The 55,832-nt window shown below is 73.0% G+C and carries 53 protein-coding genes (2 of these 53 cut by a window edge); 22 read left to right on the top strand and 31 right to left on the bottom strand.

Features of this window, described 5'->3' with window-relative positions; translation table 11 throughout:
* Together ACOTKD_RS23390 and ACOTKD_RS23385 are read left to right on the top strand one after the other, a co-directional pair.
* A protein-coding gene (locus tag ACOTKD_RS23390; protein WP_424890959.1) for a family 2B encapsulin nanocompartment shell protein crosses the window boundary here: on the top strand, nt 1-374 show its 3' end. Its footprint begins 1,039 nt before the window's first position; only the last 374 of its 1,413 coding nucleotides appear in the window; the start codon falls outside the window, past its left edge; the stop codon is at nt 372-374.
* Between the two features lie 103 nt (nt 375-477).
* Nucleotides 478-1,884 carry a family 2B encapsulin nanocompartment shell protein gene (locus ACOTKD_RS23385; RefSeq protein WP_424890958.1) on the top strand — a complete coding sequence of 469 codons (1,407 nt, stop codon included), beginning with the start codon at nt 478-480 and terminating at the stop codon, nt 1,882-1,884.
* 64 nt (nt 1,885-1,948) lie between these two features.
* Here ACOTKD_RS23385 and ACOTKD_RS23380 read toward each other — a convergent pair whose 3' ends face one another.
* Complete coding sequence (locus ACOTKD_RS23380; protein WP_106676157.1) at nt 1,949-2,143, bottom strand: hypothetical protein; 195 nt, start codon at nt 2,141-2,143, stop codon at nt 1,949-1,951.
* A 154-nt stretch (nt 2,144-2,297) separates the two neighbouring features.
* Between ACOTKD_RS23380 and lysX the strand changes: the two genes are divergently transcribed.
* Together lysX and ACOTKD_RS23370 are read left to right on the top strand one after the other, a co-directional pair.
* Complete coding sequence (gene lysX / locus ACOTKD_RS23375; RefSeq protein ID WP_424890957.1) at nt 2,298-5,657, top strand: bifunctional lysylphosphatidylglycerol synthetase/lysine--tRNA ligase LysX; 3,360 nt, start codon at nt 2,298-2,300, stop codon at nt 5,655-5,657.
* Nucleotides 5,658-5,744: 87 nt separating this feature from the next.
* Nucleotides 5,745-6,671, top strand: a complete 927-nt coding sequence (locus tag ACOTKD_RS23370) for a DMT family transporter (RefSeq protein WP_424890956.1) — start codon at nt 5,745-5,747, stop codon at nt 6,669-6,671.
* A 206-nt stretch (nt 6,672-6,877) separates the two neighbouring features.
* On the opposite strand, the gene ACOTKD_RS23365 is transcribed toward ACOTKD_RS23370, so the two are convergent.
* From ACOTKD_RS23365 to ACOTKD_RS23260, 22 genes are all read right to left on the bottom strand, one after another.
* Complete coding sequence (locus ACOTKD_RS23365) at nt 6,878-7,606, bottom strand: ABC transporter ATP-binding protein (protein WP_424890955.1); 729 nt, start codon at nt 7,604-7,606, stop codon at nt 6,878-6,880.
* Nucleotides 7,599-8,498: an ABC transporter ATP-binding protein gene (locus ACOTKD_RS23360; protein ID WP_424891067.1), complete on the bottom strand. Its 900-nt coding sequence runs from the start codon at nt 8,496-8,498 to the stop codon at nt 7,599-7,601. Before ACOTKD_RS23360 ends, ACOTKD_RS23365 begins: the two co-directional genes overlap by 8 nt.
* Before the next feature lie 146 nt (nt 8,499-8,644).
* Nucleotides 8,645-9,469, bottom strand: coding sequence for an ABC transporter permease (locus ACOTKD_RS23355; RefSeq protein WP_424890954.1), 825 nt, complete (start codon nt 9,467-9,469; stop codon nt 8,645-8,647).
* Entirely contained in the window at nt 9,462-10,418 is a 957-nt protein-coding gene (locus ACOTKD_RS23350; RefSeq protein ID WP_424891066.1) for an ABC transporter permease, read from the bottom strand. The genes ACOTKD_RS23355 and ACOTKD_RS23350 overlap by 8 nt, the downstream gene beginning before the upstream one ends.
* Nucleotides 10,419-10,459: 41 nt before the next feature.
* Nucleotides 10,460-12,055 carry an ABC transporter substrate-binding protein gene (locus ACOTKD_RS23345; protein WP_424890953.1) on the bottom strand — a complete coding sequence of 532 codons (1,596 nt, stop codon included), beginning with the start codon at nt 12,053-12,055 and terminating at the stop codon, nt 10,460-10,462.
* 202 nt (nt 12,056-12,257) lie between these two features.
* Nucleotides 12,258-13,421: a site-specific integrase gene (locus ACOTKD_RS23340; protein ID WP_424890952.1), complete on the bottom strand. Its 1,164-nt coding sequence runs from the start codon at nt 13,419-13,421 to the stop codon at nt 12,258-12,260.
* Nucleotides 13,418-13,651, bottom strand: coding sequence for a helix-turn-helix domain-containing protein (locus tag ACOTKD_RS23335; protein ID WP_424890951.1), 234 nt, complete (start codon nt 13,649-13,651; stop codon nt 13,418-13,420). The genes ACOTKD_RS23340 and ACOTKD_RS23335 overlap by 4 nt, the downstream gene beginning before the upstream one ends.
* A gap of 3 nt (nt 13,652-13,654) precedes the next feature.
* Nucleotides 13,655-15,502 (bottom strand): ATP-binding protein, encoded by a 1,848-nt coding sequence (locus tag ACOTKD_RS23330; protein ID WP_424890950.1) that lies wholly within the window; start codon nt 15,500-15,502, stop codon nt 13,655-13,657.
* Nucleotides 15,499-16,383: a bifunctional DNA primase/polymerase gene (locus ACOTKD_RS23325; protein WP_424890948.1), complete on the bottom strand. Its 885-nt coding sequence runs from the start codon at nt 16,381-16,383 to the stop codon at nt 15,499-15,501. Before ACOTKD_RS23325 ends, ACOTKD_RS23330 begins: the two co-directional genes overlap by 4 nt.
* Before the next feature lie 156 nt (nt 16,384-16,539).
* The gene (gene traB, locus ACOTKD_RS23320) at nt 16,540-18,633 is read right to left on the bottom strand and encodes a plasmid transfer protein TraB (RefSeq protein WP_424890947.1); all 2,094 of its coding nucleotides are present in this window, start codon (nt 18,631-18,633) and stop codon (nt 16,540-16,542) included.
* Between the two features lie 25 nt (nt 18,634-18,658).
* Nucleotides 18,659-19,297 carry a plasmid transfer protein TraA gene (traA, locus tag ACOTKD_RS23315; RefSeq protein ID WP_424890946.1) on the bottom strand — a complete coding sequence of 213 codons (639 nt, stop codon included), beginning with the start codon at nt 19,295-19,297 and terminating at the stop codon, nt 18,659-18,661.
* Nucleotides 19,294-19,848 carry a hypothetical protein gene (locus tag ACOTKD_RS23310; RefSeq protein ID WP_424890945.1) on the bottom strand — a complete coding sequence of 185 codons (555 nt, stop codon included), beginning with the start codon at nt 19,846-19,848 and terminating at the stop codon, nt 19,294-19,296. Before ACOTKD_RS23310 ends, traA begins: the two co-directional genes overlap by 4 nt.
* Nucleotides 19,845-20,501 (bottom strand): GGDEF domain-containing protein, encoded by a 657-nt coding sequence (locus tag ACOTKD_RS23305; RefSeq protein WP_424890944.1) that lies wholly within the window; start codon nt 20,499-20,501, stop codon nt 19,845-19,847. The genes ACOTKD_RS23310 and ACOTKD_RS23305 overlap by 4 nt, the downstream gene beginning before the upstream one ends.
* A complete protein-coding gene (locus ACOTKD_RS23300) occupies nt 20,498-21,442 on the bottom strand; it encodes a DUF2637 domain-containing protein (protein ID WP_424890943.1) in 945 nt (314 codons plus the stop codon). Before ACOTKD_RS23300 ends, ACOTKD_RS23305 begins: the two co-directional genes overlap by 4 nt.
* Nucleotides 21,439-21,690 carry a hypothetical protein gene (locus ACOTKD_RS23295; protein ID WP_424890942.1) on the bottom strand — a complete coding sequence of 84 codons (252 nt, stop codon included), beginning with the start codon at nt 21,688-21,690 and terminating at the stop codon, nt 21,439-21,441. The genes ACOTKD_RS23300 and ACOTKD_RS23295 overlap by 4 nt, the downstream gene beginning before the upstream one ends.
* A gap of 82 nt (nt 21,691-21,772) precedes the next feature.
* Nucleotides 21,773-21,982, bottom strand: a complete 210-nt coding sequence (locus ACOTKD_RS23290) for a hypothetical protein (RefSeq protein WP_424890941.1) — start codon at nt 21,980-21,982, stop codon at nt 21,773-21,775.
* Between the two features lie 2 nt (nt 21,983-21,984).
* A complete protein-coding gene (locus ACOTKD_RS23285; protein WP_424890940.1) occupies nt 21,985-23,109 on the bottom strand; it encodes a hypothetical protein in 1,125 nt (374 codons plus the stop codon).
* The gene (locus ACOTKD_RS23280) at nt 23,106-23,846 is read right to left on the bottom strand and encodes an exonuclease domain-containing protein (RefSeq protein WP_424890939.1); all 741 of its coding nucleotides are present in this window, start codon (nt 23,844-23,846) and stop codon (nt 23,106-23,108) included. Before ACOTKD_RS23280 ends, ACOTKD_RS23285 begins: the two co-directional genes overlap by 4 nt.
* Before the next feature lie 118 nt (nt 23,847-23,964).
* Nucleotides 23,965-24,210: a hypothetical protein gene (locus ACOTKD_RS23275; protein ID WP_424890938.1), complete on the bottom strand. Its 246-nt coding sequence runs from the start codon at nt 24,208-24,210 to the stop codon at nt 23,965-23,967.
* Between the two features lie 115 nt (nt 24,211-24,325).
* Nucleotides 24,326-24,706 (bottom strand): hypothetical protein, encoded by a 381-nt coding sequence (locus ACOTKD_RS23270; protein ID WP_424890937.1) that lies wholly within the window; start codon nt 24,704-24,706, stop codon nt 24,326-24,328.
* Nucleotides 24,703-25,044 (bottom strand): WhiB family transcriptional regulator, encoded by a 342-nt coding sequence (locus ACOTKD_RS23265; RefSeq protein ID WP_424890936.1) that lies wholly within the window; start codon nt 25,042-25,044, stop codon nt 24,703-24,705. Before ACOTKD_RS23265 ends, ACOTKD_RS23270 begins: the two co-directional genes overlap by 4 nt.
* Before the next feature lie 172 nt (nt 25,045-25,216).
* The gene (locus ACOTKD_RS23260) at nt 25,217-25,498 is read right to left on the bottom strand and encodes a hypothetical protein (RefSeq protein WP_424890935.1); all 282 of its coding nucleotides are present in this window, start codon (nt 25,496-25,498) and stop codon (nt 25,217-25,219) included.
* A 419-nt stretch (nt 25,499-25,917) separates the two neighbouring features.
* Between ACOTKD_RS23260 and ACOTKD_RS23255 the strand changes: the two genes are divergently transcribed.
* Nucleotides 25,918-27,054: an XRE family transcriptional regulator gene (locus tag ACOTKD_RS23255; RefSeq protein WP_424891064.1), complete on the top strand. Its 1,137-nt coding sequence runs from the start codon at nt 25,918-25,920 to the stop codon at nt 27,052-27,054.
* Here ACOTKD_RS23255 and ACOTKD_RS23250 read toward each other — a convergent pair.
* The 3 genes from ACOTKD_RS23250 to ACOTKD_RS23240 all read right to left on the bottom strand — a co-directional run bounded on the left by ACOTKD_RS23250 (nt 27,038) and on the right by ACOTKD_RS23240 (nt 30,371).
* Complete coding sequence (locus tag ACOTKD_RS23250) at nt 27,038-27,844, bottom strand: GntR family transcriptional regulator (RefSeq protein ID WP_424890934.1); 807 nt, start codon at nt 27,842-27,844, stop codon at nt 27,038-27,040. The two genes, ACOTKD_RS23255 and ACOTKD_RS23250, sit on opposite strands and share 17 nt — an antisense overlap.
* A 109-nt stretch (nt 27,845-27,953) precedes the next feature.
* Nucleotides 27,954-28,517 carry an HD domain-containing protein gene (locus ACOTKD_RS23245; protein ID WP_424890933.1) on the bottom strand — a complete coding sequence of 188 codons (564 nt, stop codon included), beginning with the start codon at nt 28,515-28,517 and terminating at the stop codon, nt 27,954-27,956.
* An 804-nt stretch (nt 28,518-29,321) separates the two neighbouring features.
* Entirely contained in the window at nt 29,322-30,371 is a 1,050-nt protein-coding gene (locus tag ACOTKD_RS23240; protein ID WP_424890932.1) for a LacI family DNA-binding transcriptional regulator, read from the bottom strand.
* Between the two features lie 144 nt (nt 30,372-30,515).
* Between ACOTKD_RS23240 and ACOTKD_RS23235 the strand changes: the two genes are divergently transcribed.
* The 9 genes from ACOTKD_RS23235 (at nt 30,516) to ACOTKD_RS23195 (ending at nt 44,466) form a co-directional block, all read left to right on the top strand.
* Nucleotides 30,516-31,814, top strand: coding sequence for an ABC transporter substrate-binding protein (locus tag ACOTKD_RS23235; protein ID WP_424890931.1), 1,299 nt, complete (start codon nt 30,516-30,518; stop codon nt 31,812-31,814).
* On the top strand, nt 31,811-32,701 hold the full coding sequence (locus ACOTKD_RS23230; protein WP_424890930.1) for a carbohydrate ABC transporter permease: 891 nt from the start codon (nt 31,811-31,813) through the stop codon (nt 32,699-32,701). Before ACOTKD_RS23235 ends, ACOTKD_RS23230 begins: the two co-directional genes overlap by 4 nt.
* Nucleotides 32,698-33,528, top strand: coding sequence for a carbohydrate ABC transporter permease (locus tag ACOTKD_RS23225; RefSeq protein ID WP_424890929.1), 831 nt, complete (start codon nt 32,698-32,700; stop codon nt 33,526-33,528). Before ACOTKD_RS23230 ends, ACOTKD_RS23225 begins: the two co-directional genes overlap by 4 nt.
* A gap of 42 nt (nt 33,529-33,570) precedes the next feature.
* Complete coding sequence (locus ACOTKD_RS23220; RefSeq protein ID WP_424890928.1) at nt 33,571-34,803, top strand: glycoside hydrolase 5 family protein; 1,233 nt, start codon at nt 33,571-33,573, stop codon at nt 34,801-34,803.
* A gap of 207 nt (nt 34,804-35,010) precedes the next feature.
* Nucleotides 35,011-37,068, top strand: a complete 2,058-nt coding sequence (locus ACOTKD_RS23215; RefSeq protein WP_424890927.1) for an endo-beta-N-acetylglucosaminidase — start codon at nt 35,011-35,013, stop codon at nt 37,066-37,068.
* Nucleotides 37,069-37,095: 27 nt separating this feature from the next.
* Nucleotides 37,096-40,113 carry an alpha-mannosidase gene (locus ACOTKD_RS23210; RefSeq protein ID WP_424890926.1) on the top strand — a complete coding sequence of 1,006 codons (3,018 nt, stop codon included), beginning with the start codon at nt 37,096-37,098 and terminating at the stop codon, nt 40,111-40,113.
* A 124-nt stretch (nt 40,114-40,237) separates the two neighbouring features.
* Nucleotides 40,238-40,813, top strand: a complete 576-nt coding sequence (locus tag ACOTKD_RS23205; RefSeq protein ID WP_424890925.1) for a DUF1697 domain-containing protein — start codon at nt 40,238-40,240, stop codon at nt 40,811-40,813.
* Nucleotides 40,814-40,873: 60 nt separating this feature from the next.
* A complete protein-coding gene (locus ACOTKD_RS23200) occupies nt 40,874-43,594 on the top strand; it encodes an alpha/beta fold hydrolase (protein ID WP_424890924.1) in 2,721 nt (906 codons plus the stop codon).
* Nucleotides 43,591-44,466, top strand: a complete 876-nt coding sequence (locus tag ACOTKD_RS23195) for an ABC transporter permease (RefSeq protein WP_424890923.1) — start codon at nt 43,591-43,593, stop codon at nt 44,464-44,466. Before ACOTKD_RS23200 ends, ACOTKD_RS23195 begins: the two co-directional genes overlap by 4 nt.
* A 109-nt stretch (nt 44,467-44,575) precedes the next feature.
* Here ACOTKD_RS23195 and ACOTKD_RS23190 read toward each other — a convergent pair whose 3' ends face one another.
* Both ACOTKD_RS23190 and ACOTKD_RS23185 read right to left on the bottom strand, forming a co-directional pair.
* Nucleotides 44,576-45,463 (bottom strand): SDR family oxidoreductase, encoded by an 888-nt coding sequence (locus ACOTKD_RS23190; RefSeq protein WP_424890922.1) that lies wholly within the window; start codon nt 45,461-45,463, stop codon nt 44,576-44,578.
* A complete protein-coding gene (locus ACOTKD_RS23185; RefSeq protein WP_424890921.1) occupies nt 45,460-46,254 on the bottom strand; it encodes an SDR family oxidoreductase in 795 nt (264 codons plus the stop codon). Before ACOTKD_RS23185 ends, ACOTKD_RS23190 begins: the two co-directional genes overlap by 4 nt.
* A 91-nt stretch (nt 46,255-46,345) precedes the next feature.
* Between ACOTKD_RS23185 and ACOTKD_RS23180 the strand changes: the two genes are divergently transcribed.
* The 4 genes from ACOTKD_RS23180 to ACOTKD_RS23165 are packed head-to-tail and all read left to right on the top strand — an operon-like array spanning nt 46,346 to nt 49,798.
* Nucleotides 46,346-47,122, top strand: a complete 777-nt coding sequence (locus tag ACOTKD_RS23180) for an enoyl-CoA hydratase family protein (protein ID WP_424890920.1) — start codon at nt 46,346-46,348, stop codon at nt 47,120-47,122.
* Nucleotides 47,119-47,982 carry a CoA transferase subunit A gene (locus ACOTKD_RS23175; RefSeq protein WP_424890919.1) on the top strand — a complete coding sequence of 288 codons (864 nt, stop codon included), beginning with the start codon at nt 47,119-47,121 and terminating at the stop codon, nt 47,980-47,982. Before ACOTKD_RS23180 ends, ACOTKD_RS23175 begins: the two co-directional genes overlap by 4 nt.
* Nucleotides 47,979-48,740 (top strand): CoA-transferase subunit beta, encoded by a 762-nt coding sequence (locus ACOTKD_RS23170; RefSeq protein ID WP_424890918.1) that lies wholly within the window; start codon nt 47,979-47,981, stop codon nt 48,738-48,740. Before ACOTKD_RS23175 ends, ACOTKD_RS23170 begins: the two co-directional genes overlap by 4 nt.
* Complete coding sequence (locus tag ACOTKD_RS23165; protein WP_424890917.1) at nt 48,737-49,798, top strand: NAD(P)H-dependent flavin oxidoreductase; 1,062 nt, start codon at nt 48,737-48,739, stop codon at nt 49,796-49,798. Before ACOTKD_RS23170 ends, ACOTKD_RS23165 begins: the two co-directional genes overlap by 4 nt.
* A gap of 43 nt (nt 49,799-49,841) precedes the next feature.
* Here ACOTKD_RS23165 and ACOTKD_RS23160 read toward each other — a convergent pair whose 3' ends face one another.
* The 3 genes from ACOTKD_RS23160 to ACOTKD_RS23150 are packed head-to-tail and all read right to left on the bottom strand — an operon-like array spanning nt 49,842 to nt 52,472.
* Entirely contained in the window at nt 49,842-50,999 is a 1,158-nt protein-coding gene (locus ACOTKD_RS23160; protein ID WP_424890916.1) for an acetyl-CoA C-acetyltransferase, read from the bottom strand.
* A 28-nt stretch (nt 51,000-51,027) separates the two neighbouring features.
* Nucleotides 51,028-51,642, bottom strand: a complete 615-nt coding sequence (locus ACOTKD_RS23155) for a TetR/AcrR family transcriptional regulator (protein WP_424890915.1) — start codon at nt 51,640-51,642, stop codon at nt 51,028-51,030.
* Nucleotides 51,643-51,656: 14 nt separating this feature from the next.
* A complete protein-coding gene (locus ACOTKD_RS23150; protein WP_424890914.1) occupies nt 51,657-52,472 on the bottom strand; it encodes an SDR family oxidoreductase in 816 nt (271 codons plus the stop codon).
* 45 nt (nt 52,473-52,517) lie between these two features.
* Between ACOTKD_RS23150 and ACOTKD_RS23145 the strand changes: the two genes are divergently transcribed.
* From ACOTKD_RS23145 to ACOTKD_RS23130, 4 genes are all read left to right on the top strand, one after another.
* Nucleotides 52,518-53,390 carry an enoyl-CoA hydratase gene (locus ACOTKD_RS23145; RefSeq protein WP_424890913.1) on the top strand — a complete coding sequence of 291 codons (873 nt, stop codon included), beginning with the start codon at nt 52,518-52,520 and terminating at the stop codon, nt 53,388-53,390.
* Nucleotides 53,390-54,616, top strand: a complete 1,227-nt coding sequence (locus tag ACOTKD_RS23140) for an acyl-CoA dehydrogenase family protein (RefSeq protein WP_424890912.1) — start codon at nt 53,390-53,392, stop codon at nt 54,614-54,616. Before ACOTKD_RS23145 ends, ACOTKD_RS23140 begins: the two co-directional genes overlap by 1 nt.
* 100 nt (nt 54,617-54,716) lie before the next feature.
* Nucleotides 54,717-55,739, top strand: a complete 1,023-nt coding sequence (locus ACOTKD_RS23135; RefSeq protein ID WP_424890911.1) for an acyl-CoA dehydrogenase family protein — start codon at nt 54,717-54,719, stop codon at nt 55,737-55,739.
* A gap of 22 nt (nt 55,740-55,761) precedes the next feature.
* Nucleotides 55,762-55,832, top strand: the start of a protein-coding gene (locus tag ACOTKD_RS23130; protein ID WP_424890910.1) for an FUSC family protein. The gene runs 1,519 nt beyond the window's last position; the window shows 71 of its 1,590 coding nt (coding positions 1-71); the start codon lies at nt 55,762-55,764; its stop codon lies beyond the right edge, outside the window.

Genomic DNA, 55,832 nt, shown 5'->3' with positions numbered 1-55,832 from the left:
TGGCGCACCCGCGCACCATCGCGGCGATCGCCCGCGAATTCAACCGACGCGGAGTGTATCCGGACAATGCCGCCGTGGGCGGCCACTCGGTGCCCGCCTGGCGCGGAATTCCCATCTTCCCGTGCAACAAGATCCCGATCAGCGAGAACGGCACCAGCTCCGTTCTCCTGATGCGTACCGGAGAGGAATCCCGGGGTGTCGTCGGGCTGCACCGCACGGGAATTCCCGATGAATACCAGCCGAGCCTCTCCGTGCGTTTCATGGGCATCAGCGACCAGGCCATCATCTCCTATCTGGTGAGCGCCTACTACTCCACCGCCGTCCTGGTGCCGGACGCCCTCGGAATTCTGGAGAACGTCGAGATCGGGCACTGACCCGCCGCCGCACCACGCTCCGCGCACCACGTTCCGCGCACTGCGGATCCGCGAACCCGCGGATCCGCGCCGAGTACCGCACACAGATGGGTGACAACCAGTTATGACCACGTCAGTCGAGTCCGGAGAGGCCGCCCGGCCCGGGGAGACGCAGCTCAGCCTCGGCACGTCCGCGGCACGCCAGCTCGCCACGACGACCAAGTCCGTACCGCAGATGCAGGGGATCTCGTCCCGCTGGCTGCTGCGCGTGCTGCCATGGGTACAGGTGTCGGCCGGCACGTACCGGGTGAACAGGCGGCTCACCTACACCGTCGGGGACGGCCGGGTCGAGTTCATCTCGACCGGCTCGGAGGTCCGGGTGATCCCGCCGGAGCTCGGGGAGCTGCCCCTGCTGCGGGACTTCGGCGACACCGACACGCTGGAGGCGCTGGCGGACGGCTTCGTCCAGCGCGAGTACGCCGCCGGTGACACGCTCGTCGAGGCCGGCACCCCGGCCGACCAGATCTTCCTCATCGCCCACGGCAAGCTCAACAAGACGGGCACCGGCAAGTACGGCGACGAGACCGTGCTCGGGGTGCTGGCCGACGGTGACTACTTCGGCGAGCAGGTGCCCCTGGAGCCCGACGGCACCTGGGGGTTCAGCGTCCGGGCCGTGACCCGCTGCACGGTGCTCGCGCTCCCGCTGCAGGCCTTCCAGGAGCTGGCCGAGCGCTCCGAGGCGCTGCGCGCGCACGTCGCGGCGTTCGCCTCCCGCCCGGCCAAGGCGACGAACAAGCGCGGCGAGGCCGACATCGCGGTGACGTCCGGCCACGTCGGCGAGCCGGCCATCACCGGTACCTTCGTGGACTACGAGCTCTCCCCGCGCGAGTACGAGCTGAGCGTCGCCCAGACCGTCCTGCGCGTCCACACCCGCGTCGCCGACCTCTACAACGACCCGATGAGCCAGCTCGAACAGCAGCTGCGGCTGACGGTCGAGGCGCTGCGCGAGCGCCAGGAGCACGAGATCGTCAACAACCGCGAGTTCGGCCTGCTGCACAACGCCGACATCAGCCAGCGCATCCACACCCGCAGCGGCCCGCCCACCCCGGACGACCTCGACGAGCTGCTCGCGCGCCGCCGCAAGACCAAGTACATCCTCGCCCACCCGCGGACCATCGCGGCGTTCGGCCGGGAGTGCACCGCCCGTGGCCTCTACCCGCAGTCCATCGACGTCCTGGGCTCCTCCGTGCGCTCCTGGCGCGGTGTGCCGCTGCTGCCCTGCAACAAGATCCCGATCAGCGAGTCCGGGACGAGCTCGATCCTCGCGATGCGGACGGGCGAGGACAACCAGGGGGTCGTGGGCCTGCACCAGACGGGCATCCCGGACGAGTTCCAGCCGAGCCTCAACGTCCGGTTCATGGGCATCAACGAGCAGGCGGTCTCCTCGTACCTGGTGAGCGCCTACTTCTCGGCGGCGATCCTCGTGCCGGACGCGCTGGGCGTCCTGGAGGACGTCGAGATCGGGCGCTAGGCGCGCGGCACGGCGGCGTCCCCGGGCCGGGTCCCCTGACAGCGGGGCCCGGCCCGGGGCGCCCTCAGGGCCGTACGCCGCTCACGATGCGTGCGGTCGTGGACAGGCCGTCGGAGATCGTCGGCGCGATGCTCGTGCTCGCGAGGAGGAAGCCGAGCAGGACGCAGACCAGGGCGTTCGACACCTTCAGCGAGCCGCTCCGCATGAACACGACCACCAGGACGAGCAACAACAGGACCACGGAGAGCGAAATGGCCATGGCGAACCTCCTGGGTGGTGCGGTTGTCCGTCAGTCTGGCCCACCGGGCGCCCCGGGCCGTGGCGCCGCGTGTACTCCATTCAGGTACGAGCGTGTTCGTCCGGGCCGCCGCTCTCGGCAGGCAGGCCGCCCGCAGGGTGCCTAGGCTGGCGGAATGAGCCGCACAGCCGCCGACAGCAGGCCTTCCGCGGAGCGGCCCGCCCCGGCTCCCAAGGGCCGTGAGGGCGGGGAGCGCGAGTCCGCGTGGCGGCGGCTCCTGCACCGGGTCCCCGATGGTTTCGCGGTCTTCTTCGGCGCCCTCGGCCTGTTCTGTGCGATCACCTCGCTGATCGTGCCGCTGCGGCGGGCGGTGGGGCCGCTGACGGAGGCGCTCGACACGCTGACCGTCCCCACGGCCCCGAACCTCGCCTACGCCGTCTTCCTGCTGCTGCTCGCGACGGCGATGGCCGCCCGCAAGCGGGTCACCCTCTGGTTCGTCCTGGCCTATCTGACGCTGCTGCTGATCGCCGACGCCCTGCTGCTGGCGGTGGGCTACTGGGACACGATCCCCTCGCTGGTGCTGTGCGTGGCGGCGATGACGCTGCTGATCCTGGCACGCCGGGAGTTCTACGCGGCGTCGCGCCGGGGGGCGTTCCTGCGGGCGCTGCTGGTGCTGGTCGCGGGGCTCACCGTGGCGATCCTGGTGGGCTGGGGCCTGGTGTCGCTGTTCCCGGGTTCGCTGGAGCGCGGGGCGGGGAACCGGCTGCTGTTCGTCGCGAACAAGGTGTGCGGCGGACTGGTGAGCGGGCGGCACTTCGCCGGCCATCCCCCGCACTGGCTGTACTTCCTGCTCGGGCTGTTCGGCGCGCTGGCGCTGCTGAACGCCGCCATGGCGCTCTTCCGCTCGCAGCGCCTGGAGGCCGCGCTGCACGACGACGAGGAGCCGCGGATCCGCGCCCTCCTGGCCCGCTACGGCGGCCAGGACTCGCTGGGCTACTTCGCGACGCGCAGGGACAAGGCGGTGGTCTTCTCCCCCAGCGGCAAGGCGGCGGTGACGTACCGGGTCGAGGCGGGCGTCTGCCTGGCCTCCGGCGACCCGCTGGGTGATCCGGAGGCATGGACTCCGGCGATTGACGCCTGGCTGGAGGTCGCGGGCCGCTACGGCTGGCAGCCGGCCGTGATGGGCGCCAGCGAGGCGGGCGCGAAGGCGTACGCCCGCTCGGGGCTGGGCGCGCTCCAGCTGGGCGACGAGGCGATCCTGCAGATCGCCTCGTTCGACCTGGACGGGCGCGAGATGCGGGTGACGCGGCAGGCCGTCCACCGGGTCGAGCGCACCGGCGCCACCGTGCGGATCCGGCGCCACTCGGCGCTCACCGACGAGGAGATGGGCGAGGTCATCCACCGGGCGGACACCTGGCGGGACACCGAGACCGAGCGGGGCTTCTCGATGGCGCTGGGCCGGCTCGGCGATCCGGCCGACGGCGACTGCCTGCTGGTGGAGGCCTTCGACAGCGAGGGGACGATGATCGCCCTGCTGTCGTTCGTGCCGTGGGGCCGGGACGGGGTCTCGCTGGACGTGATGCGCCGCGACCGGGCCGCGCCCAACGGCGTCATGGAGTTCATGGTCGCTCAGCTGTGCGCGCAGGCCGGGCGGTTCGGCGTCAAGCGCGTCTCGCTCAACTTCGCCGTGTTCCGCTCCGCCTTCGAGGAGGGGGCGCGGATCGGGGCGGGGCCGGTGCTGCGGCTGTGGCGCAAGCTGCTGCTGTTCTTCTCCCGGTGGTGGCAGCTGGAGGCCCTCTACCGCTCGAACGTGAAGTACAACCCGGAGTGGCACCCGCGGTTCCTCTGCTACGCCGACGCGGGTGCGCTGGCGCGGATCGGGCTGGCGGCGGGCATCGCCGAGGGCTTCGTCGCGGTGCCGAGCCTGGGTCAGTTGTGGAGCCGGGGGCGGGCCAGGGGCGTGACCAGCCCGGCGTCCACGGCGGGCCTGCCGCCGCTCTCCGAGCTGGGCCTGGAGGCCGGCGCCGAGGAGGCGGGGGCGGACGGGCTCGCGGGGCTGCCGGAGCAGGTGCGGGTGCGGCGGCGGAAGCTGGAGCTGCTGCGGGCGGCGGGCGTGGACCCGTATCCGGTCGACGCCCGCCGCACGCACACGCTCGCCGCGATCCGCGCCGCCCACGCGGGGCTCCCGCCGTCGTCCCGCACGGGCGAGCGGGCGACCGTGGCAGGCCGCGTGCTGCTGGTCCGCAACCACGGCGGGGTCGCGTTCGCCGTGCTGCGCGACTGGTCGGGCGACCTGCAGCTGACGTTCGCCCGCGAGGACTGCGGGCGCGAGGGCCTGCGCCGCTTCGCCACGCACATCGACCTCGGCGACCACGTCGAGGCGGAGGGCGAGATCGGCACCACCGACCGCGGCGAGCTCACCGTCTTCGTGAGCAGCGCCCGGATGACCGCCAAGTGCCTGCGCCCCCTGCCCGACAAGCGGCACGGCCTGAGCGACCCCGAGGCGCGGGTGCGGATGCGCTACGTGGACCTGGCCGTCTCGCCGGAGGCCCGGCGGACGGTGCGGGCCCGCAGCGCGGCCGTGCAGGCGCTGCGCCAGGGGCTGCTCGACCGCGGGTTCCTGGAGGTCGAGACGCCGATGCTGCAGCAGATCCACGGCGGCGCGAACGCCCGGCCCTTCACCACCCACATCAATGCGTACGACCTCGACCTGTATCTGCGGATCGCGCCGGAGCTCTATCTGAAGCGGCTGTGCGTGGGCGGCATGGAAAAGGTCTTCGAAATGGGCCGCACCTTCCGCAACGAGGGGGTTTCGTACAAGCACAATCCGGAATTCACGATGCTGGAGGCGTACCAGGCGTTCGCGGACTACGACGTGATGCTCGACCTGACGCGCGAGCTGATCCAGGCCGCGGCGGACGCCGCCCACGGGTCGGTGGTGGCCCTGCGGCCGGACGCGGGCGGGAAGCTCGTCGAGCACGACATCTCCGGGCCGTGGCCGGTGAAGACCGTCTACGGCGCGGTCTCGGAGGTCCTCGGCGAAGAGGTCGACGCGGACACGCCGGTGGGGGTGCTGCGGCGGCACTGCGACGCGGCGGGGGTGCCGCACCGGCCGGAGGACGGGCGCGGGGACATCGTGCTGGAGATGTACGAGCGGCTGGTCGAGGAGCGCACGGAGCTGCCCGTCTTCTACAAGGACTTCCCCACCGACGTCTCGCCGCTGACGCGGCCGCACCGGTCCGATCCACGGCTCGCGGAGCGCTGGGACCTGGTGGCGTTCGGCACGGAGCTGGGCACGGCCTACTCGGAGCTGATCGACCCGATCGAGCAGCGGCGCCGGCTGACCGCGCAGTCGCTGCTGGCCGCGGGCGGCGACCCGGAGGCGATGGAGCTGGACGAGGACTTCCTGCGGGCGCTGGAGTACGCGATGCCGCCGACGGGCGGGCTGGGGGTCGGGGTGGACCGGCTGGTGATGTTCCTGACGGGACTGTCGATCCGGGAGACGCTGCCGTTCCCCCTGGTACGGAGGCGGTGACAGCCGGCCACCAATAAAAGACTTCCTTTGAGTGTTAGATAGAATTCTTTATTTGCCTTATAGATCGGCGGTTGTTAGCTTGCCGATATGACCTCGGCACAGCGCACCAGAATTCCGTGGGCACCGATGGCGGCGACCGCGCTGCTGTGGGGTTCCGCGTTCACCGCCATCCAGGTGGCGCTGCCGGACTACTCCCCGGCCTCCGTCGCGCTCCTGCGCATGGCCATCACCGTCGCCCTTCTCCTGCCGTGCCTGTTCCTCGGGCGCATCGGCCGGCTGCGGCGCGCCGACGCACTGCGCATGGCGGCCTTCGGCCTCACCGGGATGACGGCCTATCAGGTGCTGCTGTGCGCCGGCGAGCAGAGCGTGGACGCGGGCACCGCGGCCATGCTGATCGCCGCCTCCCCGGTCTTCACCACCGTGCTCGGCATGGCCTTCCTGGGCGACCGGCCGGGCCGGCGGGGCCTCGCCGGCCTCGCCGTGGCGCTCACCGGTGCGCTCACCGTCGCCGTCACCTCGGGCGGCGGGAGCGGTTCGCTCATGGGCGCGCTCATGGTGCTGGGCGCCGCCGCCACGCAGGCGACCTCGTTCGCGCTGCAGAAGCCGCTGCTGAAGAAGTACTCGGGCGCGGAATGCGTCTTCTACGGCAGCCTGTTCGGCATGCTGCCGCTGCTGCCGCTGGCCCCCGGAGCGGTGGGGCAGATCGCGGCGGCCGACGGGCACCGCACGCTGGCCGTGCTGTGGCTGGGCGTGGGCTGCACGGCGATGGCCTTCTGGACCTGGTCGCGGACGCTGCGGGCCACGACGGCGTCGACGGCGTCGCTGGTGCTGTACGCGGTGCCGGTCGCTGCGCTGCTGCTGGACGCGCTGTTCCTGGGGAACCTGCCGTCGCTCAACGCGGCCGGCGGGGGGCTGCTGGTACTGGCCGGCGTTGCCGTCGCCGCGGTACGGAAGGCTTCCCCTCGGTCGGCGGAGCCGGTCGTCGAGCGTGAGCTCGTGGGCAGCGAGCACTAGGTTTCGGGGCTCCGCCCCGGGCCCCGGTCCTCAATCGCCGGACGGGCTGATTGGGTTGCGGACCCGGTTGGTTGGTTACCCGACTGGTTCGGCTGCGGCCCGGCTGGTTGGCCAGGTACCCGGCTGGTTCGGCTGCGGACCCGGGCAGTTTGGTCGGCTACCCGGCTGCTTTGACTGCGGGCCGGCTGGTTCGGTTGAGGGCCCGGTTAGTTCGGCTGCGGGCCCGGCTCGTCCGGCTGCTGCACCAGCTCGTCCGGCCGCGGGCCCGGATCGTCCGGCTGCCGCACCAGTTCGTCCCAGTGCACCGTCTCGTCGCACCAGCGGTCCAGCAGCACCTTGTCGTGTCCCACCGCCAGCAGTCCCGCGCCGCTCTCGGCCCGGTAGTCCTCCACGACCGCCACGAGAGCGGCCGTCGTCGACGCGTCCAGCATCGCCGTCATCTCGTCGCAGACCAGCCAGCGCGGGCGCAGGACGAGCGCCCTGGCCAGGCAGGCGCGCTGCAGCTGGCCGTCGCTGACCTCGTGCGGCCGCCGCCTGAGGAGTTCCCCGGAGAGCCCGACGCGCTCGGCCAGTGCGGCCACCGCCGCTGCCGCCTCGCCTCGCCGGCCGGTCGCCCGCAGCGGTTCCGCGATCAGGTCGGTGAGGCGCATGCGCGGGTCCGCGGCGAGCCGGGGCTGCTGGAAGACCACGCCGAAGGCCGTGCGCTGCTCGCGCGTGGCGCGGTGGCGCGCGCCGCGGACGCGGACGCCGTCGACGACGACCGTGCCGGACTCCGGCCGGTGCAGCAGGGCGGCCACCCGGGCGAGGGTGGACTTGCCGCAGCCGCTCGGGCCGAGCAGGCCGACGGCCCTGCCGGACCCGATCGTCAGGGAGACGCCGCGGACGACGGGCCTGCGCGGGTCGTACCCCGCGGTGATGCGGCTCAGCTCAAGCACGCGAGTCCTCCTCCGGGTGGTGGCAGGCGACGCCGTCGACGGTCACGGGGAGCGTCCCGCAGCGGGCGCTCGCTCGTGTGCAGCGGGCGGCGAAGGCACAGCCGGGCGGCAGGTCGCCGAGTTCGGGGGGCATGCCGGGGATCGGGGTGAAGGCGCGCTCGGGGAGGGCGTCGAGCAGGGCGCGGGCATAGGGGTGGCGGGGGCCCGGCTCGCCGAAGAAGGCGGGAGCGTCGGAGATTTCCACAATGCGGCCCGCGTACATGACGGCGACGCGGTCGGCGATGCGCCGGGCCGCCGCGAGGTCGTGGGTGATCATCAGCAGGGCGCGGCCGGCGTCGGCGTGCCGCCGCAGTTCGTCCACCGTGCGGTCGACGAGCTCGCGGTCGAGGCCGGTCGTCGGCTCGTCGGCGAGCAGGAGCGGGGCGTCGCCGACGAGGGCGAGGGCGGTGGCCGCGCGCTGGGCGAGGCCGCCGGAGAGCTGGTGGGGGTGGCGGTCCAGGTGGGTGGCGGGGAAGGCCGCCCGCTCGGCGGCGGCTTCGGCCGCTGCCCGCAGCCCGGTCTTCGGGACGCCCGTCAGCTCCCGGACGGTCTCCTCCAGCTGGGAGCGCACGGTGCGGACGGGAGTGAGGTGCGCGGAGGGGCTCTGCGGTACGAGGCCGATGCGGCGGCCGCGTACGGTGCGGGCGAGGGTGCGCTCGCCGGCGGTGAGCAGGTCCAGGTCGCCGAGGAGGGCCCTGCCGTCGGTCCGGGCGTTCCCGGGCAGGAGGCCGAGGAGCGCCGAGGCCAGGACGGACTTGCCGCAGCCGCTCTCGCCGATGAGGGCCAGGCATTCGCCGGGGCCGAGCTCGAACGAGGCGTCGGTGACGGCGGCGATCCGCCGCCCGCCGCGCATCCGGAACCGTACGGAGAGGTTCCGTACGGACAGGACGGGACCGGACGACACGGGACCGGGCGACACGGGACCGGGCGATACAGGGCCGGGCGATACGGGGCCGGGCGATACGGGACCGGGCCGTGCGGGGCCCGGCAGTACGGGGCTCACAGCGTTAGCTCCGATCGGCGCCTGGGGTTGAGCCGCTCGCGCCACGCGCCCGCCAGGCCGGCCACGGCCAGGGTGGGGACGATGATGAACAGCCCGGGGAAGAGCGTCGGCCACCAGTCGCCCGCCAGGAGGGAGCCGCGCGCGCTCTGGACCATGTTGCCGAGGCTCGCCTGGTGCGTGGGCAGGCCCAGGCCCAGGAAGGACAGGGCGGACTCGTGCCAGATGGCGTGCGGGATCATCAGCACCGCCGCGAGACCGGCCTGCGGCAGGACGGCGGGGAGCAGGTGGCGGACGGTCACCCGCAGGCGTGACGCGCCGCCGGACACCGCCGCGTCGACGTACGGGCGCGAGCGCAGGGACAGCACCTCGGCCCGTACGATCCGGGCCGTCGACAGCCAGTGCGTGACGACGACGGAGGCGACCACGGGCCAGATGCCCGGGCGGAACATCGTGACGACGAAGATGCCGAGCAGCAGGTGCGGCACGGACGAGAAGAGGTCGACGATCCGCATCAGGATCCGGTCCGCCCAGCCGCCGAGCGCACCCGCCGCCGCCCCGACGGCCGTGCCGATCACGGTGGCGGCGAGGGCCGCCGCGACGCCGACGAAGAGGGAGACGCGGAGCCCGTAGACGCTGCGCAGCAGCAGGTCGCGGCCCACTTCGTCGGTGCCGAAGGGGTGCGCCCAGGAGGGCGCCTGAAGCTTTGCGGCCAAGTCGACGGCCTGTTCGTCGAGGGGGACGGCGAACGGCACGGCCAGCACCGCGAGGACGACGGCCGCCGTGACCGCCGCGGAGACGCCGGTGCGCACGCGGTCAGCCATCGAAGCCCACCCTCGGATCCGCCAGGCCGTACAGCAGGTCGGACAGCAGGTTGCCCACGAGCACGGCGGCCGTCGCGAGCACGGTCAGGGCGGCGAGCAGCGGGAAGTCGACCTTGGTCGCGGCCTCCACGGTCGCGGAGGCGATGCCGGGCCAGCTGAAGACGGTCTCCACCAGCAGGGCGCCCGTGATGAGTTCGGGGACGCGGGAGCCGGCGAGGGTCAGGACGGGCAGCAGGCCCGAGCGCAGGGCGTGGCCGAGCAGGACGGTGCGTTCGCGCAGGCCGCGGGCGCGGGCGCCGCGCACGGGGTCCTCGGCGAGGGCGTCACCGACGCCCTGACGCACGTACAGCACGAACCAGGGCAGCTGGGAGACGGCGAGCACCGCCGCGGGCAGGACGACGTGGGAGGCGATCTGGCCGGGCGTGGCGACGTCGCTGCCGGTGTCGGTGAGGCCGCCGGCGGGCAGGGCGTCGAGCTTGAGGGCGAAGAGCCAGATGGCGAGGAGGCCGAGCCAGAACGGCGGGGCCGCTTCGAGCGCGTACGCGAGCGAGGTCACGGCCCGGTCGAACAGGCCGCCGCGGCGGCGCGCCGCGAGGACGCCGAGCGCCGTGCCGGCGGTGACGGCCAGGGCGAAGGCGATGCCGCACAGCAGGACGGACCAGCCGATGCGTTCGCCGATGACCTGGGCGACGGGCTGGCGGAGCGAGGCGGAGACGCCGAGGTCGCCGGTGAGGGCCGAGGTCAGCCAGTCCCACCAGCGGGCGGTGAAGGACCGGTCGGCGCCGAGGTTGTCGCGCAGCTGATCGAGGACGTCCTGGCGGGCGCCGAGCCCGGCGCTGCCCGCGTACGCCTTCGCCGGGTCGAAGGGCGAGGCGGCGGCGAGGGCGAAGACCCCGAAGGTCACGGCCGCGAGGACGGGGACGGCGGCCAGCAGCCGCCGCCCCGCCATGCGTGCCATGGGCCCCCACGGGAGCCCGGTGGTGCTGCGGGTCACTGCTTCGGCTGCCAGTCCTCGACGTTCCACCAGGGACCGGCGCCGAGGCCGTGGTCGTGCGGCTCGACCTGGGTGGAGAGGTCCTTCCACTCGTCGTTCACGACGTAGAGGTGGTCGACGTGGGTGAGGAAGGTGTAGCCGGGGTTGTCGGCGAGGCCCTGCTGGACCTTGTCGTAGGCGGCCTTGCGGGCGGCCTTGTCCCCGCTGCGCCGGCCCTCCTCCAGGGCCTTGTCGACGTCGGGGTTGCTGTAGGCGGCCATGTTGTTGAAGCCGTTGAGGGCCAGGGAGGAGTGCAGCAGGTTGTAGAGGTCGAAGTCGGGGTCGGCGGGGTTGCCGTCGCCGGCGAGGACCGCGTCGTTCTTCATGCGCGGCTCGATGACCTCCCAGGTGCCGCTCTGCACCTTGGCCTCGATGCCGGCCTTCTTGGCGTCCGAGGCGAAGGCGAGGGCGTGCTCCTCGCGGAGCTTGTCACCGGCGGGGAACCAGAGGGTGAAGGAGGCGCGCTGCCCGTCCTTCTCCCGGATGCCGTCCCCGCCGGGCCGCCAGCCGGCGTCGTCGAGGAGCTTCTTCGCCTTGTCCGGGTCGTACGGGCGCTCGGTGCCCTTGGCGAACCAGTCGCTGTCGGTGGGGACGGGGCCGTAGCCGGCGCGGCCGGCGCCTTCGAGGAGCTTGTCGACCATGGCCTTGCGGTCGACGGCGAGGTCGAGGGCGCGGCGCACGGCGAGGTCGCCGGTGACCTTGTTCGCGGTGGGCAGGGTCACGCCGCGGAAGTCGGTGGTGCGGGCGGTGACGGTCACCTTGGACTTGTCGCCCTTGAAGCCCTTGGCGAGGTTGGGCGGCAGGATGGCGCCGTCGAGGTCGCCGGAGCGCAGCCGGGTGGCGCGCACGTCGTCGTCCTTGACGATCGCCATCGTGAGCTTCTTGACCTTCGGCTCACCGCCCCAGTAGCCGGGGTTGGCCTTGAAGGTCAGCTTCTCGCCCTTGCTCCAGCCGGTCAGGACGTACGGGCCCGTGCCGATGGGGGCGGTGTTGAAGGAACCGGAGTTGACGTCCTGCCCCTTGGCCACGTGCTCGGGGACGATGGGCAGCACGGTGCGCTCGGCGAAGGGCGCGTAGGGGTACTTGAGCGCGAAGACGACGGTGTCGTCACCGGCGGCGGTGACCTTGTCGATGGCGTCGAGCTCGCCCTTGGCGGCGTTGTTGGTCTTCTCGTCCAGGATGGTGCGGTAGGTGAAGACCACGTCCTGGGCGGTGAACGGCTTGCCGTCGCTGAACGTCACGCCTTTGCGGAGGGTGAAGGTGTACGTACGGCCGTCGTCGGTGACCTTCGGCAGCTCGGCGGCGAGGGCCGGCCGGAGCTTCATGGACGCGTCGCGGCGGAGCAGCCCGTCGAAGATCTTGGAGTTGCCGTCCTTGCCGTAGCCGAGGAGCGGGCTGAGCGTCTCGGGCTCATTGGCCAGGCCGACGACCAGGGAGTCCTTGGCGCCCTTGGCGCCGCCGCCCCCACCGGGTGCCGAACAGGCCGCCGCGCCTGCCACGAGAACGCCTGCCATGGCCGTGGCGGCCACTCCCCGTACGGACCGGGCCGTCATGCCCCACACCTCTGCTCAGTACTTGTGCTTAGTCACTTGCTTTTGCGAACCAGTCGCAATTAAACAACACGCAAAGTTACGGTTATGGGGCGGGGTCGGAGGAGCCCAGGTCAGGGGCGTGGGGCGGGGGCGGATAGGTGGGGGCAGGGAGCCAATCCGGGAGCCACTGGCTGTTGGCTGCCCTGCCCTAGGGACATCCGGATCAGGCTGAACCGTCGCCGAAGATCTCGTCCATGACCTCCGCGCCGGACGTAATCACGGGGCGCAATTGCTTCCGGTACACCTTCTCCGTCGTGGCGGTGCCGTCATGGCCGAGGACGCGGGCGACCTCCTCGATCGGCATGCCGTGGTCCGACAGCAGGGACACGAAGCTCGTCCGCAGTTCGCGCGTCGTCCATGCCTTGGGGTTCTCGAACCCCGCTTCTCCCAACAAGGTCCTGAAGTGACGGAGCACGTCCACCGCGTCGCGCTGCTCTCCCGCGTCTCCGGGGAAGACAAGCCTGTCGTCACTCCACGTCGAGTCGTCCCCATGGGCCTGCATCTGCTGTTGCTTGTAGGCCCGCATCACCGCCTCGACCTGGCGGGGCATGCGGAGGGATCGGCGGCTCTTCCTCGTCTTCGTCTCCCCATGCCGGCGAACCGATCGCCAGACCTCGACATAGGGCCAGGACCCGTCAGCGCCGGCGAAGTGCACGTGCCGCCAGGTGAGCGGCCGTTCTTCTTCCGTGCGCACGCCGACGAGCAGTGCCAGGACAACGTAAGCGTGAATCCAGCTGCCCTTGCAGGCGCCGAGAACCATCTCTGCTTGTTCGAGGCTGAGCGACTTGCTCGGGCGGCCTGGGCGTCCGTCGGGCAGTTCGACGAGTTCCGCCACGTTCCGCCGCACCCGCTTCCTGCGTTGTGCATGGCTGATGGAGCGGCGAAGGATCGAGAGCACGATCTTCAGTGACTGGTCCGCGAGGATCTCCGCCTTCACGTCAAGCCACTCGTCCAAGTCGTCGGCCTCCAGGTCGCGCAGCTTGGCGCTACCCAGGTCCGCAATGACGTGGTTGTTCGCGAGGCTGCGGTACGTCGTGAGGGTTCCTTCTGCACGCCCCTTCAGGCCTGACGTGAACCATGCCTCCACCGCCTGACCGACGGTGTACCGCGCGGACGACTTGACGCCTGCGTCCAGCTCCTTCTTGAGTTCCTTGAGTTTGTCCCGGACTTCCGTCTTGGTCTTGCCTGTGACCTTGGGACGGTGGCGCTTGCCGGTAGCCGTGTACCCGAGGGAAATCGCGCCTATGTAGCGGCCCTTCGACTTGTCCCAGTAGATCGAGTTTTCACCGTTGCCCGCCTTGCGGGATTTTCCGAGCCGATCGGTCATGCGCGGCTCTCGGCGACGGACGTCTCGGCCTTGAGCAGTTCGACGTAATCGTCGATGTACTCCGCGGGTACAAGGCGCCGGCGACCACGGCGGACGGTGCGGAGTCTGCCGAGACGTATCTCTTCGTAGGTGGTGCTGCGGCCGATGCCGAGGATCTCCGCCGCTGCTTCAACACTGTGCAGGCGGCGGCGCGGTGCGGGGGTCGTGGTCGCGCCGAAGTGGTTGGGCAAGGGTCAGCTCCTGCGGGTGAGGGCGGGGTCGCAGCCGGGATGGGTGGTCTCGCCAGTGGCGATCAGGAAGTCGGCGAGGGGGGTGTCGCACTCGGTGCACCGCGGAGCGGGGACGGGGTCACCAGAGAGAAGGTGCGAAACAGCGTTCCCAGCGGTCCCAGCGTCCCCCCTCTCGCGTTCATGCAGGTCAGAGGTGGTGGCGTGGGGGGACGCTATGCGGGGGTCAGCGTCCCCCTCGGCGGGGTGGGGGGACGCTGAGGCCCCTTCGCTAGCGTCCCCCCTCTTTCCGCGGGTCATGGACGGTTTGGGGCCCTGAGGGGACGCTGGGAACGCTGTTTCGCACCTTCTCTCTGCTGATGCGGTGAGGCAGTAGAGGCGCTGCTTCTTCGGCTTGGGTCCGCGCTGGGAGTCGTCGACCTCGATGCCGATCGTTCGTAGCGCGGGGGCGAGGCGCTTGAGCTGGCCGCCGGCGCGGGTGGAGTCCTTGGGCCACTTCTTGGGGAGCTTGTCGGGGGTCTCGACCGCTTCGAGCAGCTGGCTCGCCGTGAGGGTCAGGCCGTCGGGGCCCGCTTTGTCGACCAGGTCGACGACGGCCTGGGCGAAGGGTTCGCCGTCGAGGACGTCGGCAACTGCGTCGGCGGCGGTGGCGCGGTAGGAGTCGAGGGTGTGCCAGCCGGTGACGTTGTCGACGGCGGCCAGGACGCGGGCGAAGTCGGCCATGCGGGGCCTCTCGGTGAGAGTGACGTTCGGCAGGGCTTTGACGACCTGGGCGAGGAGGTCGAAGAGGCTGGCGAGGATCGCGGGGTGGGCGTCGGCGTAGGCGCGGTTGAGTTCGGCTTCCTCGCGGCGTTTGTGGTCGGAGATGAGCTGCAGTTCGATGGTCAGCAGCCGCTCGGCCAGGTCGCCCGCGAGGGCGCCGGCGTCGATGGTGGTCATGGCCAGGACGCGGCGGAATTCGAGCACGACGACGTCGTCGTCGGTGTAGAGGGCGCGGTCGACGATGCCGTCGCCGGTGACGGCGCGGCACAGTGCGTCGGAGAGCCAGTCCGGGACGATCGAGACGTTATCCAGGCAGATGGCCCAGGAGTTGAACGCCTGCACCGCCCAGGACTTCAGGTCACGCGGCACGGTGCGTTTGGGAGCGCCGGAGGGGTCGACGATGCCGATGACCATGGCGGCGCTCCAGGACTTGCCGGTGCCTTGTTCGCCGCGGAAGGTCAGGATCGGGTGGGGAAGGTCCGGGATGAAGGCGGCGATGAGCCAGGCGGCCAGGAGGCGGAAGCCGTCGTCGGTGATGTTGAGCAGCTCGCGGAGCTCGGCGAGGCCGTCGCCGTCGCGGACGGGTTCGGGCAGGGGCTTCATGGCGCCGGAGCGGCGGAAGACAACGGGGGATGCGGACAGGCGCTGCCAGCCGTCGGGGCCGATGGCGATGCAGCGGCCGTCGGTGGTGCCGAGGTCGACGATGATGCGGTCGTCGTGGCGGGCGACGCGTAATTGAGGCGTGCGGGGGTCGGCCATGGCGGCGACTCCTTCCAGGACGGTCATGGCGTCGGCGAGTGCCGACTGTGAGGGGACGGTGCCGTGATGGGTGTCGGCGAAGATGCGCGCGAGCTGCGAGCGCAGGCCCGCTTTGCCACGCAGAGGGAGGGAGATGTTCGGGCCGCCGACGGGGATGCCGTAGGGGCGGCCGTCGTCGGACATGAACAGCTCGTAGCGTTCGCGGGCGAGGGCGGCCAGCAGTGAGGCTTGGGAGGGGCCTTTCTTGTCGGGGTCGACGCCGTTGTTTTCCAGGAGTTTCCGGGCCAGGTCGGCGCTGCTGGTCCGGGTGGTGCCGTTGACGTGCGTGGTCACCGGCTGCTCCGGCCGCCGCGGCGTGCGGCAGAGGCGACGGTGGCGCGGGCTTCGGCCTCGGTCAGGCCAACGTGGCAGGCAGCCTCGATGAGGGTGGCGGCCAGCTGCGGCCCATCGGTGGACTCGCGGGCCCGGCAGGCGGCCCAGTACAGACGGCTGTTGCGCTCCCCCGGCGGCGCGTCGAGTACGAACTCGACCAGGGCGACGGCCCGCTTGCCGGACGTGGGCACCGCGACCGGCGATGCGCTGTGGTGGTCTCCGGCCGGGCGGAGGAGTTGCAGTAGCGGCGGTGGAACCGGAGCGACGGGCAATTGGGACGTGGTGGGGTCAAAGGCGTAAGTACCGCGCAGCGTGCGGGAGCCTGGGCCGACGAGGTAGCCGCCGGTGCCGCGAATGTCGATTCCGGGGGCCAGGCGGCCGACCGAGTTCGGGATGACCGCGCCGTCGGGGGCGGTGAGCCACAGGTGTCGGCCGCCGCTCGGGGTCAGGACAGTCGGCGTGGGCGGAACCTCGAAGCCGTGAGCGTTGGCGAGCTGCTGGAGTGCGGCCGGTCCGTCGTCGCCGTTCTTCACGTCCAGGTCCAGCCCGATGAGGTGGTGCGGGGGCCGGCCGCAGGCGATGCCGTAGCCGGTGGCCCAGGGGGCGGCGTCGAACAGGACTCGTATCGCCTCGGGGTCGGTGGTGGCGTCGTGGACGCCGTGTCCGATGCGGCCGCATTCGCCGCGACAACGGCGTGCGGTCCGCGGTTCGTCACGGTGCGGGGAACGGACAGCCGGGATCTTCGTACGGGACAAGGGGATCACCGCCAGCCCTCGGGCAGCGGCGGCCGCGGCGAGCTTCGCGGGGGCGGCCGGAGGGTGGTCGGGGGCTGTCGGGTACATGTGGTCGTCTCCTGGAGTGCGGGGGCCAGGGGGTGTCAGGGATGTCAGGCCGGGGGTGTCAGGCGCGTCTGACGGGGGTCGCGCGCACGCGTCACCCGCGCGTTAGGGGCCGCGGCGCCGTCAGGGGTGTCAGACGCGTCTGACGCGTCAGGGCCGTCAGGCGGCCTGGTCGTCGCGGACGATGCGGTACTCGCCGGGCTCCCCGGTCTCGGCAAGACGGCCGGCCAGGATGAAGTCGGCGACCTGGCCGGAGACCCACGAGCGGCCGCGGCCGTGGCGGTCGCAGTGCTCCATGAAGTCTCTGGGGCCCACGATCGTGCGCCCTTCGGCTTCGAACTCGTCGAGGATCTCTTCCATCACCTGGCGGGCCCGGGCGGGCGAGATGCGCTCGCGGCGCCGACCTTGCGGGGGCTCGGCGAACTGCACGACGTGGGTGGCTTCGGGGAGCTCCCGTTCGGGGTCGATGTCGTGCTCCTCATCCTGGTCGTCCTCGTCGAACGGAGCGACCGCGGTCGCGTGCGCTTCCTGCCGCTCGTACTCGTCGGCGTAGTCGTCTTTCTCTTCCTCGTTCGGCTGCTGGGGTTCGTAGTCGGGGTCGTTGTCGGTCACGGCGGTCTCCCTGGGCTGGGCATCGGTGGTGCCGGGCAGGGGGTAGCGGGTGCGCTGGGTGAAGTGGCGGCCGACGGCGCGGGCCGCGGCTTCGGCGGTGACGGGGTCGAGTGCGGGGCGGGTCTCGGCGAAGGTCAGGACGACCCAGTCGAGGTGTTCGCGTGGGGTGAGATAGGAGCGGGCTGGGGTGGCCCAGAAGGTCTCGGGGATGCCGTTGGCGACGAGGTAGCAGTAGCCGGGCTTCTTGTCCTTCCACAGGTGCGGGGCAGCGCCGGCGTCGAGGACCTCGTCGTCGAGCGCGAAACCTGCGTCGCGGTCGTTGCGGACGCCGTAGCACCAGGAGGAGCCGAGGGAAGCGCGGGTGTCGGTGGAGACCTGGTTGGCGGAGGCGCGTTGCAGGGAGACGACCAGGGTCACGCCGGCGGAGCGGGCTTCCTGGGCGATGCCGGTGAAGACGTCCTCGTCGGTTTCGCGGATGGTCTTGGCGGCTTCCTCGAACCAGCCGATGAGGTAGGGCATGCCTGGGGAGCCGTCGGCCTGGGTCTCGGCGCACTCGGGGACCCACTGTTTGTAGCCGTACTTGGCCAGCCATGCCGTACGGGCAGGGATGGCGGCCTTGATGGCTTCGATCATGGCTTTGGTGGACTTCATGTCCAGTGCGGCCCAGTCGATGGCGGGCAGGAGCGGGCCGAGGGTCTGTTCGGCCTTGGCCGGGTCGGAGGCCCAGACGATGGCGTCGCGGCGCGAGAGGACTTCGGCCAGGGCCGTCATGCCTCCCTCGGACTTGCCCGAGCCTGTCATCCCCATGATCAGCAGGTGCATGGCGTTGCGGGCGGCGTCCGGGTCGCCGGGGAAGTAGAGGACGGCGACGGTGCCGTCCTCGTAGATGCCGACGGCGACCGGGGCGGCGATGCTGCCGCCGGGGTGCGAAGGGCCGGGGTAGGGGACGGTGTTCTTCAGCAGGTCGAGGGGCACGACCGTGAGCTGGGCACGGGAGGCGCTGTCGGGGTCGGGGATGACGCGGATGGCGGTCTTGGGCACGTCCAGGGCGCTGGCGAGCAGCGGCGCGACCTTGGAGACGTCGTCGGGGGTAAGTTCTCCGCGCGGGAGCTGCAGGTCGAAGGTGGCCTTATTGGGGGCGACATCAGAGCGGGTGATCTGCGTCTTGGCCAGGCCGACCTTCTCCAGCAGCCCGCCGTCGCCGCCTGCGCTCGTGGCGTCGGGGTTGCGGCGCAGGACCTGGCGGATGTTCCAGGACAGGGCGACGGCCGGGGCGCCCATGAAGTACAGCCCGCCCAGAGGCCCGGCCGCGGGGCCTGCGATCGCGGCCGCGGTGAACCAGCTCGTCCCTGCGGCAACCGTGATGGCGGAGTGGAGGCGGCGCTGGGCGCTGGTACTCCTGCCTGCCCACCAGGTGACGCCGGTCAAAGCGACGGAGGCGAGGGTCAGTCCGGCGGTGGCGGCGGCGTTGTCGGCCCAGTAGTAGTGCGCGGGCAGGGAGACCAGGCCGGTCCCGGCCCCCACCAGCCACGGGGGCAGGTGCGGCTTGACCCGGTGCAGCAGGTACTTGACCACTCCGCCGCCACCGTGCGCGGAGCGCAGGTGCTCCTCGTGGAGTTGCTCGGGTGCGGGCTGGGACACGGCTCATGCCTCCTTCACGTGCGGGTCAGCCGTTGAAGTCGAAGCGCCAGCCGGGGCGCTGGCGGCTGCGGTACGGGGCGAGTTCGGGATCGAACTCGCGCTGGAAAGCGGCGTAGGTAGCGGCCAGGTTCTTGGCCGTGTCGCGCGTGTCCTCCGCGGCCTTCTTCATCCGCTTGGCCACCCGCCGGGCCCGCGCCCGCGACCCGAAAGCCTTGCCCTCGGGATCGGGAACCTCTTTCAGGACGGCTTCGAGGACCTCCGAGGCGGAGGCGAGCTCGAACGACAGCTGGAGGAACAGCCCGCGGCCGTTCTCGCAGTAGTTGCGGATGTCGACGTTGGAGAAGAACTCGGGGTCGGCAAGCGGGCTGTGCACGCCACCGCGCCCGCGGCCCTGGTCGCGGAAGAACCCGGCGTTCGCGTCCCCCACTCCCCCGTGCCGACCACCGTTGCGGCTGCCGGAACCATTGCGGTTGCCGGAGCCACTGCCGCCGACGTGGAAGTGGTACGAACGGCTGGTGGTCCGCTGCTGCCGGGAGCCGCTGCCGTTGCCTCCCGTTCCCGGACCGGTGCCGGTGCCGGACGCACGGCTTCCCGTGGAGCGGCTGCCGGTGGAGCGGCTACCCGTGCCGGAAGCGGGGCGAGATCCGTTGGGCGGGGTCGTCATGAGTCGTACTCCTTCTCAGCAGGCTGGGGAATGTCGCTCGGTTCATGCACGTAAGCGGTGGCCGTCGAGCGGCGCAGGGAACGCCGGACGAGAGGAATGGCAATGGCGAGCGCCAGCCACAGCAGCGGGAGCAGGCCGGTGGTCGGCCCGACCGCTACCGAGGCCGCGGCCCACGCCCCGGCCGTGAGGACCACGGCTGCCAGGGCGTAGCGCCAGGTGCGGATGCGGGAGTCGGTGCCGGGCCGCCGCCGCTGGACCCAGACCAGCCAGGCGGGCAAGGTGGCCGCGCCCACGGCGAGGGGAAGCCAGGTCCACGGCGCGGCCGCGTGCACGATCGCGGTGGCGGCGAAGCCGGTCACGGCGACGAGAAGAGGCAGCGCGGCACGGCGGCGCTTCCAGGCGGCCCGTCCAAGGGCTGCGACCAGGCGCTGGCCGAGGGTGGGCTGTTCGGGGACCACGAGGACGATCGGGGTCTGGCGCCGCCCCCAGGCGTGGCGCTGCCGCGGGATGCGGACAGTGGTCGTCTCGCGCTTGTACCGCGGGCCGGTCACGGGATCACCTTCCCCGCGTCCCGGGGCAGGACTGCGGTGCCGGGGCGGCCGATGCGGCGGCCGTTGACGGTGCGGTAGACGTCGTGGCGGCAGGCCGGCTGCCAGCGGTGGCCGAGGCGCTTGGCCCGGTACATCGCCTCGTCCGCACCACGCAGCAGTTCGGACAGGTCGGCGCCGGGGCGGTCGGTCGCCCGGCAGATGCCGATGGCTGCGCTGGGGTGGATCACGGCGGTGCCGGTGTCGACCGGTGCCGCCAGGTGCGTCCAGAGCCCGTAGAGGAGTTCGTCGTGGAGGTCGGCGTCCGGGGCGAGGCGGGCGACGGCAGCGAACTCGTCGCCGCCGAGGCGGGCGGCGATTCCGCGGCGGTCGGCACACCAGGCGGCGAGGCGGTGCCCGACAGCGGCGAGGGCCTGGTCGCCCGCGTGGTGACCGTAGGTGTCGTTGACGTCCTTGAAGCCGTCGAGGTCGAGCAGGAGGACGGCCGCGTACGGGTGGCTGATGGCGCGGAGCGCGCGAGTGGTGAACGCGCTCCTGCTCATCAGGCCGGTCAGCGGATCGGTGCGGGCAGTGCGTAATCGGCGGGCGAGGTAGAGGGCGTGGGCGGCCCAGCCGGCCACCGGGGCGGCCAACGGCAGGGCCTGTAAGGCGTTCACGACGCTTTCTCCTCTTCACGGTCGTCGGCAGGCTGATCGGGGGCAGGGGGCTCGTCGGGTTCAGGAACGCCGGACAGGGCTGTCTCGTCGGTGGCGGGCGGGGGCGGCAACTCGGGTACGGGGGCCAGCCGAGGCAGTTGCTGGGCGGTGTCGCGGATGCGGGCGGCGCTGCCGGTGCCGATGCCGAAGGTCTTCATCAGCCAGGTCGCTGATGGTTCGTGCCCGGAGGCCATGCGTTCACGGGCGGCCGTGACGAGTTCCTCGTCGCTCTTGCCGGGCAGCAGGGCCCGCCGCTGTCGGCCCCCGGCTGCTGACTGGCGGCCCCGCCGCTGCTTCGGCGGGCGCGCGTCGACAGGAGACCGGCCGGGGACAGGGGTTGGGTGTACCGGTGCCCCTCCCGCTGCGGGCTGCTGCTCGTCATCGGCAGGGAATGCCGTCCCGCCGTACGGCAGGGGCGCCGGGCCGCTCTCGGGGCCGGGCTGCTGCTTCTCACCGGTGGGGGTGCTGTCGGCAGGGGTCTGGTAGCGCAGGTGTGCCAAGTGCACGAGCAGGCCCAGGACGACGGGCGGGATCGCCGATACCGCGACGATCAGCGGCCAGGACACCGCGATCACTCCGGCTTCGGCGGCGTGGTCGACGGCGTTGCCGGCAACCGAGAGGGCGATGCCGCCGATCGCGTTGGCTTTCGCCCAGCTGCGGGCGATGTGGCTGCGGGTGGAGCGGCTCAGCCACACGCGGACCGCGGTCAGCGCGTACGCGTCGACGGTCACCGGCAGCAGCCAGGACAGCCACGGCCACCAGGCCGACCGCAGGGCGAGGTCCTGCAGGGCGGCGTAGGAGGATGCGGCAGCGGCCAGGCCGACTGCGGTCATGCCCATCGCGAGCGGCCAGTCGCGCCGTACGGCGGCGCTGTTGTCGTCGGGAGCGGTAGGGGCGGTCACTGGACGGCCTCCGACAGGGCGCTGAGCGTGGTCGTGGTTACGGTCGTCACGGCCTTCTTCGCCCCTTCGGCGAAGCCGGTGCCCGTGAGGAACAAACCGATCAGCAGCCCGACGAGCAGGGTCGACCAGCGGTGACCGACCCACACGCACAGGGCGATGCCGATCGCGACCAGGAGCACGGTGATGGACACCGTCACCGCGGGCGCCGCCGCGATGGTCAGGGCGGGCATCACAGCAGGGGCCTCCATTCATGGGAGGAGAGGCAGGAAGGGTGGTGGCCCCGCCCGGCGCGGGCGCGACGGCCGGCGCGCCGGGCGGGAGCAGCGGGTGTTACGGGGTGTGGCCGTTCTCGTGGCGGGCGATGACCAGGGTGATCAGGCCCGGGTCGGTGGCGTAGCCGATGTAGGTGCCGTCAGTGGTCCACACGTGCCAGCAGCCGCGCAGGTGCAGGTGGCTGGTCGTGCCGACGGCCAGGTAGCGGCCGCTGCGGATGACGGGGTCCATCACGGTGCTTCCGGTGGGCGGCGGCAGGATGGCCATGGTCAGGCCTCCTCGGGCGCGCCGGAGGGGGTGCACATGCTCAGGCACGTGGTGATGATCTCGGCTTCGTCGAGGGCCAGGGCGAGGCTGTAGTCGCTGTCGACGATGCACTCGACGTAGTTGCCGCACGAGCAGGGCATGAGCACGACCACGACGTCGAAGGTGCTGGTGCTGGCGCTCCACGGGTCGTCCGTGGCGGCGCGTCGGCACTCGTAGGTCACGAACATCCCCTCGCCCAGGTGCGCGACCGCGAGCGGGGCGGTGCTCTCCTGGCCGGCGGGGTAACCGCGCCACGCCTCCGGGGGCAGTACCAGGCCGAGGGTCTGCGGGAAGAGGCGTTCCATGCACTTCGCCGCGCGGGCTGCGATGTCCTCCCGTTCGCGTTCTTCCCGTTCAGTCCGGGCCTGCGCCCGGGCCTGGTCGGTGCGGGCGCGGAAGCCGGCGGCCAGCTCCCGCAGCTGCGCGGCCGGGCCGGTGGTGTCGGGCATGCCGGAGTCCTTTCGAGGGTGGGTGAGGGCCTGGTGCCAGTCGTCCGGGCCGGGTATGGCGGCGAGCTGGTTGCGGCGGGGTGCGTGCAGGCCGAGGAAGTCATCGGCCATCACGAGCACCGGATTGCAGGCGCCGCGGAGGCGGAAGGTCGCCGAGTCCCCTACTGCAGCCCAGCGCTGGAGCAGGCCGGGACTGAGGCTCACGGGCTCGTCCAGGGCAGGATTGTCCAGGGCCTTGGCTGCGAGCTTGCGCCAGTCCGGGAAGCCGGGGTGCTCATCGACGAGCAACACCACAGATCCGTGACGGCCGCGCAGCCGCAGGACAGGACCATCGTCTTCGTCGTGATCGCGACTCATAGAGACGGGGTCGCGCGGGTCGGTGAGCTCAAGGAAACGGTGGAGGTTCCTGACCTCGGAGGAGTCGAGATACGCCGACCACGCGAGTGTCGGCCGGGTGGCTGCCGCGCGGCCGATGGCGAGCGTGAACCGGTCGCTCGCCACCACGTACAGGTGGCCGCCGTCGAAGTCCAGCAACAGCCCGTCCAGAGGCTGATCGGCGCCGTGCGCTGCCTTGTGCGGCAGGACCCTGGCCACGGCGGTACGCAGCCCGGTGACGTCCAGATCGGTCGGGTTGGTCATTCCTGTTCTCCTTCCGGGCGGGTGGTGTGGGGGATGCAGGGCCAGGCGGGCTCGACGTAGGCGGCCGGGTCGTTGCGGCGCAGGTATCGCTGCAGGTTCGCCGCCTGTATCGCGGCCTGCTGGGCCTGCAGGGTGTGGAAGGCGTCGAGGTCCATGGCGCCGAGGCGGGGGAAGGTATGGCCTATGCGCCAGGCCAGGCGGGCGGCGGCGAGTGCGTCGGCGGCCGGGGTGTGCGGGCCGTCGTGGCGTACCTGCCAGTGCCGGCACAGGTCGGGCAGCTTGCGGGAGCCGGACCGGAAGCGGTCGACCTGCCGGTCGATGACCAGCGGGTCTATGACCCGCGCCAGTTGGCCGCCGGGGAGGCGGTCGGCCAGGGGCACCAGGTCGTGGCGGCGGCATTCGCGGTCGAGGAGGGTCAGGTCGAAGCGGGCGTTGAAGACCACCAGCGGGTGCCCGGCGCCCATCAGCGACGCGAGCATCGCGGTGATCTGCTCGACCGCCTCCGCGGCCGGTGCTCCTTCGGCGCGGGCGCGTTCGGTGGTGATGCCGTGCACCGCAGTGGCCGCTTCCGGGATCTCCATGCCCGGGTTGATCAGCCACTCGCTGACCTTCGTCTCCAGCCCGCCGCCGGTCTCTACGACGGCGGCGGCCATGATGCGATCGGCGTCGTGGGCGACGCCTGTGGTCTCGGTGTCGAAGGCAACCAAGCGGCCGTCGGGCCAGGTCGGGGCGGTCATCGCGGTAATCCCTTCGCCGGGTGGGGTGGGCAGGTGTGGGTGCGGGTGGCGCGGCGGCCGGCGTATTGGTTGCGGTAGGTGCGGCTCCAGCCGCAGACCCGGCAGCGGGTACGGGCGCTCACGCGAGCCGCCTCCCCACCACGCGACCGCCGCCGGCGGTCAGCAGGTCGAGGGCCTGGTCGGTCAGCTGCGGCGCGTACTCCGGCAGCACGCCGAGGGCGTCGAGGGTGTCGATGAGCACGGCCATGGGTTGCTCGTCGCCGTCCCAGTACGCCGCAACGGCCGTGCGGGCGGCGGACACGAGCTCGTCGTGAGCCCGCTGCAGCGCGGTGGACTTGCGCGTGAGGTCGTCGAGTTTGGACATGAAGGCACAGCCTCCGGAAGGAATCGGGGGTGCTGCCGGGCCCGTGCGGACAGCACGAACCAAGCCCTCCGGGCGGAACCCGGCAGCACAGGGGAAGAGAGAGAAGGAGTGAGGGTCAGCGGCGGCGTGTGTGCCGCGGGTCCTGCGAGCTGTTCAGCAGCGAGCGCAGGACGACGGCCACGACCGCCAGCGACAGCGCGGCCACCGCGACGGACGCGGCCACGACCGCGACCGACAGCAGGAGCGCGACCAGGACGACGCCGGTCACCAGCACACCGCCGGCGCCCAGGGCCACGGCCGCACCCGGCGTCAGGCGCGAGACCTCACGCGAGTGGCGGCCTGTGCTGTGGTCGCAGCGGCAGACGGCGCAGTGATGCGCGGGCGTGGCCTGCGGCGCCGGGGGCGGGAAGATCTGGTTGCCGAACGCGTCGAAGACGGCGGGGACCTGGGTGTGGTCACCGGGCAGCGGCTCACGGGGCGGGAAGGGCGTACTCATGCCGCTGCCCTCCTGTCCTTGAGGTCCTGGCGCTCGTCCGCGGTCAGGCCGCCGAACACGCCGAACCTCTCGCCGTTGTCGATCGCACGGGCCAGGCAAGCCTCACGGACGAGACACCTGGCGCAGATGCGCTTCGCCAGCGCAACGGCACCCGGGTCCCCGTTGAAGAACAGCTCGGGCTCTTCCCCGGCGCATGCCGCGTGGTCGATGACCGCGAGGTCCGCGCCGAGGACCTGCCGTCCACCCGGAGGGAGGCGGTGCGGCGACACCCAGGGCCCCTTGGCCAGGCGCAGATGCGGCCGGGACGAGCCGCGAACGGTCGTGCTGACGCGCCTCACCGCAGCACCCCCGCCCGCTCGACACGCGACCGCGGGGAGAACTCGCACCCGCAGGCCCCGCACAGCTCCCGCGCCGCCGTCCGGCACCGCGAGATCTGCACCGACCGGCAGCAGCGGGGGCACGGCATCGTCCGGCACACCGGACGACGGTCGAATCCGGGGACGGCGGGCATCACGCCACCGCCCCGCCGACGCGGTCCTCGTCGGTGGCCAAGGACACGGACGCGAAGACGGTCACGTCCAGCCCCTGCCAGCAGCCGCGGGCCGTGAAGTGCCAGTGCCCGTCGGACATCTGCCTCAAGTGCGGTTCGGTCCCGAACGCCCTGGCCACGCGGGCCACGGACGGGAACAGCACGTCGGACGGCAGGAACGAGAACTGCAGATCGAAGCTGTCGGAGTGCACCGTCAACGACGGCGCCGGCAGCCCCGGGAACATCTCCAGGAAACTGGCCACCTTGCCTAAGACGCGGGGAGATCCGCGGCCACCGGGGCGGACTCGCGCCGGGGCAGGGGCGTACGCTGGTCAAGCACTGTGAACTCCTCTTCAGAGGAAGCGGGAGCGGCGATCTACTTGGCGGTGGGCGCCGCTCCCGGCATCGGTTCCGGGCCCCTGACGACACAACCGTGCAGGGGCTTTCGCACCTCGTCTGGTGCGCACCAGTAGCGTGCACCTGGTGCGCATCAGATACAAGGGGTTCAGCGAACATCCGCCGAACTCACCTCCGTTGGCGCACTTCCAGGGAACCGCAGGGGCCAACTCGCTGCTAGCCAACAAGCCTTAACAACCCGACTGTTAACCCCTCCCCATCAGCAGCAACGTGAGGCATGCTGCTGCTCAGTACCCAACGCGACGCTGTTGTGGGGGCGTTGAATGTGAGCAAGGGGCTTCGACAGGCCAGGTTGGCACGAGGCTGGTCACAGGAGCGGCTGGTCCGAGAGATCGAACGGTACGCGAAACGGCACCTCTCGGACGTGGCATCGACAGCCAGCCTGCGGGTTTACATATCCGAGTGGGAGAACGGCCGACGGAGCATCTCACCGAGGTACGGGGCCGTGCTGCGAGGCCTGCTCGGAATCACCGACAGCGAGCTGATGGGCCAGTCTGCGGGTGACGCGGAGGGCCTGCCGATCGTCGGTGGCTACGACGACCTGGTCAGCCGGATCGACTCTGCACGGTCCGTGAGCTTGACCATGGTCGATACGTTCATGAAACAGACGGAGCTACTCCGGACGGTCGACAGGCAGATGGGAGCCAGTGGCCTCGTCGACCAGATGACCGGGCATCTCTCGACACTCGAAGATGCACTCACCTTCGCCGTTCTCCCGGAGACTCGCCAACCGGTAGCACGGGCCTTGGCCGGCGCTGCGACGCTTGCCGCATGGCAGGCCCTTGACGTGGGCTCCGTGGAGCGGGCTTGGAAGCACTATGAGCTAGGCAAACGCGCCGCTCATGAAGCGAACGAGCCGATGTACCTGGCCCATGCCATGGCAGAGCAGGCTTACGTGCTGTGCGACGCGGGGCGCCCGGAGCTGGCCGTCGATCTGGTCCGGGACGCCTGGCGTGCGGGCGCCGGCCGGCTGTCGCCCCGCCTGCGGGCATGGCTCCACGCCGCGGAAGCCGAGATCTGCGCACGAGCAGGCCTGGCCGACGACTGCCGACGGTCGCTGGACCTGGCCGCCGAAGCCTTACCCGGCGGAACAGAGGATCGCGACCCCGACATGCTGAGCATCTTCCTCAACGGCGCCCACTTGACGCGATGGCGGGGCAATGCGCTCGCGATTCTCGGCGACGACGAAGCGGTGAGCAGCCTCTACATAGCCTTGGAAAGGCTCGACCCTTCCTTCATTCGGGCTGCAGCCGGGCTTCGATGTGACCTCGCTCAAGCGCATCTCGCTCGCGATGAGTACGACCAGGCGCAGGAGCACCTGCGGCAAGCTCGCTTGCTGGCGAGCCGCACCGGTTCGGTGCGGCACCGCCGACGAATCGAGCAGCTCACGAAGCGGATGTGACAGAACCCCGCCGACGATCGGCCAGCAGATGGAGCAACGCGACTAGCGTTCCGGAGCCCATAAGCTCGTCACGCGCCATGAGACCCGGGACGTCCGACAAGGGCACCCACGTCACATGGCCGGCTTCTTCCACATCCGTAGGGTCGCCAACGTGTTCGGCGCCGTGCCCCACAAAGATCTCGTGAGGCGAATCCACCATGCCCACCATGGGCTGATACGTGACCACGTGCTCCAGCTGAACTGGACGCCAGCCTGTCTCTTCTTCAGTCTCCCGCATGGCCGTTGTGAGAGCTTCCTCCCCCGCGTCCACGATGCCACCGGGGAGTTCCCAGCCCCACTTGTCCGGCACGAACCGGTACCGCCAGAGCATCAAGACTCGGTCGAGATCGTCTACCACCGCCGCAATGGCAACGTGCTGCAGCCGGACGACGTGATGCTCGAAGCGCTCCACACCTGGCGGCTCGACGTCGACGAGCGCGAGCTGCACCCAGCGATTGTCATAGACCGTCCGCTCCCCATGGATCGTCCATGACTCAAGCGGACCCGGTGAGCTCGTGCTGACTCTTCCACCCGCAGCACGGTGGGACGGCACGAGGTACGAGCTGCGGTTTCGCACCTCAACAACGCCTTCAGCCACAAGCCGTGCCAGCACTTGGCGCAGGGCCGTGCGCCCGATGTCGAGCTGTTCCGACAGCGTGCGTTCGGACGGCAACTTGTCCCCGGGCGAGAGCTTCCCTGACGTGATCCACTCCCGGATCGTCTTGTCGACCCGCGCGGTCTTCGGCCCCATCCTCTGAGCACACCCCCGACTCGTGTTCGGCGCAACCGCTGTCGCGGCCTAGGAACGTTCCTAGGCCGATCCTGGCATGCGCGGATGATCGGTCAAAGGGCCCGGTGCCTCAGACACCCGGACTGCCGGCCTGCCTCAGCCGTCGGTTGACGCGCTCGCAAGCAGCCTGAATCTCAGGCTCAGCCCGCCGAATGAACCTTCCAACAACGCTGTCCGGACCGTAGCGGCTGACGATCTCGGCGATGCGGTCGTCAGGATCGGTACGACCTCCATCCGGTGTCGTGGTCATGTCGCAGAACACCAGGGCGTCTACCAAGTGGGCTTCTTCGACATCAAACTCCGCCGCGAGCGCCTCACGCAGACCGCGTTCTTCCGCCTCCAGCAGCGCATACGAGTGGTGGGCGACCAAGCACAGAATGCGCTCGTCGGCGTGCTCGACATCACGCAGGAACCGAGCGCCGTCCAACGGATGAAACCCCGTCTTGACAAGCTTCGGTGAGTAGCTGACGTCGTGAAGCACGGCGGCGGCCTCCAGCAGAGCACTGTCGGCCCCCAAGATCGGCGCGAGGCTCCTGGCCCGTTTCCGAACGCCGCAGGAGTGCGCCCAACGTCGAGGCAGCGACTCCGCCAGCAACGACTTGGCAAGATCGTGAGCCCAAACTGTCACTTCCATGTAACCGAAGGCTACGGGTTCGCCGCCGCCGAGGGGGCCGAACGGTGCACCTCCCATTCCCGTTGAGCATCAGAGGAACCAGACATAGCTCATCCCGGAAATTTCTGGGGTGGCGTGCCGCCCGCGACGTCAGTCGGAAGAACTGGGTTCATCCCCGCGCGCGGGGAGCAGGTGCCGCTCTCCTTTGCTGCCTGCCACCGGAAGGGGCCATCCCCGCGGGGCGGGGGGCAGTCGCTGAATGTGTCGAGGAGATCCTCGGCCGCAGGGCCACCCCCGCGTGAGCGGGGAGCAGTCGTTGGCGGCCTGGATGTCGAAGAGCTCTTGCGGGTCATCCCCACGTGCGCGGGGAGCAGGCTTCGCGACCTGGGCATCTTTTCACGCCCGCCCCGCTTTCTGACCACTTTGCGAGATTCCGACAAAGCGCATAACCACCCAATATACGGATGCAGTGCATCACGATCGGCGCCTGCGTACCGTCGGCCTCCGGGCACCGCCAACAAGAGCGGCGCGGGCCCACGTTCCACCCCACACGTGAGTAGCGAGTGAGATTCCCTCCCGCCAGAAGGGCTTCGGTGCTCTACCCCAGTGTGTTCGCCGGCCAACGCAAGAGATAACCCTGACCCACCTCCCGGGGAGCCAAACAGGGAGCCACCCGGAGCAGCACCTGCGGGCCATCCGCGGACTTCCGTGGACGGTTCCGCCTGCCCGGTCCGGCCGCAACGCCACCCCCGCCAGCGGCCCGTACGAGCACTTCTTACACAACACGCAAAGTTACGGTCATGGGTGGGGTGTGGAAATCCGTGTTCAGGACGGCGGCGGAGCCGTCGAGGCTCGGTGGAGGAGGCGGGGGGTCGCGTCCTGGATCCGGCGGGCCGGGGCGCCGTCGAGGAGGGCCAGCAGGTGTTCCGCCGCGCGCCGGCCGAAGGCGGCGGTGTCCCGGGTGAGGGCCGTGAGCGCGGGGTGGGTGTTGCGGCAGAGCGCAGAGTCGTCCCACGCCACGACCGACAGGTCCGCCGGGACCGAGAGGCCGCGTTCGGCGGCCACCGCCAGGCCCGCCACGGCCATCACGTCGTTGTCGTAGACGATCGCGGTGGGCGGGCGGGGGCCGGCCAGGGCGCGGCGGGTGGCTTCGGCACCCTGCGCGTCGGAGTAGTCGGTGGTCACCGAGCGGGCGTCCGGCAGGCCCCGGCGGGCGGCCTCGGCATGGAGGCAGGCCATCCGGCGCCGGGTGTGGGCGAGCTCCGGCAGGCCCGCGATGTGGGTGATGCGCCGGTGCCCCAGGGTGTGCAAGTGGCTGACGACGGAGGCCATCGCGCCGGTGTCGTCGGCCCACACCGTGGAGATCGCCGCACCGGGCGGGGCCGTGCCGGCCGGGGCGCCGATGACCACCGCGGGCAGGCCCAGCCCGTCCAGCAGGCCCGGGCGCGGGTCCTCCGTGCGCGGGTCGACGACCAGCAGGCCGTCCACGCGGCGCTCGGCCCACCAGCGGCGGTAGACCGCGCACTCGGCGCCGACGTCCTCCACGACCTGGAACAGCAGCCCGAAGCGGCGGGCGGCGAGCGCTTCCTGCACGCCGGAGACCAGTTGCAGGAAGAACGACTCGACGCCCAGGGTGCGGGCGGGCCGGGCCAGGACGAGCCCCACCGTCGCCGCGCCCTCGCCCGACAGGGCGCGGGCCGCGGTGCTCGGCTGCCAGCCGAGTTGCTCGGCGACCCGGCGCACGCGCTCGCGCGTGGCCTCGGAGACCCCCGGGCGGCCGTTGAGCGCGAACGACACCGCGCTCTCCGAGACGCCCGCGCGGCGCGCGATGTCCTTGATCGTCGGACGGCGGGGCGGTGTGCGGCGCATCCCCATCCCCCTCTCCATCCCCCTCCCGCAGCACTCGGGCGACAACACACTAAAGCGCATTAGTCGTTGGCGGCAGTGTTGACTAACTCCCCTTCCCGGTGCACCTTTTGGACCGCACCTCCCGGCCCCGACCGAAGGAGACCGCCGGCCATGCCGATACCCCGCAGAGCCGTCGCCGCGACCGTTCCGCTGCTCGTGTCCGCCCTCACGCTGACCGCCTGCGGCCCGGGCGGCGCGGACTCAGGGGGCGGTGACGCGGGCGGGAAGCCGGAGGGTGACATCACCTTCCAGACGTGGAATCTGCGCAGCAACTTCAAGGACTATTTCACCGGCCTGGTCGCGGAATTCGAGAAGTCCAACCCGGGCGTCCGCGTCACATGGCTGGACCAGCCCGCCGACAACTACGCGGACAAGCTGAGCGCGGACGCCGCCGCGGGCACCCTCCCCGACGTCGTCAACGTCTCGCCGGATCTGTCCTATCCGCTGGCCAAGGCCGGTCTGCTGATGAACCTCGACAAGGAGCCGGCCGCGGCGAAGTTCAAGGGCGAATACACCCCGGAGGCGTGGCAGGGCAATGTGCTGCCGGGCCTGGACGGCTCGTACTCCTTCCCCTGGTACCTGAACACCGGCCCGCTGTTCTACAACAAGGCCCTGTTCCGGCAGGCCGGCCTCGATCCGGAGAAGCCGCCGAAGAGCTACGGCGAGCTGTTCACGGCGGCCCGCACCATCGCGGAGCGCTCGGGCGGCAGGACCGCGACGCTCGGCGGCACCCCCGCCGTCGAGGACTTCGGCCGCTACGGCGTGCGGCTGATGAACGACGACGCCACCCGGTTCACGTACAACGAGCCGAAGGGCGTGGAACTGCTCACCGAGTACAAGAAGCTCTACGACGCCGGCGGCCTCGACCCTCAGTCCCTGACCAACACCCCGGACAAGACCGGCCAGAAGTTCCTGGAACAGAAGGTCGCCATGAACCCCGGCAGCGCCCACGACCTGGAGACGTTCAAGAAGAACGCCCCCGGCCTCTACCGGGAACTCGGCATCACCGACGCCCCCAACAACACGGGCAAGCCCAATATGTACGTGATGGGTCTCGGCGTCAGCAGCCGCAGCAAGCACAAGGCCGCGGCCGTCGCCTTCGCCCGCTTCGTCACGGACAGGAAGAACCAGGAGGCGTTCGCCCACAAGGTCGCCGTCTTCCCCAGCACCAAAGGCTCGCTCGACGATCCGTACTGGACGAGGGACGACGGCACCGACGAAGGCCGCGTACGCGTGGCCTCCGCGAAGATGCTCAAAGGGGCGGTCAATTACACGCCGGTCGTGCTCAGCGAGGAGATGAAGACCGTCCTCAAGAACGAGGTCGCCAAGGCCCTCCAGGGGAAGAAGACACCCGGGCAGGCCCTGGACGACGCGGTCGCGCAGAGCAACAAGCTGCTCAAGCAGGGATGACGGGCGTGAAGCACGTGCGCACGCACCGGGCCGTGAGCCCCTGGCTCTTCCTCCTCCCCGGCCTCGGCACCATCACCGCCTTCAGCCTCTACCCCTTCCTCACCACGCTCCACAAGGCCTTCACCGACGCCCGCACCCTCACGCCCGGCGACTGGGTGGGCCTGCGCAACTTCCGGGACATGGCGCAGGACGAGCAGTTCTGGATCGCGCTGCGCAACAGCGGCCTCTACGTGGTCCTCGTCGTCCCCTTCACCGTGCTGCTGCCGCTGCTGCTCGCACTCCTGGTGCAGAAGCGGATCCCGGGCGTCGCCTTCTTCCGGTCCGCGTTCTACACGCCGGTCGTGGCCTCCACCGTCGTGGTCGCCCTCATCTGGGGGTGGATGCTCGACGACCGGGGGCTGGTCAACGGGATCCTGCGGGCCCTCGGGGCCGGCCCGTTCGCCTTCCTCGGCGACGAGTGGCTGCTGCTGTTCAGCGCGATGGCCCTGACGGTCTGGAAGGGCCTCGGCTACTACATGATCATCTATCTGGCGGCGCTGGCGCACGTGCCGCGCGAGCTGTACGAGGCAGCGGCCGTCGACGGCGCGGGCGCGCTGCGCCGCTTCACCGCCGTCACCGTGCCCGGCGTGCGCTCGACGATGGTCCTGGTCGGCGCCCTGTCGTCGGTGGCCGCCTTCAAGGTCTTCTCCGAGGTCTTCCTGCTGGCGGGCCCCACCGGCGGCCCGGCCGGGCAGGACACCACGCTCGTCATGCTCGTCCAGCGCACGGGCACGGGCCTCAACGGCCGGGTCGGCTACTCCTCCGCGCTCTCGCTCGTCGTCTTCGCCGTCGCCCTGCTGCTGATGCTGCTGGTGCTGCGCGCCGACCGGACGAGGAGGCCGGAATGAGCCGCACCGCCCCCTGGGAGAAGGCACTGCGCTACGTCCTCCTCCTCGCGGTGCTGGCGCTGACGGCCGGCCCGTTCCTCTGGCAGCTGTCGACGTCCTTCAAGAGCACCACCGAGGACGTCTACACCTCCCCGCCCCGCTTCCTGCCGGCCCACCCGACCGCGCACAACTACACCGCGGTCGCGGACATCATCCCCGTCTGGGACTACGTCCTGAATTCCCTCAAGGTCGCCGTCGCGAGCGTCCTCACCAACCTCGCCGGCGCCTCGGCGGCCGGTTACGCGCTCGCCCGGCTGCGGTTCCGCGGGCGCCGGGCGGCGGGGCTGGTGTTCGTGGCGGCGGTGCTGGTGCCGCTGGAGTCCATCGTCGTCGCCCAGTTCACGATGATGCGCGACCTGGAGCTCAACAACACGCTCGTGGCCGTCGTCCTGCCGGGCGCGGTCGGCGCGCTCAACGTCCTGCTGATGCGCAACGCCTTCGCGAACCTGCCCTACGAGATCGAGGAGGCGGCCGTCATCGACGGGGCGAACGTGTGGCAGCGGTTCGTACGGATCGCGCTGCCGTCCGCACGGGGCACCCTCGCGGTCGTCGCGGTCTTCTCCTTCATGGGGGCGTGGGACGACTTCCTGTGGCCGCTGATCGTCCTGTCCGACCCGGACCGCTTCACCCTCACCGTCGGCCTGAACCACCTGCACGGCACCTTCCAGCAGGACCCGCGGCTGGTCGCCGCCGGCACGGTCGTCGCCGTCGCGCCGCTCGTCGTGATGTTCGCGTGCCTGCAGCGGTACTTCTTCCGCGGCGTCGGCGAGGGCGCCGTCAAGGGCTGACCCCCGCCGCCCACCGCCCAGCAGAAGGGACACCCCCGCCCCATGCGCTTCGGCGTCAACTACACCCCCGCCCGCGGCTGGTTCCACCACTGGCTCGACTTCGACCTGGACGACGTCCGCGCCGACCTGGACTCCGTGGCGGCGCTCGGCCTCGACCACATCCGCGTCTTCCCCCTCTGGCCGCTCTTCCAGCCCAACCGCACCATGATCCGGCCGCGCGCCGTCGAACAGCTCGTGAGCCTCGTCGACGCGGCCGGCGAGCGCGGGCTCGACGTCAACGTGGACGGGCTGCAGGGGCACCTGTCCAGCTTCGACTTCGTGCCGTCCTGGACCACCACCTGGCACCGCCGCAACCTCTTCACCGACCCGGACGTCGTCGACGCGCAGGCACGCCTCCTCACCGAACTCGCCGGCGCGCTCGCCGAGCGGCCCAACTTCCTCGGCATGACCGTCGGAAACGAGTTCAACCAGTTCTCCGGCCCGCCCCACCCCGACCCCGACCGCATCCGCCCCGCCCAGGCCGGCCGCTGGCTGCGCCGCATGCTCGCGGCCTGCGAGGAGGGCGCGCCCGGCAGAACCCACCTGCACGCCTCGTACGACGCCGCCTTCCACGACGGCGAGCACCCCTTCACACCCGCCCACTCGGCCCGGCTCGGGGCCATGACCGCCGTGCACTCCTGGGTCTTCAACGGCACCGCGCAGCGGCACGGCCCCGGCGGCGTCGCCGAACACCTCGCCGCCTACCTCGTCGAGCTGTCCAAGGCCTGGGCCGACGACCCCGCCCGCCCCGTATGGCTGCAGGAGACCGGCGCGCCCGCCCCGCACGTCCCGCCCGGCCGCGCCGCGGCGTTCACGGAGGCGACCGTGCGCCACGCCCTGGACTGCACCGGCCTGTGGGGCATCACCTGGTGGTGCTCCCACGACGTCGACCGCGCCCTCGCGGACTTCCCGGAGCTGGAGTACGGGCTGGGGCTGCTCACCAACGACCGCGAGGTCAAACCGGCCGGGGAGGCGTTCGCACGCCTCGCCCGGGAGCACCGGAGCGCCGGGCCGCCCGCGCCGCGGCGGACCGCCCTGGTCCTGGACGCGGGCGACGCCGAGGAGGCGCCGGGACGGGCCGTGAGCGCGCCGGGCGGGGCGTTCTTCGAGGCGTGGATGCGGGTCGCCTCCGGCGGGGGGCGGCCGGCTGTGGTGCTGGCCCAGAGGGCGGGGGATGCGGCGCATTTGGCTGCGCGCGGCATCGCCGAGGTCGTCCGCGCCGAGCGGGTGCCCTAGCGATGCGGCAGCGCCGCACATCCCGAAGCTCCGCCCCGGACCCCGGTCCTCAATCGCCGGACGGCTTGAAAGGAAGACAGGACAGCTTTGGGGAAGACGGGGCGGCTCGGAGAAAGACGGACGGCTTCAGGACAGCTTGGAGGAAGACCGGAGGACGGGACGGCTTGCAAGGAAGACCGGACGGCCTGACAGGAATGAGGAGCCACCATGCACATCACTCGCCGGAAAGCCCTCGCCGCCGGCGCCGCCGGTCTCGCGGCCGTCGCCCTGCCCGCCGGGCAGGGGCGGGCCACCGGGCGCGGAGCGGCGGCCCCTCCCCCCACCCTCCAGCCCTACGCCTCCTACTGGTTCCCCGACAGCCTGCCGGCCGGCTCGCCCCCGCCCGGGGTCGTCCGGCGCAGTCTCGCCGCGTGGGACCCCGCGAAGGACCCCGACCTGCCGTTCAACCGCTCGGCCGTGCCGCTCGCCGCGCGCTTCGCGCCCCCGCCGCCCAACGCCACCGCCCGCGCCGGCCAGGCCCGCGTCTGCGCGCTCGCCGCGTTCGCCCACACCTCCGGGAACCCCTCGCAAGGCGCGCCGACCGCCGACTTCTACGCGCTGACCCACTGGGCCTACCTCGACGAGCTGGTCTTCTGGGGCGGCTCCTCCGGCGAGGGGCTGATCCTGGCGCCCAACGCGCCCGTGGTGGACGCGGCCCACCGCAACGGCGTGCCCGTGCTCGGCACGGTGTTCCTGCCGCCGGCGGCCTACGGCGGGCAGCTGCAGTGGACGCGGGACCTGGTGCGGCGCGGCCCGGACGGCGGCTTCCCGCTGGCCGACCGGCTGATCCGGGTGGCGCGGGAGTACGGCTTCGACGGCTGGTTCGTCAACGCCGAGACCGGCGGCGGCGACGCGCGGCTCGGCGCGGACATGCGCGACTTCGTCGCGTACCTGCAGAAGCGGGGCGAGGCAGGGGGCGCGGGCCTGCGCGTCACCTGGTACGACGCCATGACCGTCTCCGGCGGCATCGACTGGCGGAACCGGCTCGACGACCACAACGCGCCGTTCTTCCGCGCCGCGCGCTCGATGTTCCTGAACTTCAACTGGGACCGGGCCGGTCTCGGTTCCTCCGGCGGGCTCGCGCGGAATCTGGGGCGCAGCCCGTACGACCTGTGGGCCGGGATCGACGTCGAGGCGCGTGGCTGGGACACGCCCGTGGACTGGGACGCCGTCGTCCCGGCGGCGGGCCCGCACGTCACCTCGTACGGCTTCTACCGCCCCGAGTGGACGTGGACGAGCCTGCCCGCGGACGCCCGCGGCCCGGCCGCGTTCCACGCGCGCGACGACCGCTTCTGGTCCGGGCAGGCGCTCGACCCGTCCGCGCCGGAAGCGGGCCCGTGGCGGCCGCCGGCCGCGTCCGTCGCGGACCGGTCCACGCTCACCGCGCTTCCCTTCGCCACCACCTTCAACACCGGTCACGGCCTGGGCTGGTACGAGAAGGGCCGGCGCACGGGTGAGTCCGGCTGGAACCACCTGGGGCTGCAGGACCGGCTGCCGGGCCGGCGCTGGGTGATCCGTACGGCGGGCCCGCGGCCGGCCGTCGGCTTCGCCTTCGACGACGCCTGGCGGGGCGGCAGCAGTCTGCTCGTCGACGGCACGCTCACCGGCCCGGCGGAGGTGGAGCTGTACGCCTGCCGGCTGCCGTTCTCGGACGCCACGGTCGTGGAGCTGGCTCACCGTACGGATCCCGGTTCGGCGGCGGTGCGCGTCGAGCTGGTGGTCGCCGTGGACGACGGCGTCGCGTACCTCCCTGCCGGTGTCCTCCGCGCGGGCGGCCGCGGCTGGACCGCCGCGAGGGTGCGGGCCGGAGCGAAGCTGCGCGGCCGCAGGGGGCGGACGATCCGGGCGCTCGGCGTCCGGATCACCCCGCCGGACGGCGGTGCGGTGCGGTGGCGTCTGGGCCGCCTGGCGGTGCGGGACGCGGCCCCCGCGGCGCCCGCCCCGCCCGTGGCTCCGGAGGTGACCGCGTCGCGCGTGGGGCCCGACGGCCCGGCCGAGCTGCGTCTGGCCTGGGGCGCCCCGGTGGGCACGGCGGTACGCCAGTACGAGCTGCGCCAGGCCCTGCCCGGCGGGCGCTTCCGCTTCCTCGGCGGCACCTGCGGGCATGCCTACTACGTCCCGGCGCTGCGTCGTACGGACGGCGAGGCGGCCACCCGGATCGAGGTGCGCGCCGTGGACGAGCTGTACGCCGTCTCGGCGCCCGCTTCCCTCACCTTCCGCTGGTAAGGCAACCGACGTAAGGAAACCGACCTGATGCACAACGACCGCACCATCACCGAAGCCCGGCTGAAGCGCGTGCTGGACGAGCGCATCCGGCCGGCCGTGTACCCCGAGTCGGTGCCGCTGGAGGTCACCGTGTGGCACGCGCCCGGCGAGCCCGTCCCGGTGGCCCAGGGGATCGCCGCCGGGGGCGTGCCGATCGAGGCGGGCGCGGCCTGGGGGCCGCCGTGGGGCACGAGCTGGTTCACCGTCGCGGGAAGGGTGCCGCGGGAGTGGGCGGGCCGGACGGTGGAGGCCCTGCTCGACCTGGGCTTCGACGAGAACATGCCGGGCTTCCAGTGCGAGGGGCTGGTCTACCGTCCGGACGGCTCGCCCGTGAAGGGCCTGAACCCGCGCAACCAGTGGGTGCGGATCGCCGAGCGGGCGGCCGGCGGCGAGGAGGTGCTGCTGCACGTCGAGGCGTCGTCCAACCCCGTGATCCTCGACTACCGCCCGTTCGTGCCGACCGAGCTGGGCGACCGGGAGACGGCGGACGCCGAGCCTCGCTACCGGCTGGCCCGCATGGACCTGGCCGTCTTCGACCGGACGGTGTGGGAGCTCGTCCAGGACCTGGAGGTGCTGGAGGGACTGATGACCGAGCTGTCCCCGGACGCGCCCCGCCGCTGGGAGGTCCTGCGGGCGGTCGAGCACGCGCTGGACGCGGTCGACCTGCAGGACGTCGGCGGGACGGCGGCGGCGGCGCGCGAGCGGCTCGCGGGGGTGCTGGCCGCGCCCGCCCACGCCTCCGCGCACCGGATCAGCGCGGTCGGGCACGCGCACATCGACTCGGCGTGGCTGTGGCCGCTGCGCGAGACGGTGCGCAAGGTCGCCCGCACGGCCTCGAACATGACCGCGCTGCTGGAGGACGAGCCGGAGTTCGTCTACGCCATGTCGCAGGCGCAGCAGTTCGCGTGGATCAAGGAGCACCGGCCGGAGGTGTACGCGCGGGTGAAGAAGGCGGTCGCGGACGGCCGCTTCGTGCCGGTGGGCGGCATGTGGGTGGAGTCGGACACGAACATGCCGGGGTCGGAGGCGCTGGCCCGGCAGTTCGTGCACGGCAAGCGCTTCTTCCTGGAGGAGTTCGGGATCGAGACGGAGGAGGTGTGGCTGCCGGACTCCTTCGGCTACTCCGCCGCGCTGCCGCAGCTGGTGCGGCTGGCGGGGGCCAGGTGGTTCCTGACACAGAAGATCTCGTGGAGCCGGACGAACAAGTTCCCGCACCACACGTTCTGGTGGGAGGGCCTGGACGGCACCCGGGTCTTCACGCACTTCCCGCCGATCGACACGTACAACGCGCAGCTCTCGGGCCGGGAGGTCGCACACGCCGTCCGCAACTTCCAGGAGAAGGGCGGGGCCACCCGCTCCCTCGCGCCGACGGGCTGGGGCGACGGGGGCGGCGGCACGACGCGCGAGATGCTGGCGCGGGCGAAGCGGCTGGCGGACCTGGAGGGCTCGGCGCGGGTGGCGTTCGAGAAGCCGTCGGCGTTCTTCGAGAAGGCGCACGCCGAGTACGCGCAGGCGCCGGTGTGGGTGGGCGAGCTGTACCTGGAGCTGCACCGGGCGACCCTGACCAGCCAGGCCCGTACCAAGCAGGGCAACCGGCGCGGCGAGCACCTGCTGCACGAGGCGGAGCTGTGGGCGGCGACGGCGGCCGTGCGGGCGGGCTTCCCGTATCCGTACGAGGCGCTGGACCGGATCTGGAAGACGGTGCTGCTGCACCAGTTCCACGACATCCTGCCGGGCACGTCGATCGCGTGGGTGCACCGGGAGGCGGCGGCGACGTACGCGGCGGTGGCGGCGGAGCTGGAGGAGATCGTCGCGGGGGCGCTGGCGGCGCTGGCGGGCGACGGCTCCGGCGGCGGGACGGTGGTGTTCAACGCGGCGCCGCACGGGCGCGGGGAGGTGCCGGCCTTCGGCGCGGTGCCCGCCGCCGGACCGGTGCCGCCGGTGCGGCCCGTGCCGCGCGAGGGCGGCGGGTTCGTCCTCGACAACGGCTTGCTGCGCGTCGAGGTCGACGGCCGGGGCCTGGTGGTGTCGGTGTACGACCCGGCGGCGCAGCGGGAGGCGATCGCTCCGGGCGCCGCGGCCAACCTGCTGCAGCTGCACCAGGACTTCCCGAACATGTGGGACGCGTGGGACGTGGACCACTTCTACCGGAACACGGTGACCGACCTGACGGACGCCGAGACGGTGGAGGCGGCGGACGACGGGGCGGTGCGGGTGGTGCGGGCCTTCGGGTCGTCCCGCGTCGAGCAGCTGATCTCCCTGCCGGCCGGCGAGCGGCGGCTGGACGTCGCCACGGAGGTCGACTGGCACGAGACGGAGAAGTTCCTCAAGGCCGCGTTCCCGCTGGACGTGCACGCGGACCGGACGGCGGCCGAGACCCAGTTCGGCCACCTGTACCGCCCGACGCACACCAACACCAGCTGGGAGGCCGCCAAGTTCGAGGCGTGCGCGCACCGCTTCGTCCATCTGGAGGAGCCGGGCTGGGGCGTGGCGGTCGTCAACGACTCGACGTACGGCTACGACGTGACGCGCACGGTCCGCCCGGACGACACCGGCACGACCACGACGGTGCGGCTGTCCCTCCTGCGGGCCCCGCGCTTCCCCGACCCGCGCACCGACCAGGGGACGCACCGCTTCCGGTACGCGCTGGTGCCGGGCGCGTCGGTCGGCGACGCCGTCCGCGAGGGCTACCGCATCAATCTGCCCGAGCGGCGGGTGGCGGGCGGCACCGCCGTCCCGCCGCTGGTCCGCGTCGGGAACGACGCGGTCGTCGTCTCCGCGGTCAAGCTCGCGGACGACGGCAGCGGCGATGTGGTCGTGCGGCTGTACGAGTCGCTGGGCGGCCGGGCCCGCACCCGCCTGGAGGCCGGCTTCCCGCTCGCCTCGGCGGCGGTGTGCGACCTGCTGGAACGGCCGCTGGCCGCGGCGGCGGCGGACGGCGACGCGGTGCCGCTGGCGCTGCGGCCGTTCCAGATCCTGACGCTGCGGCTGGGGCGACGCCGCTAGGCCGGTCCGGCGGGGCGCCGCCGGGGACCAGCGCGAAGGCCGTCAGTGCCGCTCGCCGGCGGGCCTCGTGCACCATGTGACGCCCCCTCACGTCCGGTGATGCGCGTCATACTACGGTGGCGGTGTGACAACGTATGTGGCGCTGCTGCGCGGTATCAATGTGGGCGGCAAGAAGCGTGTTCCCATGCAGACCTTGCGGGAGCTGCTCTCCGGCCTGGGGTGCGGCTCGGTCCGTACGCATCTCAACAGCGGCAACGCCGTGTTCACCCACCCCGGGGCGGATCCGGGCGAACTGGCCCGGGAGCTGGAACGGGCGATCGAGCGCGAGCTGGGCTTCACGGTGACGTGCATGGTGCGCGATGCGGGTGACGTGCGCCGTGTCGTCGACGCCGATCCGTTCGCCGGACGGGAGGTCGATCCCGCACGGTACGTGGTGACCTTCCTGGCCGGGCCCGCCGACCCCGCCGCCGTGGCGGACGTCGACCCGGCGGCGTACGCGCCGGAGGAGTTCGTCCTGGCCGGGCGCGAGCTCTACGTGTACTACGCGGAGGGCATCCGCGACGCGAAGCTCACGAAGGTGCTGACGGAGCGCCGCCTGGGCACGGCGGGCACCGGGCGCAACTGGAACACCGTCACCAAGCTGGCCGCCATGGCGCAGGAGACGCAGCGGGCGGAGGAGACGGCGGCGGCCGGGGAATGACTCCGGCGCAACCGCCCGCCCGGGGCTCAGCCGGATGAGGGCTCCGCTTAGCATGCGGGCATGAAGCTGCGTTTTCCCCGCCTGCGCGGGCGACGGCTCGCCGCCACCGCCGCCGCGGCCGTCGTGCTCGCCGGCGGCGGCACCTGGGCCGTGGCCTCCGGCACCGGCGGCGATCCGCCCGTGCACCGCGAGGACCGCTTCATGACGCTGCCGGAGGCGCCCGGCAGCAGCGGTTCCGTACGCATCGACACGTCGTTCTTCACGGCTGGCGGTACGGGCCGCAGGCCGGCCGTCCTGCTCGCGCACGGCTTCGGCGGCAGCAAGGACGACCTGCGCGGGCAGGCCGAGGAGCTGGCGCGCTCCGGCTACGCGGTGCTCACGTGGTCCGCGCGCGGCTTCGGCCGCTCCACGGGGCGGATCGGGCTCAACGACCCCGACCGCGAGGTCGCCGACGTGAGCCGGCTGCTCGACTGGCTGGCCACGCGCCCCGAGGTGGAGCTGGACGGGGACAAGGACCCCAAGGCGGGCATCGCGGGCGGCTCGTACGGCGGCGCGATCGCGCTGCTCGCGGCCGGCCACGACCAGCGCGTCGACGCGATCGCCCCGCAGGTCACGTACTGGAACCTCGCCGACGCGCTCTTCCCCGGAGGGGTGTTCAAGAAGCTCTGGTCGGGCATCTTCTTCACCTCCGGCTCGGCGGCGCCGGGGCCCGTCCCGGGCGGCAAGGCCGGCGCGGCCCCGCCCGCAGCACCGTCCCCGTCGGCGGCGCTCGGCTGCGGGCGGTTCGAGAAGCAGCTGTGCGACATGTACGAGCGGGTGGCGGTGGCCGGCAAGCCGGACGCCGAGGCCCGCGAGCTGCTGGAGCGCCGCAGCCCCTCCGCGGTCGCCGGCCGCATCAAGGTGCCCACGCTGTTCTTCCAGGGTCAGGCCGACTCGCTCTTCCCCCTGGACCACGCGGATGCCGCGGCCGGGGCGATCGGCCGCAACGGCGCGCCGGTCGCCGTCGACTGGATCGCCGGGGGCCACGACGCCGGCGTCGGCGAGACCGACCGGACCTCTCTGCGCACGCGCGCGTGGTTCGACCGCTACCTCAAGGGCGACGGGAGCGCGGGCACGGGCCCCGCCTTCCGGGTCAGCAGGACGGGCGGCATCGACACCACCGACGGCAAGGCCCTCCTGCGCGGTGCGAGCGGGGAGCGCTACCCGGGCCTGCGGAACGACCCGCGGACGGTCGGGCTGTCCGGGCGCCGGCAGACCTTCGCCAACCCGCCGGGGGCGGCGCCGCCGGCGATCTCCGCCGTGCCCGGCGTCGGGGGCGCGGCGTCGCAGCTGTCCGGGCTCGGCCTGGGGCTGTCACTCGACTTCCCCGGCCAGCACGCCCGCTTCGACTCGGCGCGCCTGGACGAGGGCGTCCGCGTGACGGGCTCGCCCACGGCGAAGGTGAACGTCGCGTCCGACACGGGCGAGGCGGTGCTGTTCGCCAAGGTCTACGACGTCGGCCCGAACGGGCAGCAGGTGCTGCCTTCGCAGCTCGTCGCCCCGGTGCGCGTGACGGACGCGAAGGGCGGCCGGACGGTGGAGCTGCGGCTGCCGGCGATCGACCACACCTTCGAGGCCGGGCACCGGATGCGGCTCGTCCTCGCCGCGACCGACCTGGGCTACGCCTCGCCGGCGGCACCCGCCACGTACGGCGTCTCCCTGGAGGGCGGGCTGAGCGTGCCGACCGCGCCGGACGTGCGGACGGCCTCGTCCGCGCTGCCGTGGTGGACGTGGGGGCTGCCGCTGGGCGGTGCGGTCGTCGCTGCCGCCCTGCTGCTGACCGGGCGCCGGCGGGTAACCGCACCGGCCCCGGACCCGGACCTCGCCGGGGTGCCGCTGCAGATCACCGGCCTGAGCAAGCGGTACGCCAAGTCCACCGACCGCTACGCCGTGCGCGACCTGTCGTTCCGGGTCGAGCGCGGCCAGGTCCTGGGGCTGCTGGGGCCGAACGGCGCGGGCAAGACCACGACGCTGCGCATGCTCATGGGGCTCATCCGCCCGGACGGCGGCGAGGTCCGCGTCTTCGGGCAGGCGGTGCGGCCGGGCGCGCCGGTGCTGTCGCGGGTCGGGGCGTTCGTGGAGGGCGCCGGCTTCCTGCCGCACCTGTCCGGGCGCGCCAACCTCGACCTGTACTGGCAGGCCACGGGCCGGCCGGCCGAGGACGCCCATCTCGACGAGGCGCTGGAGATCGCGGGGCTCGGCCCGGCCCTGGAGCGCGCCGTGCGGACGTACTCGCAGGGCATGCGGCAGCGGCTCGCGATCGCCCAGGCCATGCTGGGCCTGCCGGACCTGCTGATCCTGGACGAGCCGACCAACGGGCTGGACCCGCCGCAGATCCGGGAGATGCGCGAGGTGATGATCCGCTACGCGGCGGCCGGCCGGACCGTCATCGTCTCCAGCCACCTCCTCTCCGAGGTCGAGCAGACCTGCTCGCACCTGGTCGTCATGGACCGCGGCCGGCTGGTGACCGCCGGTCCCGTCGGGGACATCGTCGGCTCGGGCGACACGCTGCTCGTCGGCGTCGAGGGCGAGGTCTCCGGCGTGACGGCGGACAAGGTGGCCGCGCTGCCGGGGGTGGCCTCGGCGGTACGGGCCGAGGACGGCCTGCTGGTGCGGCTCGACGGCGCGACCGCGCCGCAACTGCTGGCCGAGCTGGTCCGGCTGGAGGTCCCGGTGGCGCGCGTGGGTCCGCACCGCCGCCTGGAGGACGCGTTCCTGACCCTGATCGGAGGCCCGTCGTGAGTGCTGCGGTGGACGAGGCGCAGAAGGCCGGCGGGACCGCTCCCGGCTACCGGGCGCGGCACACGCTGCCGCTGCGCGTGGAGGCGGTGCGGCAGCTGCGGCGGCGCCGGACGATGGTGGTCGGGGCGGTGCTCGCTGCCCTTCCGTTCGTGCTCATCGCGGCGTTCGCGATCGGCGGGCAGCCGAGCGGGCGCAACGGGCGGGTCACCCTCATCGACACCGCCACGGCGTCCGGGGTGAACTTCACGGCGACGTGCCTGTTCGTCTCGGCGGGCTTCCTGCTGGTGGTGCCGGTCGCGCTGTTCTGCGGCGACACGGTGGCGTCCGAGGCGGGCTGGTCGTCGCTGCGCTACCTGCTGGCGGCGCCGGTGCCGCGGACGCGGCTCCTCGTCAGCAAGCTGACGGTCGCGCTGGCGTTCAGCGCGGCGGCGATGGTGCTGCTGCCGGTGGTGGCCCTGGCCGCGGGCACGGCCGCGTACGGCTGGGGGCCGCTGCAGATCCCCACGGGCGGTTCGCTGCCGGGCGGCACCGCCGTGGGGCGGCTCGCGATCGTCGTCGCGTTCGTCTTCGTGGGGCAGCTGGTGACGGCCGGTCTGGCGTTCTGGCTCTCGACGGTCACGGACGCGCCGCTGGGGGCGGTGGGCGGTGCGGTCGGCCTGACCATCGTCGGGAACGTCCTGGACGCGGTGACGGCGCTGGGGCACTGGCGGGACTTCCTGCCGGCGCACTGGCAGTTCGCGTGGGCGGACGCGTTGCAGCCGCGGCTGGAGTGGGGCGGGATGGTGAAGGGGACGGCGGTGTCGGTGGCGTACGCGCTGGTGCTGTTCGCCCTGGCGTTCCGGCACTTCCGGGGGAAGGACGTGGTGTCCTGACGGGCGGTCGGCCGGGCCGCGGCCGGACGGCTCACCCCGGTTGCGGGCAATCGTTCCGCAGGGCGGAACGGGTGGGCACAACCGGCCCACCGGGCCGCGGCCGGACGGCTCACCCCGCCCCGTACACCCGCCCCGGCGCCCGCGCCCCCGCCAGTAACCCCCGTACGGCCTCCCCCGCCTCCTTCGGTGTCCAGCGGTCGCCCTTGTCGGTGGCCGGGCCCGGGTGCCAGCCCTCCATGACGGTGATGCGGCCGGCTTCCGCCGCGAAGACCTGGCCGGTCACCCCGGCCGCGTCCGCCGAGCCGAGCCAGACGACGAGCGGGGAGACGTTGCCGGGGGCCATGGCGTCGAAGCCGGCGGCGGGCGCGGCCATGGTCGCCGCGAACACCCGCTCGGTCATCCGGGTGCGGGCCGCGGGGGCGACGGCGTTGACCTGGACGCCGTAGCGGCCCAGTTCGGCGGCGGCGACGAGCGTCAGGGCGACGACGCCCGCCTTCGCGGCGGCGTAGTTGGCCTGCCCGACGCTGCCGAGCAGCCCGGCGCCGGACGTGGTGTTGACGACGCGCGCCCGCGGCGTCCGCCCGGCCTTGTGCTCCGTGCGCCAGTGCGCGGCGGCGTGCCGCAGCGGCAGGAAGTGGCCTTTGAGGTGGACGGCGACGACGGCGTCCCAGTCGTCCTCGCCGAGGTTGACGAGCATGCGGTCGCGCAGGATGCCGGCGTTGTTGACGAGGGTGTCGAGCCGCCCGTAGGTGCCGAGGGCCGCGGCGACGAGGGAGGCCGCGCCCTCGTCCGTGGAGATGTCGCCGGTGTGCGGGACGGCGTCGCCGCCCCGGCCGCGGATCTCCTCCACCACGCCGCGCGCCTCGCCGGCCGAGGGCTCCGTGTCGTTGACGACGACCCGCGCCCCCTCCGCGGCGAAGGCGAGCGCGTGCGCCCGGCCGAGGCCGCGGCCGGCTCCGGTGACGGCGGCGACGCGCCCGGTGCAGATTCCGGTCATGCGGGCGGCTCCTCGTGGTTGACGGTGGCGGCGGCGAGGAAGGCCGGGCGTTCCCCGCCGCCGTGGACGAGCAGTTCGGCCCCGGTGATGTGGGCGGCGTCGGCGGAGGCGAGGAAGACGGCGGCGGCGCCGATCTCGTCGGGCTCCGCGAGCCGTCCGGCGGGCACGGTGCGGGCGACGGCGGCGAGCCCGGCCTCGTCCCCGTAGTGGAGGCGGGCCGATTCGGTGCGCACCAGGCCGGGGACGAGGGTGTTGACGCGGACGGCGGGCGCCCATTCGACGGCCATGGTGCGCGCGAGGCTGTGCAGCCCGGCCTTGGCCGCTCCGTAGGCGGCGGTGCCCGGCGAGGGCCGGGTGCCGCTCACGCTGCCGACCATCAGGATGCAGCCGCCGCCGGGCTGTTCGCCCATCAGGGGGTACGCGGCGAGCGACGCTGTCAGCGGTGCGAGGAGGTTGAGGGCGACGACGCGGGCGTGCCGGTCCGCGCCGGCCGCCGCGAGGGGCCGGAAGGGCGTGCCGCCCGCGTTGTTCACGAGGACGTCGAGCCGCCCGTACTCCCCCGCCACACGGTCGAAGAGGGCGGTGACGGCGGCCGGGTCGCGCAGGTCGGCGGACAGGTGGCGGGCGGTACGCCCGGCGGCGGTGACGGGCCGGTCCGGCGGCCGGCGGGCGCAGACGACGACGCGCGCGCCGGTGCGCAGGAAGGCCCGCGCGATGCCCGCCCCCACGCCGCGCGTGCCGCCGGTGACGACGACGGTGCGCGGCTCCCTCTGTCCCGTACCGGCCGGCATGGCGCCACCTCCCGCGGCGGGTCGTCCGCTGCTACCTTCGAACCACGGCACTACCTAACAAACGTTTGGTGGAAAGGTAGCGGATCCTCCGATGAGTGTCTCCACCTCACGCCCCGAACCGGCCGTCGCCGTCGTCACCGTGGACTTCCCGCCCGTCAACGCCCTGCCCGTGCGGGGCTGGTACGACCTGGCGGCCGCGGTCGGCGCGGCGGGCGCCGACCCCGCGGTCCGCTGTGTCGTGCTGGAGGCCGCGGGCCGCGGCTTCAACGCCGGCGTGGACCTCAAGGAGATCCGGCGCTCCCCCGGCCACGAGGCCCTGATCGGCGCGAACCACGGCTGCGCGGCGGCCTTTTCGGCGGTCTACGACTGCGCGGTGCCGGTGATCGCCGCCGTGCACGGCTTCTGTCTGGGCGGCGGGGTCGGCCTGGCGGGCAACGCGGACGCCGTCGTCGCCTCGGACGACGCCGTGTTCGGCCTGCCCGAGCTGGACCGCGGGGCGCTCGGCGCGGCCACGCACCTGGCCCGGCTCGTCCCCCAGCACCTGATGCGCACGCTCTACTTCACCTCGCGCACGGTCACCGCGCAGGAGCTGCACCGGCACGGTTCCGTCTGGCGCGTCGTGCCGCGCGCGGGGCTGCGCGCAGCCGCCCTGGAGCTGGCGCGGGAGATCGCCGCGAAGGACGGGTCGCTGCTGCGGCTGGCGAAGGCCGCGCTCAACGGCATCGACCCGGTCGACGTGCACCGCAGCTACCGCTACGAGCAGGGCTTCACCTTCGAGGCGGGCCTGTGCGGCGTGGGGAACCGCCTGCGCGAGGCGTTCGGCTCCGGCGGCGACCGGGGCGACCGGAAGGGGCGGGAGGAACCGTGAACGACAAGACGATGACCGCCGACGAGGCCGTGGCGCGCCTGGAGAGCGGCATGACCATCGGCATCGGCGGCTGGGGCTCCCGGCGCAAGCCCATGGCCCTCGTCCGGGCCCTGCTGCGCTCGGACGTCCGCGACCTCACCGTGGTCTCCTACGGCGGCCCGGACGTCGGCCTGCTGGTGGCCGCCGGCCGGGTCCGCAAGCTGGTCGCGGCCTTCGCGACGCTCGACTCGATCCCGCTCGAACCGCACTTCCGCGCCGCCCGCCAGCGCGGGCGGGTCGAACTGGTCGAGCTCGACGAGGCGATGTTCATGTGGGGCCTGACGGCCGCCGCGCACCGGCTGCCGTTCCTGCCCGTACGCGCCGGACTCGGCTCGGACGTCATGACCGTCAACCCCTGGCTCCGCACCGTGACGTCCCCTTACGGGGACGGTGAGGAGCTCGTCGCCGTCCCGGCGCTCACGCTGGACGCGGCCCTGGTGCACCTCAACCGGGCGGACGTGCGCGGCAACGCCCAGTACCTGGGCCCGGACCCGTACTTCGACGACCTGTTCTGCGAGGCGGCGCGCGAGGCGTACGTCTCCTGCGAACGCATAGTCGACAGTGCCGAGTTCACCAGGAGCGCCGGCCCGCAGACGCTCCTCGTGCAGCGGCACTGCGTCACCGGCGTCGTCGAGGCGCCGGGCGGGGCGCACTTCACCTCCTGCGCCCCGGACTACGACCGGGACGAGGCGTTCCAGGCGGCGTACGCGGCGGCCGCGGCCGACCCGGCGGCCTGGCGGGAGTTCACCGCCCGCTTCCTGTCGGGCGACGAGGACGCCTACCGGGCCGCCGTCGCCGACTTCGCCGAGGGCGCGGCGTGAGCGCCGGGCCGGCGGGGCGGGCCGAGGTGTGCGTCGTGGCGTGCGCGGAGGCGTGGCGCGGGAACGGGGAGGTGCTGGCCGCCCCCATGGGCGTGGTCCCGGTCATCGGGGCGCGGCTCGCCCGGCTCACGTTCGCCCCGGACCTGTTGCTCACGGACGGGGAGGCGCTGCTGGTCGCGGACGTGCCCGCGCTGGGCGCGAAGGCCCGGTCCGTCGAGGGGTGGCTGCCGTACCGCCGGCATCTGGCGCTGGTCGCGGGCGGGCGGCGGCACGTGATGATGGGGGCGGCCCAGCTCGACCGGTACGGCAACCAGAACATCTCCTGCATCGGCGACTGGCGGCGGCCCGCCCGGCAGCTCCTGGGCGTGCGCGGGGCCCCGGCCAACACCCTCAACAACCCCACCAGTTACTGGATCCCCCGGCACTCGCCGCGGGTGCTCGTCGAGAAGGTCGACATGGTGAGCGGCGTCGGCTACGACCGGGCGGCCGCCGCGGGGCCGTCGGCGACGCGCTTCCACCGCATCCCGCGCGTGGTCACGGACCTGGCGGTGCTCGACTTCGAGACGCCCGGCCGCACGATGCGGGTCCGCTCGCTGCACCCCGGCGTGACGGCCGCCGAGCTGCGGGCGGCCACGGGCTTCCCCCTGGAGGTTCCCCGCGACGTGCCGCTCACCCGCCTCCCCTCCGCCGGGGAACTGCGGCTGATCCGGGAGGTCATCGACCCGGACGGGCTGCGCGCGCGGGAGGTACGGGGATGAGGACGGCCCTGACCGATCTGGTGGGCGTCCGGCATCCGCTCGTCCAGACGGGCATGGGCTGGGTCGCGGGCCCCCGGCTGGTGTCGGCCGTGGCGAACGCGGGCGCGCTCGGCGTCCTCGGCTCGGCGACCATGACGCCGGACGCGCTCAGGGCCGCGATCAGGAAGGTGCGCTCCCGTACCGCGGGGCAGCCCTTCGGGGTCAATCTGCGGGCGGACGCGGGCGACGCCCGGGAGCGCGTGGACATCCTGATCGAGGAGGGGGTGCGGGTCGCGTCGTTCGCGCTGGCCCCCTCCCGGGAGCTGATCGCCCGGCTCAAGGGCGCCGGGGTGCTCGTCGTCCCGTCCGTGGGCGCGCGGCGCCACGCCGAGAAGGTCGCGGCGTGGGGCGCGGACGCGGTCGTGGTGCAGGGCGGCGAGGGCGGCGGCCACACGGGGGAGGTCGCGACGAGCGTCCTGCTGCCGCAGGTGGTGGACGCGGTGGGCATCCCGGTCGTCGCGGCGGGCGGCTTCCGCGACGGGCGCGGCCTGGTGGCGGCCCTGGCGCTGGGCGCCGCGGGGGTCGCCATGGGCACGCGCTTCCTGCTGACCGCCGACAGCACGGTGCCGGACGCGGTCAAGGCGGCGTACCTCGCGGCGACGGTGCGGGACGTCGTGGTCACGACGAAGGTCGACGGCCTCCCCCACCGGATGCTGCGCACTCCCTTCGTCGCGGGCCTGGAGCGCTCGGGGCGGCCGGCCGGGCTCGTCCGTGCGCTGCGGCACGCGGCGGCGTTCCGGGCGCTGTCGGGGACGGGCTGGCCGGCGCTGGTGCGGGACGGCCTGGCGATGCGCCGCCAACGTGAGCTGACGTGGAGTCAGGTCCTGCTGGCGGCGAGCACGCCGGTGCTGCTGAAGGCCGCGATGGTGGACGGGCGTACGGACCTGGGGGTGATGGCCGCGGGGCAGGTCGCCGGGGTGATCGACGACCTGCCGACGTGCGCCGACCTGGTGGGGCGCGTGATGGCGGAGGCGGAGGAGGTGCTGGCGGCGCTCGGGGGCCGCGGCGCCGCCGGCTGAGCCGCCCCCCCCCCAGGAGCAGCGGCCGGGGCGGCCGTACGGCTCAGAGCCGCTCGATGACCGTCACGTTCGCCTGGCCGCCGCCCTCGCACATCGTCTGCAGGCCGTAGCGGCCGCCCGTGCGCTCCAGTTCGTGGAGCAGTGTCGTCAGCAGCTTGGCGCCCGTGGCGCCGAGGGGGTGGCCCAGCGCGATGGCGCCGCCGTTGACGTTGACCTTCTGCGGGTCGGCGCCGGTCTCGCGGAGCCAGGCCAGGACGACGGAGGCGAAGGCCTCGTTGATCTCGACGAGGTCGATGTCCGCGATCGTCAGCCCGGCTCTCTTCAGGGCGTGGGCGGTGGCCGGGATGGGCGCGGTCAGCATGCGGAGGGGGTCCTCGCCGCGTACGGACAGGTGGTGGATGCGGGCGCGCGGGGTCAGCCTGTGGTCGCGCACGGCGCGCTCGCTCGCGAGCAGCAGGGCGGCCGCTCCGTCGGAGATCTGCGAGGAGAGGGCGGCGGTGAGGCGGCCGCCCTCCACGACCGGCTTCAGCGCGGCCATCTTCTCCAGGGAGGTGTCCCTGCGGGGGCCTTCGTCGGCGGACAGCCCTCCGTACGGGGCCAGTTCGCGGTCGAAACGGCCCTCGTCGGCGGCGCGCACGGCCCGCCGGTGCGAGAGCAGCGCGTACTCCTCCATGGCCGGCCGGCCGATGTCCCACTGGCGGGCGATGAGTTCGGCGCCGTGGAACTGGCTGACGGGCCGGTCGCCGTAGCGCGCCCGCCAGCCCTCCGAGCCGGCGAACGGGCCCTGGGTGAGGCCGAGCGGGACGGCTGCCCGGTGGACGGCGTAGGCGATGGGGATCTGCGACATGTTCTGGACGCCGCCGGCGACGACGAGGTCCTGGGTGCCGGAGAGGACGGCCTGGGCGGCGAAGTGGACGGCCTGCTGGCCGGAGCCGCACTGCCGGTCGACGGTGACGCCGGGGACCTCCTCGGGCAGCCCGGCGGCCAGCCAGCTCGTGCGGGCGATGTCCCCGGCCTGGGGTCCGACCGTGTCCAGGCAGCCGAGGATCACGTCCTCGACGGCGGCCGGGTCCACGCCCGTGCGCTCCATCAGGGCGCGCAGGACGTGCGCGCCGAGGTCGGCGGGGTGGGCGGCGGAGAGGCCGCCGCCGCGCCGGCCGACGGGGGTGCGGACCGCTCCGACGATGTATGCCTCGGCCATGGCTGATCGCTCCTCGGTGTCCCTGGGGTCATTCGCGTACGGCGATGCCCTCCAGCACCATCGACAAGTACTGACGGGCGATCTCCTCGGGGCTGTGCGCGCCGCCCGGCCGGTACCAGGACGCGGCGACCCAGACGGTGTCGCGCACGAAGCGGTAGGCGAGCCGGACGTCGAGGTCGGCGCGGAAGACGCCGGCCGCCGCGCCGCGGCGCAGGGTGCCGAGCCAGGCCTGCTCGAACCTGCGCTGGGACTCGGCGAGGTAGGCGAAGCGCGGCTGCAGGGCGAGGTGGCGGGACTCGCGCTGGTAGATGGCGACGGCCGCGCGGTGCCGGTCGATCTCCCGGAAGGACTCGGTGACCAGGGCCTCCAGGGTCTCCCGGGGGCCGAGGCGGGCCGCGAGCACCGCGTCGTAGCCGTCCCACAGCTCGTCGAGGAAGGTCGACAGGATCTCGTCCAGCATCGACTCCTTGGAGTCGAAGTGGTAGTAGAGGCTCCCGGCCAGGAGCCCGGCCTCGTCGGCGATGCGCCGCACGGTGGTGGCGTTGTAGCCGTGCGCGGCGAACACCTCGGCGGCGGTCGCGAGGAGTTCGCCGCGCCGCTCGGGCGCGGGCCGCTCGGCGGCGGTCTTCTTGCTGTTCGGCACGGGTCCATTCTCGGTCACGCGCGCTGGCTGCTGACGGAGACCGTCTCGCCGGTCATGTACGAGGAGTAGCCGCTGGCGAGGAAGACGATGACGTTGGCGACCTCCCAGGGCTCGGCGGCCCGCCCGAACGCCTCGCGGCGCACCAGCTCGTCCAGCAGCCCGGGGGTGGTGACCTTGGACAGGTGGGGGTGGAGGGCGAGGCTCGGCGCGACGGCGTTGACGCGCACGCCGTAGGCCGCGGCCTCCACCGCCGCGCAGCGCGTGAGCGCCATGACGCCGGCCTTGGCCGCGGCGTAGTGGGCCTGCCCGTGCTGGGCGCGCCAGCCGGCGACGGAGGCGTTGTTGACGACGACGCCGCCGGTGCCGCGGGCGCGCATCCGGCGCAGGGCGGCGCGGGTGCAGCGGAAGGTGCCGCCGAGGGTGGTGCCGACGACGGCGTCCCACTGCTCGTCGGTCATGGCGGTGAGCTCCGCGGTGCCGCCGAGGCCCGCGTTGTTGACGACGACGTCGAGGGCGCCGTGCCGCTCCTCGGCCAGCTCGAACAGGGCCGCGACCTGCTCCTCGTCGGTGACGTCGCAGGGCAGGCCGGCGACCTGCCGGCCGCCGAACTCCTCGCTCAGGCCGGCCACGGCGACGCGCAGCCTGCGGGCGTGCCGGTCGCCGAGCACGACGCGGGCGCCCTCCTCCAGGAACCGGCGGGCGGTCGCGGCGCCGATCCCGGCGCCGGCCGCGGCGGTGATGACGGCGGTGCGGCCGGACAGCAGGTCGTGAGCGGGAGGACAGGGCGGCGGGCCGGGCCGGACAGCGGTGGACTCCTCGACGCTGCTCATGGCCGTACGTTAACCTACCAAACACTTGTTAGGGAAGGATGGTTGATGACCACTGACCCTGTGCCGGCCGACGGCCCCGTGGTGCGCTACGAGCGCAACGGCCCTGTAGCGACGGTCACCATGAACCGGCCCGCGTACCGCAACGCCCAGAACTCCGCGATGACGTACGCCCTGGACGGGGCCTTCTACGAGGCGTCGGCCGACGACGCCGTCAAGGTGATCGTCCTCGCGGGCGCGGGCGCGCACTTCTCGTCCGGCCACGACATCGGCACGCCCGGGCGCGACGCCCACCTGCCGTTCGACCGCCGGGCGGGCCTGTGGTGGGACCACTGCGGCAAGGCGGGCGCGGAGAGCCGGTTCGCGCGCGAGTCCGAGGTCTACCTGGGCATGTGCCGCCGCTGGCGCGAACTGCCCAAGCCGGTCATCGCCGCGGTGCAGGGCGCCTGCGTGGCGGGCGGGCTGATGCTGGCCTGGGTCTGCGACCTGATCGTCGCGAGCGAGGACGCCTTCTTCGCCGATCCGGTGGTGCGGATGGGCATCCCCGGCGTGGAGTACTTCGCGCACCCGTGGGTGCTGCCGCCGCGCGTCGCGAAGGAACTCCTCTACACGGGCGACCGGATGACCGCGCGGCGCGCCCACGAGCTCGGCATGGTCAACCGCGTCGTGCCGCGCGAGCAGCTCGCCGCGCGCACCCGCGAACTGGCCGAGCGGGTCGCCGCGATGCCGCGCATGGGCCTCGCCCTCGCCAAACGCGCCGTCAACCAGGCCGAGGACCTCCAGGGCCTGCACGGCGGCCTCGACGCGGCGTTCGCCCTGCACCACCTCGCGCACGCGCACAACGCCGAGACGGCCGCCGACCCCCTCGGCGGCATGGACGTCCGCGCGATGAAGGCGAGGACGGAAGCGGGCGGGGCCTGATGGACCTGGACTTCACCCCCGGGGAAGAGGCCTTCCGCACGGAGGCCCGCGCCTGGCTCGCCGCGCACGTGCCGCGCGGGCCGCTCCCCTCGCTGGAGACCCGGGAGGGCTTCGCCGAACACCGTGCGTGGGAGCGGACGTTGCACGCGGGCGGCTGGTCGGCCGTCTCCTGGCCGCCCGCGTACGGGGGTCGTGGCCGGTCGTTCCTGGAGTGGCTCGTCTTCGAGGAGGAGTACTGGGCGGCCGGTGCGCCCGCCCGGGTCTCGCAGAACGGCATCGGCCTGCTGGCCCCGACCCTGTTCGAGCACGGCACGCAGGAGCAGCGCGCCCGGATCCTGCCCGCGATGGCGAGCGGGGAGACGGTGTGGGCGCAGGCGTGGTCCGAGCCCGGGGCCGGCTCGGACCTCGCGTCCTTGCGGTCGGTGGCCGTGCCGGCGGCCGGCGGGTGGCGCTTGAGCGGGCAGAAGGCGTGGTCCTCGCGGGCCGCGTTCGCCGACCGGGCGTTCGGGCTCTTCCGCAGCCACCCGCCGGCCGACGGCCGGCCCCACGAGGGCCTGACGTACGCGATGTTCGGGCTGGACGCGGCGGGGGTGACGGTGCGCCCGGTCGCCCGCCTCGACGGCAGGCCGGCGTTCGCGGAGATCTTCCTGGACGAGGTGTTCGTGCCCGACCGGGACGTCGTGGGCGCGCCCGGCGACGGCTGGCGCGTCGCCATGAGCACCGCCGGCAGCGAGCGCGGCCTCACCCTGCGCAGCCCCGGGCGCTACGTGGCCGCGGCGCGCCGGCTCGTCGCGCTGTGGCGGGCGGCGGCCGACCCCGGGGACACGGCGCTGCGCGACCGGGTGGCGGACGCGGTGGTGCGGGCGCGCGCCTACCAGCTGTACGGGTACGCGTGCGCGAGCGCGGCGGGCGGCCCGCGGGGTGCGGAGCCGAGCCTCACGAAGCTCTTCTGGTCGGAGCTCGACCTGGCCCTGCACGAGACGGCGCTCGACCTGCTCGGCCCGTACGGCGAGCTGGCCGCCGCCGCGGGCGACGCCCCGGCGCACGGGGCCTGGGCGGAGGGCTGGGTCTTCGCCCTGGCGGGCCCGGTCTACGCGGGCACGAACGAGATCCAGCGCGACATCGTGGCGGAACGGCTGCTGGGCCTGCCGAGGGGACGGCGCCCGGCGGGCGGGACGCCGGGCGGGGCCGGCGCCCCGCCGGCCGTACGGGAACGGCCGGCGTGACGGCCGGACGCGCGCCGCGCCCGGCACACCCGGCGCCTCCTCCGGAACCGCGGGGGCCCGCGCGTCGCGGCCCCCGGACCGCCTCACGGGAGCAGACGGCATGAAGTTCGTCCTCGGCACCGAGCAGCAGGACTTCGCCCGCGTCCTCGGCCGGATGCTGGGCGCGGCGGACACCCCGGCGGCCGTGCGGGCCTGGGCCCGGGGTGATCACGGGCCCGGTCTCGCCGTGTGGGAGCGGGTGGCGCGGGCGGGGGTGTTCGGGCTGGCGGCACCGGAGGCGTTCGGGGGCGCGGGGCCGCTGCCGGCGGAGGTCGCGGTGGCGTTCACCGAGCTGGGCCGGTACGCGGTGCCGGGCCCGGTCGTGGAGACGGTGGCCGTGACGGCGCTGCTGGCGCGGCTGGCCGCGGCGGGCCGGACCGTGCTCGCCGAGGCGTGGCTGCCGCGGGTGTGCGAGGGCGGGGCCCGGGTGACGGCGGCGCTGCCGGGCGCGCCGGGCGGGAGTCCGTACGCCCTGGACGCGGACGTGTGCGACGGGGTGTTCGTCGTGCCGGCGGGGACGGACGACCTCTTCCTCGCCGCCGGGCACGGCCCCGTGCAGCCCTCCCTGGACCCGGCGCGGCGGCTCGCGGTGCCGCGCTGCGGGGCGGAGCCGGTGGCCTCGGGGCGGGCGGTGCGCGAGGCGGCGCGGCACGCCGCGGACTGGGCGGCGTTCGCGGCGGCCGCGCAGCTGCTCGGGGTCGGGGCGGCGCTGCTGGAACGGACGGTGGCGTACGTGCGGCAGCGCAGGCAGTTCGGGACGCCGGTCGGCGCGTTCCAGGCGGTCAAGCACCGGCTGGCGGACACGCGCGCCGGGCTGGAGTTCGCCGGGCCGCTCGTGCACGGGGCCGCCGTGGCCCTGGCGGCGGGGGCCCCGCGCACCGCGGCGGAGGTCGCCGCGGCGAAGGCGGCCGCGTCCGATGCGGCCTACGCCGCGGCGCGGGCCGCCCTGCAGCTGCACGGCGCGATCGGCTACACCGCGGAGTACGACCTGTCGCTGTGGCTGGGCAAGGCGCGGGCGCTGCGGTCCGCGTGGGGGTCACCGGCGGACTGCCGGGCCCGCACCCTCGATATATTTTCTGAGTAAAACACTTGCTAACCTCTTGGGCATGGTGAGACGACCCGCCCTGCCCGGGACCCTGCACGCCGCCTTCCGGCTCGGCCGCCCGGCGGACATCCG

The sequence above is a fragment of the Streptomyces sp. XH2 genome, assembly GCF_049725035.1.
Classification (GTDB): domain Bacteria; phylum Actinomycetota; class Actinomycetes; order Streptomycetales; family Streptomycetaceae; genus Streptomyces; species Streptomyces roseoverticillatus.
The sequence above is the reverse complement of the archived record's forward strand: the minus strand, read 5'-3'. Positions and strand labels throughout refer to the sequence as shown.

Bases quoted from the DNA above. Each gene is read 5' to 3' on its own strand.
- ACOTKD_RS23225 (WP_424890929.1), top strand. From the start codon at position 32,698: ATGAGCCGCACCGCCCCCTGGGAGAAGGCACTGCGCTACGTCCTCCTC.
- ACOTKD_RS23140 (WP_424890912.1), top strand. From the start codon at position 53,390: ATGGACCTGGACTTCACCCCCGGGGAAGAGGCCTTCCGCACGGAGGCC.
- ACOTKD_RS23345 (WP_424890953.1), bottom strand. From the start codon at position 12,055: ATGACGGCCCGGTCCGTACGGGGAGTGGCCGCCACGGCCATGGCAGGC.
- ACOTKD_RS23185 (WP_424890921.1), bottom strand. From the start codon at position 46,254: ATGCCGGCCGGTACGGGACAGAGGGAGCCGCGCACCGTCGTCGTCACC.
- ACOTKD_RS23160 (WP_424890916.1), bottom strand. From the start codon at position 50,999: ATGGCCGAGGCATACATCGTCGGAGCGGTCCGCACCCCCGTCGGCCGG.
- ACOTKD_RS23180 (WP_424890920.1), top strand. From the start codon at position 46,346: ATGAGTGTCTCCACCTCACGCCCCGAACCGGCCGTCGCCGTCGTCACC.
- ACOTKD_RS23200 (WP_424890924.1), top strand. From the start codon at position 40,874: ATGAAGCTGCGTTTTCCCCGCCTGCGCGGGCGACGGCTCGCCGCCACC.
- ACOTKD_RS23145 (WP_424890913.1), top strand. From the start codon at position 52,518: ATGACCACTGACCCTGTGCCGGCCGACGGCCCCGTGGTGCGCTACGAG.
- ACOTKD_RS23220 (WP_424890928.1), top strand. From the start codon at position 33,571: ATGCGCTTCGGCGTCAACTACACCCCCGCCCGCGGCTGGTTCCACCAC.
- ACOTKD_RS23340 (WP_424890952.1), bottom strand. From the start codon at position 13,421: ATGACCGATCGGCTCGGAAAATCCCGCAAGGCGGGCAACGGTGAAAAC.
- ACOTKD_RS23250 (WP_424890934.1), bottom strand. From the start codon at position 27,844: ATGGGGCCGAAGACCGCGCGGGTCGACAAGACGATCCGGGAGTGGATC.
- ACOTKD_RS23325 (WP_424890948.1), bottom strand. From the start codon at position 16,383: ATGTACCCGACAGCCCCCGACCACCCTCCGGCCGCCCCCGCGAAGCTC.
- ACOTKD_RS23290 (WP_424890941.1), bottom strand. From the start codon at position 21,982: ATGGCCATCCTGCCGCCGCCCACCGGAAGCACCGTGATGGACCCCGTC.
- traA (WP_424890946.1), bottom strand. From the start codon at position 19,297: ATGACGACCCCGCCCAACGGATCTCGCCCCGCTTCCGGCACGGGTAGC.
- lysX (WP_424890957.1), top strand. From the start codon at position 2,298: ATGAGCCGCACAGCCGCCGACAGCAGGCCTTCCGCGGAGCGGCCCGCC.
- ACOTKD_RS23150 (WP_424890914.1), bottom strand. From the start codon at position 52,472: ATGAGCAGCGTCGAGGAGTCCACCGCTGTCCGGCCCGGCCCGCCGCCC.
- ACOTKD_RS23350 (WP_424891066.1), bottom strand. From the start codon at position 10,418: ATGGCGGGGCGGCGGCTGCTGGCCGCCGTCCCCGTCCTCGCGGCCGTG.
- ACOTKD_RS23165 (WP_424890917.1), top strand. From the start codon at position 48,737: ATGAGGACGGCCCTGACCGATCTGGTGGGCGTCCGGCATCCGCTCGTC.
- ACOTKD_RS23360 (WP_424891067.1), bottom strand. From the start codon at position 8,498: ATGCGCGGCGGGCGGCGGATCGCCGCCGTCACCGACGCCTCGTTCGAG.
- ACOTKD_RS23135 (WP_424890911.1), top strand. From the start codon at position 54,717: ATGAAGTTCGTCCTCGGCACCGAGCAGCAGGACTTCGCCCGCGTCCTC.
- ACOTKD_RS23380 (WP_106676157.1), bottom strand. From the start codon at position 2,143: ATGGCCATTTCGCTCTCCGTGGTCCTGTTGTTGCTCGTCCTGGTGGTC.
- ACOTKD_RS23190 (WP_424890922.1), bottom strand. From the start codon at position 45,463: ATGACCGGAATCTGCACCGGGCGCGTCGCCGCCGTCACCGGAGCCGGC.
- ACOTKD_RS23245 (WP_424890933.1), bottom strand. From the start codon at position 28,517: ATGGAAGTGACAGTTTGGGCTCACGATCTTGCCAAGTCGTTGCTGGCG.
- ACOTKD_RS23235 (WP_424890931.1), top strand. From the start codon at position 30,516: ATGCCGATACCCCGCAGAGCCGTCGCCGCGACCGTTCCGCTGCTCGTG.
- ACOTKD_RS23295 (WP_424890942.1), bottom strand. From the start codon at position 21,690: ATGGAGGCCCCTGCTGTGATGCCCGCCCTGACCATCGCGGCGGCGCCC.
- ACOTKD_RS23385 (WP_424890958.1), top strand. From the start codon at position 478: ATGACCACGTCAGTCGAGTCCGGAGAGGCCGCCCGGCCCGGGGAGACG.
- ACOTKD_RS23270 (WP_424890937.1), bottom strand. From the start codon at position 24,706: ATGAGTACGCCCTTCCCGCCCCGTGAGCCGCTGCCCGGTGACCACACC.
- ACOTKD_RS23215 (WP_424890927.1), top strand. From the start codon at position 35,011: ATGCACATCACTCGCCGGAAAGCCCTCGCCGCCGGCGCCGCCGGTCTC.
- ACOTKD_RS23230 (WP_424890930.1), top strand. From the start codon at position 31,811: ATGACGGGCGTGAAGCACGTGCGCACGCACCGGGCCGTGAGCCCCTGG.
- ACOTKD_RS23210 (WP_424890926.1), top strand. From the start codon at position 37,096: ATGCACAACGACCGCACCATCACCGAAGCCCGGCTGAAGCGCGTGCTG.
- ACOTKD_RS23240 (WP_424890932.1), bottom strand. From the start codon at position 30,371: ATGGGGATGCGCCGCACACCGCCCCGCCGTCCGACGATCAAGGACATC.
- ACOTKD_RS23280 (WP_424890939.1), bottom strand. From the start codon at position 23,846: ATGACCGCCCCGACCTGGCCCGACGGCCGCTTGGTTGCCTTCGACACC.
- ACOTKD_RS23370 (WP_424890956.1), top strand. From the start codon at position 5,745: ATGACCTCGGCACAGCGCACCAGAATTCCGTGGGCACCGATGGCGGCG.
- ACOTKD_RS23285 (WP_424890940.1), bottom strand. From the start codon at position 23,109: ATGACCAACCCGACCGATCTGGACGTCACCGGGCTGCGTACCGCCGTG.
- ACOTKD_RS23275 (WP_424890938.1), bottom strand. From the start codon at position 24,210: ATGTCCAAACTCGACGACCTCACGCGCAAGTCCACCGCGCTGCAGCGG.
- ACOTKD_RS23355 (WP_424890954.1), bottom strand. From the start codon at position 9,469: ATGGCTGACCGCGTGCGCACCGGCGTCTCCGCGGCGGTCACGGCGGCC.